48 protein-coding genes are annotated in these 46,068 nt (G+C 75.3%); 21 read left to right on the forward strand and 27 right to left on the reverse strand.

Going from position 1 to position 46,068, the window contains the following annotated elements:
- Positions 1 to 241: 241 nt before the first annotated feature.
- Entirely contained in the window at positions 242 to 1,711 is a 1,470-nt protein-coding gene (locus ACFVU9_RS07155) for an MFS transporter (protein WP_387590827.1), read from the reverse strand.
- 290 nt (positions 1,712 to 2,001) lie between these two features.
- On the opposite strand from ACFVU9_RS07155, the gene ACFVU9_RS07160 reads away from it, so the two are divergent.
- A complete protein-coding gene (locus tag ACFVU9_RS07160; protein ID WP_387590830.1) occupies positions 2,002 to 2,637 on the forward strand; it encodes a TetR/AcrR family transcriptional regulator in 636 nt (211 codons plus the stop codon).
- The gene (locus ACFVU9_RS07165; RefSeq protein WP_387590833.1) at positions 2,634 to 4,097 is read left to right on the forward strand and encodes a PE-PGRS family protein; all 1,464 of its coding nucleotides are present in this window, start codon (positions 2,634 to 2,636) and stop codon (positions 4,095 to 4,097) included. The genes ACFVU9_RS07160 and ACFVU9_RS07165 overlap by 4 nt, the downstream gene beginning before the upstream one ends.
- Positions 4,098 to 4,173: 76 nt before the next feature.
- Here the strand turns inward: ACFVU9_RS07165 and ACFVU9_RS07170 are convergent, their stop codons facing one another.
- Complete coding sequence (locus tag ACFVU9_RS07170; protein ID WP_387590836.1) at positions 4,174 to 5,073, reverse strand: alpha/beta fold hydrolase; 900 nt, start codon at positions 5,071 to 5,073, stop codon at positions 4,174 to 4,176.
- A gap of 119 nt (positions 5,074 to 5,192) precedes the next feature.
- Between ACFVU9_RS07170 and ACFVU9_RS07175 the strand changes: the two genes are divergently transcribed.
- A complete protein-coding gene (locus tag ACFVU9_RS07175) occupies positions 5,193 to 5,627 on the forward strand; it encodes a MarR family winged helix-turn-helix transcriptional regulator (protein WP_380505290.1) in 435 nt (144 codons plus the stop codon).
- A 115-nt stretch (positions 5,628 to 5,742) separates the two neighbouring features.
- On the opposite strand, the gene ACFVU9_RS07180 is transcribed toward ACFVU9_RS07175, so the two are convergent.
- Together ACFVU9_RS07180 and ACFVU9_RS07185 are read right to left on the reverse strand one after the other, a co-directional pair.
- On the reverse strand, positions 5,743 to 6,126 hold the full coding sequence (locus ACFVU9_RS07180) for a hypothetical protein (protein WP_387590839.1): 384 nt from the start codon (positions 6,124 to 6,126) through the stop codon (positions 5,743 to 5,745).
- Between the two features lie 166 nt (positions 6,127 to 6,292).
- Positions 6,293 to 7,219 (reverse strand): AEC family transporter, encoded by a 927-nt coding sequence (locus ACFVU9_RS07185; protein WP_380498633.1) that lies wholly within the window; start codon positions 7,217 to 7,219, stop codon positions 6,293 to 6,295.
- 287 nt (positions 7,220 to 7,506) lie between these two features.
- On the opposite strand from ACFVU9_RS07185, the gene ACFVU9_RS07190 reads away from it, so the two are divergent.
- Complete coding sequence (locus ACFVU9_RS07190; protein ID WP_380444931.1) at positions 7,507 to 7,959, forward strand: HD domain-containing protein; 453 nt, start codon at positions 7,507 to 7,509, stop codon at positions 7,957 to 7,959.
- A 221-nt stretch (positions 7,960 to 8,180) separates the two neighbouring features.
- Here the strand turns inward: ACFVU9_RS07190 and ACFVU9_RS07195 are convergent, their stop codons facing one another.
- Together ACFVU9_RS07195 and ACFVU9_RS07200 are read right to left on the reverse strand one after the other, a co-directional pair.
- Complete coding sequence (locus ACFVU9_RS07195) at positions 8,181 to 8,555, reverse strand: transglycosylase SLT domain-containing protein (protein WP_380491600.1); 375 nt, start codon at positions 8,553 to 8,555, stop codon at positions 8,181 to 8,183.
- A gap of 488 nt (positions 8,556 to 9,043) precedes the next feature.
- Entirely contained in the window at positions 9,044 to 10,624 is a 1,581-nt protein-coding gene (locus ACFVU9_RS07200; protein ID WP_387590844.1) for a carboxyl transferase domain-containing protein, read from the reverse strand.
- Positions 10,625 to 10,971: 347 nt separating this feature from the next.
- On the opposite strand from ACFVU9_RS07200, the gene ACFVU9_RS07205 reads away from it, so the two are divergent.
- Positions 10,972 to 11,364 carry a ribonuclease gene (locus ACFVU9_RS07205; RefSeq protein WP_387590847.1) on the forward strand — a complete coding sequence of 131 codons (393 nt, stop codon included), beginning with the start codon at positions 10,972 to 10,974 and terminating at the stop codon, positions 11,362 to 11,364.
- A 133-nt stretch (positions 11,365 to 11,497) separates the two neighbouring features.
- On the opposite strand, the gene ACFVU9_RS07210 is transcribed toward ACFVU9_RS07205, so the two are convergent.
- The gene (locus tag ACFVU9_RS07210) at positions 11,498 to 12,316 is read right to left on the reverse strand and encodes an MOSC domain-containing protein (protein WP_387590849.1); all 819 of its coding nucleotides are present in this window, start codon (positions 12,314 to 12,316) and stop codon (positions 11,498 to 11,500) included.
- 282 nt (positions 12,317 to 12,598) lie between these two features.
- On the opposite strand from ACFVU9_RS07210, the gene ACFVU9_RS07215 reads away from it, so the two are divergent.
- Positions 12,599 to 13,165 (forward strand): universal stress protein, encoded by a 567-nt coding sequence (locus ACFVU9_RS07215; protein WP_387590852.1) that lies wholly within the window; start codon positions 12,599 to 12,601, stop codon positions 13,163 to 13,165.
- 318 nt (positions 13,166 to 13,483) lie between these two features.
- On the opposite strand, the gene ACFVU9_RS07220 is transcribed toward ACFVU9_RS07215, so the two are convergent.
- The 3 genes from ACFVU9_RS07220 to ACFVU9_RS07230 form a co-directional block, all read right to left on the reverse strand.
- Positions 13,484 to 13,924: an SMI1/KNR4 family protein gene (locus ACFVU9_RS07220; protein WP_387590855.1), complete on the reverse strand. Its 441-nt coding sequence runs from the start codon at positions 13,922 to 13,924 to the stop codon at positions 13,484 to 13,486.
- Between the two features lie 21 nt (positions 13,925 to 13,945).
- The gene (locus ACFVU9_RS07225) at positions 13,946 to 14,665 is read right to left on the reverse strand and encodes an alpha/beta hydrolase (RefSeq protein WP_387590858.1); all 720 of its coding nucleotides are present in this window, start codon (positions 14,663 to 14,665) and stop codon (positions 13,946 to 13,948) included.
- Positions 14,666 to 14,887: 222 nt separating this feature from the next.
- Positions 14,888 to 15,700 carry an IclR family transcriptional regulator gene (locus ACFVU9_RS07230; protein WP_380445502.1) on the reverse strand — a complete coding sequence of 271 codons (813 nt, stop codon included), beginning with the start codon at positions 15,698 to 15,700 and terminating at the stop codon, positions 14,888 to 14,890.
- A gap of 274 nt (positions 15,701 to 15,974) precedes the next feature.
- Here ACFVU9_RS07230 and ACFVU9_RS07235 point away from each other — a divergent pair, with 274 nt between their 5' ends.
- Positions 15,975 to 16,577, forward strand: coding sequence for an extracellular solute-binding protein (locus ACFVU9_RS07235; protein WP_380445503.1), 603 nt, complete (start codon positions 15,975 to 15,977; stop codon positions 16,575 to 16,577).
- A 9-nt stretch (positions 16,578 to 16,586) separates the two neighbouring features.
- Here the strand turns inward: ACFVU9_RS07235 and ACFVU9_RS07240 are convergent, their stop codons facing one another.
- The 6 genes from ACFVU9_RS07240 to ACFVU9_RS07265 all read right to left on the reverse strand — a co-directional run bounded on the left by ACFVU9_RS07240 (position 16,587) and on the right by ACFVU9_RS07265 (position 21,312).
- Positions 16,587 to 16,916 carry a hypothetical protein gene (locus tag ACFVU9_RS07240; protein WP_380505243.1) on the reverse strand — a complete coding sequence of 110 codons (330 nt, stop codon included), beginning with the start codon at positions 16,914 to 16,916 and terminating at the stop codon, positions 16,587 to 16,589.
- An 86-nt stretch (positions 16,917 to 17,002) separates the two neighbouring features.
- Positions 17,003 to 17,755, reverse strand: a complete 753-nt coding sequence (locus ACFVU9_RS07245; protein ID WP_380445505.1) for a VOC family protein — start codon at positions 17,753 to 17,755, stop codon at positions 17,003 to 17,005.
- 84 nt (positions 17,756 to 17,839) lie between these two features.
- A complete protein-coding gene (locus ACFVU9_RS07250) occupies positions 17,840 to 18,478 on the reverse strand; it encodes an alpha-ketoglutarate-dependent dioxygenase AlkB (protein WP_380445506.1) in 639 nt (212 codons plus the stop codon).
- Between the two features lie 55 nt (positions 18,479 to 18,533).
- Positions 18,534 to 19,052, reverse strand: a complete 519-nt coding sequence (locus tag ACFVU9_RS07255) for a GerMN domain-containing protein (protein WP_380445507.1) — start codon at positions 19,050 to 19,052, stop codon at positions 18,534 to 18,536.
- Positions 19,049 to 20,635, reverse strand: a complete 1,587-nt coding sequence (locus ACFVU9_RS07260; protein ID WP_380505249.1) for a sensor histidine kinase — start codon at positions 20,633 to 20,635, stop codon at positions 19,049 to 19,051. Before ACFVU9_RS07260 ends, ACFVU9_RS07255 begins: the two co-directional genes overlap by 4 nt.
- Positions 20,632 to 21,312, reverse strand: a complete 681-nt coding sequence (locus ACFVU9_RS07265) for a response regulator (RefSeq protein WP_380491629.1) — start codon at positions 21,310 to 21,312, stop codon at positions 20,632 to 20,634. Before ACFVU9_RS07265 ends, ACFVU9_RS07260 begins: the two co-directional genes overlap by 4 nt.
- A 173-nt stretch (positions 21,313 to 21,485) precedes the next feature.
- On the opposite strand from ACFVU9_RS07265, the gene ACFVU9_RS07270 reads away from it, so the two are divergent.
- Complete coding sequence (locus ACFVU9_RS07270; RefSeq protein ID WP_387590866.1) at positions 21,486 to 22,355, forward strand: polysaccharide deacetylase family protein; 870 nt, start codon at positions 21,486 to 21,488, stop codon at positions 22,353 to 22,355.
- 23 nt (positions 22,356 to 22,378) lie between these two features.
- Here ACFVU9_RS07270 and ACFVU9_RS07275 read toward each other — a convergent pair whose 3' ends face one another.
- Positions 22,379 to 23,401 carry a hypothetical protein gene (locus ACFVU9_RS07275; protein WP_387590869.1) on the reverse strand — a complete coding sequence of 341 codons (1,023 nt, stop codon included), beginning with the start codon at positions 23,399 to 23,401 and terminating at the stop codon, positions 22,379 to 22,381.
- Positions 23,402 to 23,709: 308 nt separating this feature from the next.
- On the opposite strand from ACFVU9_RS07275, the gene ACFVU9_RS07280 reads away from it, so the two are divergent.
- Positions 23,710 to 24,120 (forward strand): VOC family protein, encoded by a 411-nt coding sequence (locus tag ACFVU9_RS07280; protein ID WP_380445512.1) that lies wholly within the window; start codon positions 23,710 to 23,712, stop codon positions 24,118 to 24,120.
- A gap of 81 nt (positions 24,121 to 24,201) precedes the next feature.
- The gene (locus ACFVU9_RS07285; protein ID WP_387590873.1) at positions 24,202 to 24,618 is read left to right on the forward strand and encodes a helix-turn-helix domain-containing protein; all 417 of its coding nucleotides are present in this window, start codon (positions 24,202 to 24,204) and stop codon (positions 24,616 to 24,618) included.
- Positions 24,619 to 24,634: 16 nt separating this feature from the next.
- Here ACFVU9_RS07285 and ACFVU9_RS07290 read toward each other — a convergent pair whose 3' ends face one another.
- Positions 24,635 to 25,135 (reverse strand): GNAT family N-acetyltransferase, encoded by a 501-nt coding sequence (locus tag ACFVU9_RS07290; protein ID WP_380491637.1) that lies wholly within the window; start codon positions 25,133 to 25,135, stop codon positions 24,635 to 24,637.
- Positions 25,132 to 26,649: a DUF6271 family protein gene (locus ACFVU9_RS07295; protein ID WP_387590876.1), complete on the reverse strand. Its 1,518-nt coding sequence runs from the start codon at positions 26,647 to 26,649 to the stop codon at positions 25,132 to 25,134. The genes ACFVU9_RS07290 and ACFVU9_RS07295 overlap by 4 nt, the downstream gene beginning before the upstream one ends.
- A 343-nt stretch (positions 26,650 to 26,992) precedes the next feature.
- Between ACFVU9_RS07295 and ACFVU9_RS07300 the strand changes: the two genes are divergently transcribed.
- The 7 genes from ACFVU9_RS07300 to ACFVU9_RS07330 all read left to right on the forward strand — a co-directional run bounded on the left by ACFVU9_RS07300 (position 26,993) and on the right by ACFVU9_RS07330 (position 33,292).
- Positions 26,993 to 28,186, forward strand: a complete 1,194-nt coding sequence (locus ACFVU9_RS07300) for a peptidoglycan-binding protein (RefSeq protein ID WP_387590879.1) — start codon at positions 26,993 to 26,995, stop codon at positions 28,184 to 28,186.
- Between the two features lie 254 nt (positions 28,187 to 28,440).
- Positions 28,441 to 28,947: a DUF2269 domain-containing protein gene (locus tag ACFVU9_RS07305; RefSeq protein ID WP_387590882.1), complete on the forward strand. Its 507-nt coding sequence runs from the start codon at positions 28,441 to 28,443 to the stop codon at positions 28,945 to 28,947.
- Between the two features lie 46 nt (positions 28,948 to 28,993).
- Positions 28,994 to 30,058: an MsnO8 family LLM class oxidoreductase gene (locus tag ACFVU9_RS07310; RefSeq protein ID WP_380445518.1), complete on the forward strand. Its 1,065-nt coding sequence runs from the start codon at positions 28,994 to 28,996 to the stop codon at positions 30,056 to 30,058.
- Positions 30,059 to 30,735: 677 nt separating this feature from the next.
- The gene (locus tag ACFVU9_RS07315) at positions 30,736 to 31,119 is read left to right on the forward strand and encodes a hypothetical protein (RefSeq protein ID WP_380445519.1); all 384 of its coding nucleotides are present in this window, start codon (positions 30,736 to 30,738) and stop codon (positions 31,117 to 31,119) included.
- Positions 31,116 to 32,351, forward strand: a complete 1,236-nt coding sequence (locus tag ACFVU9_RS07320) for a hypothetical protein (protein WP_387590885.1) — start codon at positions 31,116 to 31,118, stop codon at positions 32,349 to 32,351. Before ACFVU9_RS07315 ends, ACFVU9_RS07320 begins: the two co-directional genes overlap by 4 nt.
- 82 nt (positions 32,352 to 32,433) lie before the next feature.
- Positions 32,434 to 32,829 carry a roadblock/LC7 domain-containing protein gene (locus tag ACFVU9_RS07325; protein WP_380445521.1) on the forward strand — a complete coding sequence of 132 codons (396 nt, stop codon included), beginning with the start codon at positions 32,434 to 32,436 and terminating at the stop codon, positions 32,827 to 32,829.
- Between the two features lie 88 nt (positions 32,830 to 32,917).
- Positions 32,918 to 33,292, forward strand: coding sequence for a hypothetical protein (locus tag ACFVU9_RS07330; protein WP_380445522.1), 375 nt, complete (start codon positions 32,918 to 32,920; stop codon positions 33,290 to 33,292).
- Between the two features lie 61 nt (positions 33,293 to 33,353).
- On the opposite strand, the gene ACFVU9_RS07335 is transcribed toward ACFVU9_RS07330, so the two are convergent.
- The 6 genes from ACFVU9_RS07335 to ACFVU9_RS07360 all read right to left on the reverse strand — a co-directional run bounded on the left by ACFVU9_RS07335 (position 33,354) and on the right by ACFVU9_RS07360 (position 38,688).
- Positions 33,354 to 33,743 carry a DUF6188 family protein gene (locus tag ACFVU9_RS07335; RefSeq protein ID WP_380445523.1) on the reverse strand — a complete coding sequence of 130 codons (390 nt, stop codon included), beginning with the start codon at positions 33,741 to 33,743 and terminating at the stop codon, positions 33,354 to 33,356.
- A gap of 34 nt (positions 33,744 to 33,777) precedes the next feature.
- Positions 33,778 to 34,878, reverse strand: a complete 1,101-nt coding sequence (locus ACFVU9_RS07340) for an NUDIX domain-containing protein (protein WP_387590890.1) — start codon at positions 34,876 to 34,878, stop codon at positions 33,778 to 33,780.
- A 208-nt stretch (positions 34,879 to 35,086) separates the two neighbouring features.
- A complete protein-coding gene (locus ACFVU9_RS07345) occupies positions 35,087 to 35,968 on the reverse strand; it encodes an SGNH/GDSL hydrolase family protein (RefSeq protein ID WP_387590893.1) in 882 nt (293 codons plus the stop codon).
- Positions 35,946 to 37,169, reverse strand: coding sequence for a glycosyltransferase (locus tag ACFVU9_RS07350; protein WP_387590896.1), 1,224 nt, complete (start codon positions 37,167 to 37,169; stop codon positions 35,946 to 35,948). The genes ACFVU9_RS07345 and ACFVU9_RS07350 overlap by 23 nt, the downstream gene beginning before the upstream one ends.
- On the reverse strand, positions 37,166 to 38,398 hold the full coding sequence (locus tag ACFVU9_RS07355) for a glycosyltransferase family 4 protein (protein ID WP_380445527.1): 1,233 nt from the start codon (positions 38,396 to 38,398) through the stop codon (positions 37,166 to 37,168). Before ACFVU9_RS07355 ends, ACFVU9_RS07350 begins: the two co-directional genes overlap by 4 nt.
- A 104-nt stretch (positions 38,399 to 38,502) precedes the next feature.
- On the reverse strand, positions 38,503 to 38,688 hold the full coding sequence (locus ACFVU9_RS07360; protein WP_380445528.1) for a YegP family protein: 186 nt from the start codon (positions 38,686 to 38,688) through the stop codon (positions 38,503 to 38,505).
- A 156-nt stretch (positions 38,689 to 38,844) separates the two neighbouring features.
- On the opposite strand from ACFVU9_RS07360, the gene ACFVU9_RS07365 reads away from it, so the two are divergent.
- Both ACFVU9_RS07365 and ACFVU9_RS07370 read left to right on the forward strand, forming a co-directional pair.
- Positions 38,845 to 39,732 carry a polysaccharide lyase gene (locus tag ACFVU9_RS07365; protein ID WP_387590900.1) on the forward strand — a complete coding sequence of 296 codons (888 nt, stop codon included), beginning with the start codon at positions 38,845 to 38,847 and terminating at the stop codon, positions 39,730 to 39,732.
- A 209-nt stretch (positions 39,733 to 39,941) separates the two neighbouring features.
- A complete protein-coding gene (locus ACFVU9_RS07370) occupies positions 39,942 to 40,166 on the forward strand; it encodes a hypothetical protein (RefSeq protein ID WP_359959138.1) in 225 nt (74 codons plus the stop codon).
- Positions 40,167 to 40,215: 49 nt separating this feature from the next.
- Here ACFVU9_RS07370 and ACFVU9_RS07375 read toward each other — a convergent pair whose 3' ends face one another.
- Both ACFVU9_RS07375 and ACFVU9_RS07380 read right to left on the reverse strand, forming a co-directional pair.
- A complete protein-coding gene (locus ACFVU9_RS07375; protein ID WP_387590903.1) occupies positions 40,216 to 42,348 on the reverse strand; it encodes an MMPL family transporter in 2,133 nt (710 codons plus the stop codon).
- A 149-nt stretch (positions 42,349 to 42,497) separates the two neighbouring features.
- Entirely contained in the window at positions 42,498 to 43,442 is a 945-nt protein-coding gene (locus ACFVU9_RS07380; protein ID WP_380445531.1) for a deoxyribonuclease IV, read from the reverse strand.
- 249 nt (positions 43,443 to 43,691) lie between these two features.
- Between ACFVU9_RS07380 and ACFVU9_RS07385 the strand changes: the two genes are divergently transcribed.
- Together ACFVU9_RS07385 and ACFVU9_RS07390 are read left to right on the forward strand one after the other, a co-directional pair.
- Entirely contained in the window at positions 43,692 to 44,771 is a 1,080-nt protein-coding gene (locus ACFVU9_RS07385) for a nitrous oxide reductase family maturation protein NosD (RefSeq protein ID WP_380445532.1), read from the forward strand.
- Positions 44,772 to 44,801: 30 nt separating this feature from the next.
- Positions 44,802 to 45,908 (forward strand): methyltransferase, encoded by a 1,107-nt coding sequence (locus ACFVU9_RS07390; RefSeq protein WP_380445533.1) that lies wholly within the window; start codon positions 44,802 to 44,804, stop codon positions 45,906 to 45,908.
- Positions 45,909 to 46,068: the final 160 nt, after the last annotated feature.

Below are 46,068 nucleotides of genomic sequence, written 5' to 3' on the forward strand. Positions count from 1 at the left end.
GGCTCCAGCACAGCCCACTGGCCATCCGACAGATCCCCACGCCCCATCCGATGAGCCTGGCATCAAGTCCGATGACCTTCCAAAACAGACCCTAGGCGGGAGTCTCCCGGCTTCAGCCGGGAGAGAGCTTCAATGAACCGATCCACTGCAGCATGCATCGGTCGGTGTGCTGAACATTCCCCCGGCGCAGCCGGGTTGGGCCGCCGCAGCGCCCGGGCTGGTGCCGCGGCGGCCCGGGGAGTCACACGCCCGCCGCCTTCCGCCGCGGCGGCGCCGGGACGAACACGACCGCGATCAGCGCCGCCACGGCCAGCAGTACGGCGGTGACGACGAACGCCCGGTCGTAGCCCGCCGCGAGCGCTGCCGGAGCGGAGTCACCGGCCGCCGCGGCGTGCCGCGTCGCCGCGACGGCGAGGGTGGAGAGCACGGCGAGGCCGATGCTTCCGCCGCACTGGCGCCCGGCGTTCAGCAGCCCGCTGACCAGCCCGGCCTCGCGCGGGTCGACGCCGGACGTGCCCATCGCCGTGTTGGCCACCATGCAGATCCCGACGCCGGCGCCGGCGACCACGGACGGCCCGACGAACGCCGTCAGATAGCCGGACGAGACCCCGAGCCCGCTGAACCACAGCATCCCGAGCCCGGCCAGCGCCAGCCCGCCGGTGAGCGTCGCCCGCCCGCCGAAGCGGGCGCTCAGGCGGCCGGCCGTCATGCTGCCCGCCATCGTCCCGGCGCAGAACGGCAGGAAGGCGGCGCCCGCGGCGAGTGGCCCGTAGTGCAGCACGTTCTGCAGGTGCAGCGAGCAGAAGTAGAAGCCGACCAGCATCGCCGCGCCGACCAGGGTGACGATCAGGCTCGCGACCCACGCCGTCCGCACCCGCAGCACGCCGAGCCGCACGATTGGCGCGGACGCGAACCGGGCCTCCCAGCCGAGGAACGCGAGGCCGAGCAGCACGGCGGTCCCGAGGGTGGCGATGGTCCGGGGCGAGCCCAACGGGTGTCGGTCGGTCGACATCAGCCCGTACACGAGCACGCTCATCGCACCGGTGCCGAGGGCGGCGCCGACCACGTCGAGTCGTCCCGCGCGCGGCGGCCGGGCGGTGGCGACGGAGCGCGACGCGAGGGCGGCGGCCACCAGGACGAGCGGGGCGTTCACGAAGAACACCCAGCGCCAGTCGAGCAGATCGGTCAGCACGCCGCCGAGCAGCACGCCGAGCGCGCTGCCGCCCGCCGTCACCATCGACCAGACGCCGAGCGCCCGGGCCCGGGCGGCGCCCTCGGTGAAGGTGACCATGATCAGGGTCAGGCCGATCGGGGCGAGGACGGCGCTCGCGACGCCCTGTCCGGCACGCGCGGCGATCAACTGCGCGGGCGTCTGCGCGAAGCCGCCGAGTACGGACGCCACGCCGAACAGGACCAGTCCCGCGAGCAGCGCCCGGCGGTGCCCGGCCAGGTCGGCGACCCGGCCGCCGAGCAGGAGCAGCCCGCCGAACGCGAGCGCGTAGGCGTTGACCACCCACGGCAGCGCGCTGTCGGCGAAGCCGAGGGAGCCGCCCATGGCGGGCAGTGCGATGTTCACGATGCTGGCGTCGAGCGTGACCATCAGCTGGCACAGGCACGCGGTGGCGAGGACGAGGGACTTGCGCGGGCCGCCGGGCCCGGGCGGCGCGGCGGTGGTCGTGGTCAACGGTGTGGAGAGGACTGATTCGGGCACGGCGACCTCCGAATGCGAACGTTGTTCGCGTAAGGTAAGCCTTACTTGTGTGGGTCGGCAAGCGCGCAGGTGGGAAGCCCGGTCCGGCGTGGCAGGATGACGGGATGCCAGGACGGGAGAGGCCAGAGCGGGAAGTGCCTGAGCGGGCGACGCTTGAACGGAACATGCCCGAGCGGGGGAGGTCGGACCGGGAGGCGTCTGAGCGGAGGGCGTCACCGGACGGAGCACCGGCCGCCGAGCGAGGCCGGTACGGCCCACGGCGGCCCCGGCCGGGCCTCACCACCGCCGCCGTGGTCGCCGCCGGGCGCCGCGTGATCGAGCGGGACGGCATAGACGCCCTCACCATGCGCGCGGTCGCGGCCGAACTCGGCACCGCCGCCGCCTCGTTGTACCGGCACGTGGCCGACCGCGACACCTTGCTGCTCGCCGTACTGGAGGAGATCGCCGCCGGCCTCCCGGTGGACGTCCCCGGCGCGGAACCGGCCGCCCGCCTGCTCCGCCGCCTGCTCGGCGCGCACGACTACATGGCCGGCCACGCCTGGGTGCTGCACGTCCTCATCCGCGGTGAACTCGTCGCCGAGAACGCCCTGCCGTTCAACGACGCCTGCCTCGCCGACCTGCTGGCCGCCGGGCTCCCGCCGGCCCGCGCGGCCTCCGCGTTCCGCTCCTGCTGGCAGCTGGTGCTCGGCGAACTCCTCTCCGAACACCCCGTCAGCCCGCCCCGCCGGCCCAATCAGCGCGCCGCCGCCTTCGCCGCCGCGGATCCGCAGGCGCTCCCCGCCCTCACCCGCGTCCACGCCGAGGTCCCCGACCGGGGCCCGGGCACTCGCTGTGCCGACCTCCAGGCCGCCCTCACCGCCCTGATCACCGCCCTGATCACCGGCCTGATCACCGGCCTGACCGCGGACTCGAAGGGTGCCCGGTGACCCACGAGCCCCTCGCCCCCGACCTGCGCGACGCGTGGGCGCACGGCCTCGCCGCCAATCCGGCCCTGCCCGACGCCTTGTGGCCCGCCCTCCTCGGCGCGTATCCCGCCCTCCTGTGGAGCCCCCGCCCGCCCGTGGCCGTGGCGGCCGCGCTCGCCCACCCCGAGTGGAAGGTCCGGGCCCGCGCGGCCGAGTCCCAGCCGGGCATCACCGCCGACCGGTGGGTGCGGCTGATCCTGGACGAGCCGGATGCCCGGCGCCGCTGGACCCTCACCGTCATGGCGGCCGACCGGGCCGCCGAACTGCCCGTCGACGTACTGCGGCAGCTCGCGACCGACCCCTCCGCCCGGGTCCGCGCCGAGGCGGCCCGCCTTCCCGGGCTGCCCGTCGCGCTCGCCGTCCGGCTCGCCGGCGACGCGGACCCGGCCGTCCGCGCCGAGGCCTGCCCGGCGGCCTGGCCACACCTGGGCGAGGAGGCCCGGCACTCACTGCTCGCCGACCCGGCCGGCCGGGTCCGTGAGGTCGCACTGCTTCTGCACCACGCCGATCACCCGATGCCCCGCGACGTGCTCGCGCTCTTCGGGAGCCGCGACGTCGTACTCGCGACCTGCCGCCTCGAACCGGACCTGGCACGGGAGTCGGCCCGGACCTTTCCGGCCCGCGAGCGGGAGGCACTCGCCCGCAACCCGCACCTGCCCGCGGACGTCGTCGACCTGCTGGCCGAGGACGAGGACGAGGACGTGCGCTTCACGGTGTCCGTCCGGCCCGATCTGACCGAGGAGCGTCGCGCCGCCGTCCGCGTCGACCTTGAGGAGTACGAATACCATCATGCGCTCCCCTGGGTGCTGGCCCGGCAGGCCGACCCGGACGCGATGCGCGAACTGGCCGCCTCCACCCACCCCACGATCCGCCGTAGCGTCGCCCGCGCCCGCCGGCTCCCGCCCGACGTCGTGACCCGGCTCGCCGCGGACGAGGACCGCGTCATCCACCTCTTCCTCGCCGAGTCCTGCGACGACGCCCCCGCCGAACTCCTCCTGGACGTCTGGCGCTGGTGGACCGGCAGCCTCTCCCACCCCGACCGCCCCCACGGCCACCCGAACTTCCCCCGCACGGGCCTCCTGCGCTTCGCCGACGACCCCGACCCCCACATGCGCCGCCTGGCCCTCGACGACGAGGAATCGCCCCCCGCCCTCGTCGAGCGCTTCACCCGCGACCCGAGCCCCGAAGTCCGCCGCAGGGCGGCGACGGACCCGCGCCTGACGGAGGAAGCCGTCCGGCGCCTCCTGGACGACCCCGACGTGGACGTCCGCGCCGCCGTCGCAGCTCACCCCCGAGTCCCCGCCGAGCAGTTGGCGAGCTCGCTGCACGACCCGCGCACGGCCACGGCCGCCGCCCGCAATCCGAGCCTGCCCGCCGACGCGATGGCCGAGATGGTGGACCGGCTGACCCGCGCCGCCTGAGGCTCCCGGCGGCAGCCGGGGCCGGCGTCCGGCGTGGTCCACGAGTTCGTGCGCTACTCGCCCGCGTGATCGAGTATCAGCCCTTGGTCCGCGAAAGGAAGTCCGTCAGCCGCCGGTTGACTTGCTCCGCCCCGGCTGCCGGCAGGTTGTGGTGGGCCAGGCCCGGGAGGACGGTGACGGTGGCGTCGGGCAGGGCGCGGCGGGTGGCGTCCGCGACGCGGTGGGCGTCGTGGGCGCGGCTGCGTTCGGCGAACAGGGCGAGCGTCGGCGCGGTGAGCGTGCGCAGGCGGTCGGCGGTCGGGCGGGGGCCGGTGACGATGCGGGAGGCGGGGAAGTCGGCGTACCCGAGCGCGTACACCTCGCGGCAGTCGGCGTCGAGCCGGGGCGTGTCGCCGCTCTCCCAGGCGAGGTAGGAGCGGGCGCGGTCGGCGGTGCGGCGGGGGAGGAAGAGCGGCAGGGCGCGCAGCAGGTAGCCGGGGCGGAAGCCGGCGAAGACGTTGTTGGGGTCGAGCAGGGCGATGCGTCCGACCCGTCCCGGCGCGTGGAGCGCGTACTCGACGGCGGTCCAGGCGCCGTAGGAGTGGCCGCAGAGGTCGGCCTCCTGGACGCCGAGCCCGTCGAGGACGGCGTCCAGCCACGCCATGAGCCCGGGGACGCCGCCGAGCGCGGCGCCGTCGTGGACGCTGCGGCCCGGGTCGCCGATGAGGTCGACGGCGAGGACGCGGTGCCCGGCGGCGGCCAGGGCGGGGGCGATGGCGAACCACATGGCGGACGTGGCGCCGCCGCCGTGGAGCAGGACGAGGGGGTGGCCGTCGCGCGGGCCGCAGGCGTTGACCCGGGTGGTGCCGTGGGCGGTGCGGACGTCGACCGGCTCGACCGGGAGGGGCCAGTGGGCGAGGAGCGCGTCGTACGCGGCGAAGAACGGCGCCGTGCGCGCGGCCGACGCGGACGGTGAGGCAGGTGCGGTCGCAGACATGGCGGGCCTCCGCTGGGATGATGGAATCACTCGCTGCACAAGTATCTCGCTCAGCGAGAGAATACGGCACCTGGGGGTGCCGAGGAAGGAGGCCGGGGTTGTCCGATGTCGAGGAGCCGATGCGGCTGGTCCACCTGTTGCGCGGACTGACCGTCGAACTCGACCTGTTCGGGGCCGAGTTCGCGGCGCGCAGCGGGCTGCACCCGACCGATCTGCGGGCGCTGATCCACCTGCTGGACGCGGCCAGGGCCGGGGAGGTGGTCACCCCGGGCCGGCTCGGCGAGGCGCTGCGGCTCAACTCGGCGGGCACCACCGGGCTGGTGGACCGGCTGGAGCGGCTCGGCCTGATCCGGCGCGAACGGGACCCGGGGGACCGGCGCAAGGTGCGGCTGGTGGTCGAAGAGCGTGCGATGGAGCTCGGACAGGGCTTCTTCGGCGGGCTGATCGGCGACCTGGTGGGCGCCATGGGCCGGTTCGACGCGGCGGAGCTGGCGACGGCCCGGCGCTTCCTGCTGGCGATGACGGAGGTGGTGGCGGCGGCCCGCGGGGCGTGAGCCCGGAGCCGCCGGCGGGAGGGCCGGAACCCGGCCGGAACGGGGTGCCGGCCGGGTCGGCACCCGGCCGGAACCTGGTTCGGAACCAGAGCCGGCACCAGAGTCGGAGCCGGTTTCAGAACCAGGTGTCGCCGTAGTGCGGCCCCGGGTGGCCCTCGCGCAGCAGGCAGATGTCGGCCTCGCGCGGTGGTTCGGCGCCCTCGAAGGGCGCCTCCTCGGGGCAGCGGGCGGCGACCTCGACGGCGTACTCCGGCCAGGACGCCCAGTGCAGGTCGTAGCCGACGCCCTGGACGAGCGCGGAGTGGGAGCCGCCGTGGCCGGCGGTGAGTTCGCAGCGCAGTCGCGGCTCCATCACGAAGGCGGCGCGCGGGACGTGGTTGAAGTGGTCCACGTCGGACTGCGGGAGCGTGACGACGGCCGGGCAGTGGCGGTGTTCGACGAGGTCCGGGGGGCCGGCGAGGGCTGCGGGTCCGGCGGAGGTGGAGTCCGGTTGGCTCATGGCCGCCAGCATTCCACCGGCGGCCGGCGAGGGGCGGCGGAACCACCGTTCTGTACGCATCAGGCGGGCCAACTGTCGTGTCGTGTACGGGCAGTGGTCACTTGTGCGGGCCGGGTAGTGGAACGGGTGGGGCCAGTGGTGCCGAGGCGTCGCACGAGGCCAGGAGTCACGCGGACCCGAGCGACCAGCTGATCACCGACAGCGTCGCCATCGACACCAGCGTCGACCACAGCACCGCGTCCCGGGCGAGCGCCGTGCCCTGCCCGTACTCGCGGGCGTAGACGTAGACGTTCTGCGCGGTCGGCAGCGCGGAGAAGAGCACGACGGTCAGCAACTGGTGCGGCGGAAGGTGGAGCACGAAGGCGGCGACGGCGTACGCGGCCAGCGGCTGGACGAGCGTCTTGACCAGGACGGTCAGTCCGACCTCGGCGCGACGCGAACCGGCGTCCGCGGGCGGGCGGTTGTGCAGCGAGATGCCGAGGGCGACGAGGGCGGTCGGGACGCCGGCGCCGCCGAGGAGCTCGCAGGAGTGGTTCAGCTCGGCGGGCAGGTGCAGGCCGGTCGCGGAGGCGACGGCGCCGAGCGCGGTCGCCAGCAGGACGGGGTTGCGCAGCGGGAGGGTGAGCAGGGCGCGGAGCCCGGCGCCGCGGCCGTCGAGGACGGCGAGCACGGCGGGGGTGACGAACAGGATCTGGAACAGGACGACCGCCGCGACGAACGAGGCGTCGCCGAGGACCTGCATCGCCACGGGTATGCCGAGGTTGGCCGAGTTGACGTACCCGGCGGCCATGCCGCCGATCGCGAGCTCGCCGGGCTTGCGGTGGAACAGCAACCGTCCGGCGAGCAGTCCGAGGCCGGTCGCGAAGGCGGTGCCGGCGGCGAAGGCGAGCATCGAGGCGTTGGCGAACCGCTCCAGCGGGGTGCGGGCGATCATCAGGAACAGTGCGGCGGGCATCGCCACGTGGAAGACGAAGCGGCTGAGCACCGCCTCCGCCTGCGGGCCGAGCAGTCCGGACCGGCCGACGAGGTAGCCGACCCCGGTCAGGGCCCAGATGGGCGCGAATCCGGAGAGCAGGGGGTGCAGGGCGTGCATGGTTCCTCGGATCGCTCGTCGCCCGGGCCGACGGGGGTCGCCTGCTGCGGCGCGGGCTGCCTGGTTCGGCGTGGGTCGCCTGGTCCGGCGGGGGTCGCCCGCCCGGGGCAGTAAACCAGCCGCGTCAAGCGGCCGATCATGGACCCGGTCGTTCGCGGCCCGGCTCCGTGGAGGCGCGGCCCCGGCCCCGCGATGTCGCGGCCCGGCCACGGCGGTGTCACGGCCGGCCCCGTGGTGTCGCTGCCCCGGCCACCGTCGGTGTCGCGGGCGGGTCCTACGATGAGCCGATGGACTATCTGAGCCTGGCCGAGGTGGAGACGATCGCACGGCGCGCGCACGAGGGGCAGGTCGACAAGAACGGCCACCCCTACAGCGAGCACATCGCCGCGGTGGCGCGGGGGACGGCGGAGCGCGGCGGCAGCGAGGCGCAGATCGCGGCGGGCTGGCTGCACGACACCGTCGAGGACGACCGGCTGAGCCGCGAGTGGCTGGAGGGTGCCGCGCTGGCGGAGTCCACCAAGGCGATCGTGGACGCCCTGACCAAGCGGCCGGGCGAGCCGGTCGAGGAGTACACCGCCCGGATCCTGGCCACGCCGGGGGCGCTGCTGGTCAAGCGCGCCGACCTGGCCCACAACTCCGACCCGGCGCGGCTCGCGGTGCTGGACGCGGCGACGGCCGAGCGGCTGCGCGCGAAGTACGCGCGGATGCGCGAGCTGCTGGGGCTCACCGGCGAGCTCTGACGGCGGCGCCCGGAGGCCGGCGAGGGGGCGCCGGCCGGCGGGGGCGCGGAAGCCACGGAAGGGCGGACAGCACGGGCGGAAACCACGGAAGGGCCCGTGCCACGCGGATCGCGCGGGCACGGGCCCTTCCGGGTCACCCAGGTGGCCCCGGTCCGGCCCCCGGGGTGAGGGGGGAGTGGTGCAGGAGGCGGGTATGCGTCGGTGCTGCCGAGGGGGTCGGCTTAGTACCAGTGGTGACCCTGCCAGAAGGTCCAGGCGGCGTTCGGGCTGCCGTAGCGGGTGTTCATGTAGTCCAGCGCCCACTTGATCTGCGTGGCCGGGTTGGTCTTCCAGTCCGCGCCCGCCGAGGCCATCTTCGAGGCCGGCAGGGCCTGGCCCAGGCCGTAGGAGCCCGAGCTCGGGTTGGTCGCGGTCACGTTCCAGCCGGACTCGTGGGAGATGATCTGGCTGAACGAGGCCAGCTGGTTCGCCGGGACGATCTGGGCGGCGATGGCCTGCGGGGAGGCGGTCGCGGCGTTGGCGGCGGCGGGCATCACGCCGGCGGCCAGGGCGGTCAGACCGGCGGCACCGGCGAGAACGGCGGCAGAGGTACGCATACGGAGCTTGAAAGCGGGCATGAAGAACAAGACCTCAATCAGGTTGGGCCGGGTCGCGCCCCGCCCAGGACCACGGCCGGACAGGGGCCGACGGTTGCGGGGCGCGACTCGGCGGTAAGCCGTTCACCGGCGGGACAGGAGCCGGTGCGGCTGACGACGAGAGCCATTGTTGCCAGACCGGATCGGCCACCGCCAAGACCCCCTCGGTACGATCCGCGGTCGTACATCGGCCGACCGCCATCGATTCGCAGGAGTGATCGCCGGGGCCGTTCGGACGCGCTCTGACCTGGCCGGATGTCCGGCCGTGGGCGAATTGTCGGGAACGGTGAGTGCGCCCCGGCGGCACTACTACAGCCCGTCGTCGACTGGGATTCCCTGTGAGCGCAGTCACCGTTTAGAACCGGGGTGACGTGACCCGGCGGCCCGCGGCCGCCACTTTGCGTACAGACGATCTAGCCTCCGGTGAGACCGGGGCCACACGTTCTCGGTCACCGAGAGCGAGGATCGCCCAGCCGACGGTGCCGAGCGGCCCGCGCGGCGAACCGTTCCGCCTCCGGAACCACCGCGAGCGCGCCGAGGGCCGTTCCGACGGCAGCCCCGAGCCGCTCACAGAACGTGTCCGGCTCCTCGGCGGCGTCGGGCCGTTCCGGCACCACCTCGTCCACCAGGCCCACCCGCGCCAGGTCGGCCGCGCCGATGCCCTGCGCCCGGGCCAGCTCGGCCGCGTGCGCGCCGTCGCGGTGGACGATCGCGGAGGCGCCCTCGGGCGGCAGTGGTGCGAGCCAGGCGTGCTCGGCGGCGATCACGCGGTCCGCCGGGAGCAGGGCCAGCGCCCCGCCGCCCGAGCCCTGGCCGAGCAGGACTGCGAGGACGGGGGTGCGCAGCGCGAGCAGGGTGGTCAGGCAGTGCGCGATCTCGACGGCGACGCCGTCCAGTTCGGCCTGCGCGGACAGTTCGGCGCCGGCCGTGTCCACCACCGTGAGCAGCGGCAGGCGGAGTTGCTCGGCCAGGCGGGCGCTGCGGCGGACGGCCCGGAGGTCGGCCGCGGTGAAGGGGCGTTCGTGGTCGGGCGTCCCGCGCTCCTGGCCGACGACGAGCACGGGCTGCCCGCCGAGGATCGCGAGGGCGCGGACCAGCGCTCCGGACCGGCCTCCGGGGGCGTCCAGCAGGACGAGTTCCGCGGCGGTGCGGCGCAGCAGTTCGCGCGTGCCCGGGCGGTCGGGGCGGCGGGTGCGGCGGACGGAGTCCCAGGCGTCGGCGGGGGGCTTCGGTTCGGGGGCGTTCTCCCTATATACGCGCTCGCCCGGGTTCTCCCCTGTGTCGTCCCCTGGGTTCTCCCTATATAGGGGAGTGGTGGAAGCCGCGGGATCCGTGGAGAGAGGAGAGGGGCCGGCTGTCAGGACGGCGAGGGAGCGGCGCACCACCTCGCGCAGTTCCTCCGGCGGTACGACGGCGTCCACGAGCCCGCGCTCCGCCAGTGTCTCGGCGCGCTGGACGTCGGTCGGCAGCTCGACGCCGCGCAGCTCCTCGTACACGCGCGGGCCGAGGAAGCCGAGGCGGGCGCCGGGCTCGGCGAACACCAGCTGGCCGAGCGTGCCCCAGGAGGCGAAGACGCCGCCCATGGTCGGGTTCCGCAGGTAGGTGAGGTAGGGGAGGCCGGCGGCCCGGTGCGCCTGGACGGCGGCGGTGATGCGCAGCATGCAGAGGAAGGCGGCGGATCCCTCCTGCATGCGGGTGCCGCCGGAGACCGGGAGGGCGAGCAGTGGCAGCCGCTCGGCGGTGGCCCGCTCGACGGCCCGGGTGATCCGCTCGGCGGTGCCGACGCCGATCGAGCCGCCGAGGAAGCCGAATTCGGAGGCGACGAGCGCCACCGGCCGCCCGTCGATCAGGCCGGTGCCGGTGAGGACCGCCTCGTCCAGGCCGGTGCGCTCGCGGGCGCGGGCGAGCGAGGCGCGGTAGCCGGGGTCGGCGGGGTGGGGGTCGGCGGGCTCGTCCCAGCTGCGGAAGCTCCCGGGGTCGACGAGCAGCCCGATCAGCTGGTGCGCCGTCAGTGCTGTTCCCGTGCCCATGCCCGCCCCCACTGGTGATCGTCCTGCGCTCTGCGCACTCTATGCGGCCCGAGCGGGCCGGGGCGGAAGCGTCGCGAAGGTGTGAGCAAGTCGGGGATGCGCGCAGGGGGTGGACGTCGGAGACGCACGCCGGAGATGCACGCCGGGGCCCTGCCGGGAATGCATGGGGAACGCACGGTTCCGGTGGGGCGGGGGCGGTTCGTGAACGGTCTCTCGGAGGGTGCTCGGAGTGTTACCGAAACGGTCGGAGACTTCGTCAAGTCGCCTGCTGGGCAGGCAAGTTACCGGTGGGTAAAAAGTTGGCTCAGGCCTTCCGGATGGGCCGGTGGCTCGCCAGACTGTTTGTCATGACCCGCACTCTACGCGCGTGGAAGACCCGCGCTGCCGCCGTCACCGCCGTCGCCCTGATGACCCTCGCGCCCGTCGCCGTCGCCACCGAGGCGCACGCCGACGTGAGCGGCACGGTCTGCCTCTCCGCGCTGCCGCCGGAGGCCACCGACACCCTCAACCTGATCGCCACCGACGGTCCGTTCCCGTACTCCCAGGACGGCGTGGTGTTCCAGAACAGAGAGCAGGTGCTCCCGAGCCAGTCCTACGGCTACTACCACGAGTACACCGTCATCACGCCGGGCGCCCCGACCCGCGGCGCCCGCCGGATCATCACCGGCCAGGCGACCCAGGAGGACTACTACACGGGCGACCACTACGCCACGTTCTCGCTGATCGACCAGACCTGCTGAGACCGTTCAACTGAGACCGTTCTCCTGAGACCGTTCAACTGAGACCGGTCTCCGCGTGACCAAGGGCCCCGGCGGCTTGCCTGCCGCCGGGGCCACCGGCCTTGCCGGGCAACGGAGTTCGACGTCGGGCCGGTCAGCGCTCGGACGGTCCCCAGTCGGCCACCGCGAGCTCGTCGCCGACGCGCAGCGTGCCCGGGCGCAGCACGGCGAACTTGGCGCCGAACACGACCCCGCCGTCCGCGGCCCGCCGGTAGCGGGCCAGGGTGCGCAGCGGCTCCGGGCCGGCCTTGGCGCCGGTCGACTGGTCGACGAGCGTCACGGCGCACCGCACGGCGAGTTTGGCGTAGGCCAGTTCGGCCCCGCCGATCGTGAGCCGGCGGGCGAGGTCCTCGGTGTGAGGCTCGGTCCAGCCGGTCACGACGATGTTCGGACGGAACCGGTCCGCCGCGAGCGGGGGTTCGCCGGTGCGCGCGTTGTAGTCGTCCAGTGACTCGCGGGAGAGCAGGTGGACGGCGCAGCTGTCGGCGTACCCGGAGGTGCCGGGGACGAGCCCGTCGGTGACGCGGTCGTGCTCCGGCGGCACGCGCACCAGCCGGCCGTGTGCGCCGAGTACCTCGGACAGCCAGGCGGCCGCGGCGTCGCCCTGGTCGATGCCGCGGAACGGCGCGCCGAACAGCTCGACCGGGCGCCGCGGCCCTTCGGTGTCCACGGGCACGGTGAGCGCCTCGACTCCCGGCGCCTCCAGCGTCAGCCGGCCGCCGTCCGCGGAGACGGACGGGCGGACGGTGGCGAGGGCCCGGTCCCGCCGCTGGGAGCGGAACACCCCGTCCTCGTCCACGACCATGAACGCCCGGTCGTGCGTCAGCCCGGCGGTCGTCAGCTCGGCCTGCTCGACCGCGATCCCCGCGCACCCCTTGATCGGGTAGTACCTCAACTCCGCCACAGTGGCCATGACTTCCCCCGTCGTCCCGCTCGTTTCCGGCCAGCGTAGTTGATCATCAGTGGCCGTCCGGGGCCGTCCGGCGCAGGTTAGGGGTGGCCCCGGCGGCGGTCTTCCCAGGGGCGGCCCTGGCGGCGGCCCAGGCATCAGGGGCGCGTACGGAACGTCCGTCGGCGCGTCAGGGCTCCGTCAACGGGGATCCCTTCTGCTTCTCCGGCCGTTTTGCATGTGACGACACGGGCGGCGCGCGTACGAAGCGCACGGGCCACCCCCTGAGCGGAAGGCGGACGGGCCATGGCGGACAGCGGCAAACCCGGGGCGGCGGGCTTCGGCGACGGCGATCACTTCGGCGACCGCAGCGGCGACCGGATCGTCGTCGGCCTCAGCGGATCCCTCGGCAGCCTCGCCGCCCTCCACCACGCCGTCGCCGAAGCCCGCCGCACCGATGCCGAGGTCCTCGCCGTCCACTGCTGGACCCCGGCCGGCGGCGAGTCCGCCTACCGCCGCACCCCCTGCCCGCCCATGCTCACCGCCGGCCGCGACACCGCCGTCGCCCGTCTCCGCCAGGCCCTCGACGAGGCCTTCGGCGGTGGCTACGCCGGAGTGCGGCTGCGCTGCCTGGCCGTCCGCGGCGAAACCGGCCACACCCTGGTGCGCTGCGCCGACCGCCCTGGCGACCTCCTCGTCCTCGGCGCTGGCAGCCGCGGCCGGCTCGGCCGCCTGCTGCACCCGTCCGTCACCGCCTACTGCGTGCGGCACGCGACGTGTCCGGTGCTGGCCGTGCCCAAGCCGCCGCTCCAGCGGGAGCTGGAGGCGCTGGAGCGCAGCCACGCCGTGAGCCTCGCACCGGCCGGGCAATAGGCCGGCACCGGGTCAGGGCGCGGCGATCCGGGCGGCGGCGTCCGGCCAGTGCGGGAGCATCTCGCCGTCCCGCTCGTCCATCATCACGTGCTCCTCCCACCACGCGCGCCCGTCGAGCCAGTCGAGTAGGGCGTGTCTGGCAATTCCCGTCGTCCGCCCGGAGGGCGGGCGGGGCGGCGTTGGGGTGCGTGCATCGCAAGGCGGAGGAGGGAGTCCATGCGGTGGGGGCACCTCCCGGCCGCCAGGCTGGGGGACATCGGCGACCGACGACAACGTGGCGAGGCGCGTGCCCCGGCGTCGCCCCGCAGACGGGAATTGTCAGACACGCCCTATTAGCCACCGGGCGAGCGACGGGCAGTCCTCGAACCAGGTGTCCGCCGGGTCCTCGGGCCCGGCGTTCGGCTCGTGGAGGAGGACGGGGGCGCCGGGGCGCGGGCAGTCCACCACGGCCGACATCGCGCAGCCCCAGTCGAGCACCGACACGACGCCGACCGGCCGGCCCCCGGACGCGGTGCGGCGCGGGTTGGCGGCCACGATCCGGCGCAGCGGCCAGAGCAGGTGACCGTCCGGGCCGTATCCGCCGTCGCCCACCTCGCGGTAGAGCCGGACGAGCAGCGGCGGGAGGGCGAGGCCCAGGGCCGCCTCCACCGCCGCGACCGACTCGGCCGTGGCGGGCGCGGCCGGCGGGGTGCCGTCCGCGACCGCCCGTCGGCGAACGCGCGCGATCAACTCGTCCTCGTCGACCGGCATTCCGTCCATGGTGAGGATCGTGGCACGGCCCTACGACAGTCCAGCCGCCTCCGCGAGCACGGCGGCGACGCGGCGGCCAGCGTCCAGTGCGCTCCCCGCGGTGGCGGGCACGCAGCGCTGCGCCTCGGGGCTGTACTCCGTCATCACCGTGCCCGCGTGGTCGGTGGGGAGTTCGAGCAGCTCGGCGGAGGTGGCCACGCCGGCCAGCAGTCGGGTGTGCTCGGGCCCCAGCACGTCGTCCTCGGTGCCGTGCACCAGCCAGAGCGGGACGGGGGAGGGCGCCTCCGCCAGGAGCTCGACCGGCACGACGCCGTTCGTGACGGCCGGGCGGGCGTAGCTGGAGGAGATGCCCACCGCGGCGATCGGCCGTGGTCCGGCGGGAGTGCCGGGGCTGATCGCCACGGCGACGGCCTCCCGGCCGCCCAGCGACCAGCCGGCGAGGACGAGCCGGTCCGGGTCGCCGCCGAATTGCGCGGCGGTGTCACGGGCGTGCGCGAGGGAGGCGAGCAACTCGGCCCGGCCGCCGTCCTCCCGGTCCGAGCGCCAGTCGGGCACGAACACGAGCAGCCCGTGCCCGGCGGCCTCCCGCGCGAGCGGCCGCAGGACGTCCCGCTCGTCCGGCCCGCGGCCGTGCCACAGCAGGACGACGGGCACCGGCCCGGCCGTCCCGGCCGGCGGGCGGTGGACGTCCACCGGCCTCCCGTCGGCGTACTCGACGACGTCGAGGCGATCGAATTCCATGCTGGTCATGCGGTGTTCCCCTCCGGTTCGGGCCATGGCCGCCGACCTGGTACTGTACTTCTCGTCGCGAGGGAGATGATTCCTCGTCAGGCGTCAGTGGTGCTACCAGAGCACGTCCTACTTTCAGTAGGGAGAGTCCGTGCGATCCGGGCCTGGCGCTCTATTGTCGGACGAGGTCCGGTACCCATTCGGGTGCCGGGCCTTGTTCGCTTTTCCGGCGAATTCCCCCGGTCACGCCGGCTGGCGGTCGGAGCCCAGTTCGCGGGAGATCCGCAGGCCGGCCTGGGCGACCACCGGGCCGAGGGCGCGGACGCGGGCGGCGGTCATCCGGGACGTCAGGCCGGAGACGGACAGGGCGGCGGTGACCTCGCCGGTGTGGTCGAAGACGGGCGCGGCGACGCAGCGGACCTCGGGTTCGTTCTCGCGGTCGTCGATGGAGTAGCCGCGGGCCCGGATCCGGGCGAGGTCGGCGCGCAGCCGGGTCTCGTCGGAGATGGTCCAGGCGGTGACCGGGCGCAGGCCGGCGGCGACGACCTCGGTGACGGCCTCGTCGGGCAGCCAGGCGAGGATCGCCTTTCCGGTGGCGGTGCAGTACCCGGGGGCCCGGCTGCCGACGCGGGAGGCCATCCGCACGGTGGTCTCGTCCTCGACCTTGTCGAGGTAGACGATGCCCGGCGCCTGCCAGACGGTCAGGTGGACGGTCTCGCCGGCCTCGCGCTGGAGGCGGCGCAGGTGTTCGGCGGCGACGCTGCGCAGGTCGAGGGTGGAGAGGTAGGCCTGGCCGAGCCGCAGTGAGCCGTGGCCGAGGCGGAACCAACCGGTCTCGCGGTCGCGTTCCAGCAGGTGCTCGTCGAGCAGCGGGCCGGCCAGGCGCAGCACGGTGCTCTTGTTGAGGTCGAGCGCCTCGGCGAGCTGGGCGAGCGGGACGCCGCGCCCGTCGCCGTGGTCGCGGACGTGGCCGAGGACGGCGAGGGCGCGGCGCAGCGACGAGGACTGGTTGCGTTCGGGCGCGGGCTTCCTGGGCCCTGCTCCTGGGTCCGTCATGGCTCAGAACGTACCCGTTCGCGCGCGGATCGCCGCGTTCTCGACACAACGTTGTGCAGTGCAAAACTTCGTGAACCGCCTCTTGTTGGCCGCGAGCGGCCGCGCCTAACGTCCCTGCCATCGAGCAGGCGACGGCATCCCCCGCCCGTCGGAACCCGCCCTGCCGTACCCCCGCAACCCACCCACCACCGGCCCCGGTCAGGGCCCGTTTCGACGTGCCCGTCCCCAGCGGCGCACGTCCCGGCGGCAGCTGCCGGGAGGGGAGGTCTCCACCATGCGACTCATCGGACGGACGGCCGCGGCCGCCGTGCTCACGGCCGGGTGCCTGGCCGCGGCGGCCTGCGCGCCGGGCACTTCGGCGCCGGCCGGTGCCGGGGCCGACGACCGGACGGGCGCCTTGCGGGTCTGGTTGTTCAACGAGGCCGGCAACGCCGCGAAGGAGGCCGTGGTCGGCCGGGCCGTGGCCGAGTTCCAGGCCTCCCACCAGGGCGTCACCGTCGACGTCGGCTACATCGACACCGACGCCTCGGCCCGCGCCGCGAAGATGAAGGGCGCGTTCAACGACCCCGGCAGCGCCCCCGACCTGGTCGAGTTCGGCAACACCGACCTGCCGGGCTACGTCGCCGCGGGCGGTCTCGCCGACATCGGCGCCGACCTGGCCGGGTGGCAGAGCAAGGGCGACCTCGACCCGGTGATCGCGAAGACGGCCGTCGTGGACGGGAAGACGTACGGCGTGCCGTGGTGGGTCGCGGTGCGCTCGCTGTACTACCGCACCGACCTGTTCACCGAGGCCGGGCTCGCCCCGCCGACGTCCTACGCCGAACTCGTCGCCGCCACGCGGCTGGTGTCCGGCCTCGCGGGCGCGGTCAAGGACTGATCGTTCCGCTCACCGGTGGACGAACGCGTGGGCCTCGCGGGCGAGTCCGTCCCAGGTGAGGGCGGAGGCCGGGTCGAGCGCGAACCACTCGCGCATCGGACGGCCCTTGCCCGCGTCGAAGTGCTCGCCCTCCCCGGCGTCGACGAGCTCGTCCACGCGGGCGCGGGGGAGCTTGAGGACGAGGCGGCCGGCCGACAGCATCGCGAAGATGTGGCCGTCGGCCTTGAGCGCGTCGGAGCCGAAGCGGCGGCCGGTGCCGGGCGGCTCCACGCCGTCCAGGCGCGTCAACTCCTCTACCAGGGAGGCGAATCGCTCCTCGGGAGTCGTCTTCTTCGTCATGCAGGTCTCCTCGCCGTGCTGGTCTCCTCGTCGTGCCGGATTCCTCGTCGTGCCGGTTTCCTGGTCGCGCCGGCTTCCTCGTCGGGTCAGGCCGCCTCCGCGGACTCGTCGGGCGGGACGGCGACCAGGGTGAACACCGCGCCGCCGTCGTCCCGGACCAGCGACGAGCGGCCGAACGGCGTCGGCTCCGGGCCGGAGAGGACGGTCCCGCCGAGGGCGCGCACCCGGTCGGCGGCGCGGTCCGCGTCGTCGGTCGCGAACGAGGTCAGCCACGCGGCGCGGGCGTCGTCCGAGGGCGAGGGCCCGATCCCGCCGGCCGGGAGGCCCTGGGCGCGGAACACGGTGTAGCCGTCGCGGGGGTGGTCGTGGGTGAGGCCGAACACCTGCCGGTAGAAGGCGCGCGCGGCGTCCGGGTCGGGGGACAGGTGCTCGTTCCAGGTGAGCGTGCCCGGTTCGTTGACCAGCCCCGCGCCCGGGACCGGCCCGCCCTGCCAGAGCCCGAAGCGCGCGCCCTGCGGATCGGCGGCGAGCGCCGCCCGGCCCTGGTCGGGCACGTCGTACGGCTCGCGCAGGAGCCGCCCGCCGGCCGCGCGGACGGCGGCGGCGCTGCGGCGGACGTCGGGGGTGGCGAGGCAGGTGAGCCAGGCGGGCGGCTCGGACGGCGGCCCGACGGCCGCGACCTGGGCGCCGTGCAGCGTGGCGACGGCCTCGGCCGGGCCGGTCGGGACGAAGTCCCAGCCGAACAGCCCGCGGTAGAAGCGCCGCGCCCGCTCGACGTCGGGCACCGCGAGCGCCACCCAGCAGGGGACGCCCTCGCGGTACCTGCCCGCCTTCGGCATGCCGCCTCCTGCGCTCGGGCCCGCGTTCGGGGACCGTCCCCTCCGGCCAGCCTCCACGCCCGGTCCGCCGACGGCAACCGGGGTTCAGGCCACGCCGCGCGGCCGGAACTGGACGCTGATCCGCGGGCCCACCGGCCGCGCCGTCTTCGGGATCGCGTGCTCCCAGGTCCGCTGGCACGAGCCGCCCATCACGACAAGGTCCCCGTGCCCGACCGGGTGCCGCACGACGGCGCCCCCGCCGTACCGGGGCCGCAGGAGGAGGGCGCGCGGCTCGCCGACCGACAGGATCGCGACCATGGTGTCCTCGCGGTTCCCGCGCCCGATCCGGTCGCCGTGCCAGGCGACGCTGTCCCGCCCGTCGCGGTAGTAGCACAGGCCCAGGGTCCGGAAGGGCTCGCCGAGCTCCTCGGCGTAGTGCGCGCTCAGCGCCCCGCGCGCCTCGGCCAGCACCGGGTGCGGGGCCTCGGCGCCCTCGGGGAAGGACGCGAGCAGCCGCGGGACGTCCACCATGCGTTCGTACATCTCGCGGCGCTCCGCCCGCCAGGGCACCTCCGCCGCCAGCTGTTCGAACACCCGGTCGGCCCCGCGCAGCCACCCCGGCAGCACGTCGAGCCACGCCCCGTCCCCGAGCACCACCCGCCGCACGCCCCGCAGCGGCCCGAGGCGGACGTCGTCGCCGGGGTCGTCGAACAGCGAGGGCTGGAGGTGAACGGTGCCGGGCATGGCACCAGCGTACGCCCCCATTCGAACGCGTGCTCGAATATGAGGGCCAGTGGGGTCAGCCGTTGCGGTGGAGGTCGCACTGCTGCTGGATCGCGCTCGGGGCGTCGCTGCTCACGATGGAGACGTGGGGCGTCGGGCCGACGGCGGGGGCGTCCTCGGTGGTGCAGACGAGCTGCTGGATGGCGGTGGTGCTGAGCGAGGCGGTCGGCCAGGACAGGCGCAGCGTGACGGCGCCGGGGGTGGCGGTGGCCTGGACCTTGCCGGTGGCGGGCAGGTCGCTGTAGAGGCCGGTGCGCCGTTCGGCCTGGTCGGGGCCGGTGAGCAGGCTGTCGAGGGTCTGCTGGAGGTCCTCGCGCCGGCCGCCGGGGCGGATGGCGAGCCGGATGCCCTGCGGGCCGGGGAAGTAGAGCCGGGTGCCCGGTTCGATGCCGGTGGCGGGCAGGCCGCTGCGGACCGGACCGGTGCTCGGGATCGAGCAGCCGCACGCGAGCAGGAGCAGCGCGGCGGCGGCCAGGCGGTGGGCGGCCGGGTGGCGGCGGGCCTGGTGGGCAGCCTGCCGGCGGGCGGTCGTCACTGGTCCTCCGAAGGGGTGCCGAGGGGCAGGACGAGGGTGAACACCGCTCCGCCCGCGGGGGAGTTGGCGGCCTCGATGATGCCGCCGTGCAGGCGCGCGTTCTCCTGGGCGATGGCGAGGCCGAGCCCGCTGCCCTCGGAGCGGGCGCGGGACTTGTCGGCCTTGTAGAACCGGTCGAACAGGTGCGGGAGTTCGGCGGGCGGGATGCCCGGGCCGCGGTCGGTGACGGTGAGCACGAGCTCGCCGTCGGCCTCGCGCAGGCCGAGGCGCACCGGCGGGCGGCCGTGGCGCAGCGCGTTGCCGGCGAGGTTGGCGACGATGACGTCGAAGCGGCGCGGGTCGAGCCGCACCGGCAGGGCGGCGGGCAGGTCGGTCTCGATCCGCTCGGACCAGCCGCGCAGGTCGAGGGTCTCGCGCACGGCCGAGGCCGCGTCGACGTCCTCGGTGCGCAGCGGGGCGGCGCCGGCGTCGAGGCGGGAGATCTCGATGAGGTCGTTGACGAGGCGGGTGAGCCGCTGGGTCTCGTTGCTGATCATGCGCAGTGCGGTGCCGGTGTCGGGCGGGAGCTGTTCGGCGTCCTCGTCGAGGATGTCGGTGACGGCGAGCATGGCCGCGAGCGGGGTGCGCAGTTCGTGGGAGACGTCGGCGGCGAACCGGCGGCCCTGGCTCTCGATGGCGCGCAGTTCCTCGATGGTGCCCTGGAGGGTGCGGGCGGTGTGGTTGAACGTCTTGGAGAGCTGGGCGAGTTCGTCGTGGCCGGTGACGGTGAGCCGGGTGTCGAGCCGGCCCTGGGCGAGGGCGCGGGCGGCGTCGCCGAGGGCCCGGACCGGGCGCAGGACCTGCCGGGCGGCGAACAGGGCGAGTCCGGCGGCGAGGACGGCGGCGAAGACGCCGGCGCCGGCGGCACCGGCGAGGACCTCGTCGGCGGCGGCCTGTTCGCGGTCGAGGGGGAGGACCGCGTAGACGGTGAGGCCGGAGGGGGTGCCGGAGCCGGGCGGCGTCCTGGTGGGGACGCCGGTGGTCACGCCGGACGGGGCGTAGGTGACGGGCACCCCGGCGGCGAGCCACGGGTGGCCGTCGGCGGCGAAGCGCTGGAACGCGGCGCGGCCGGAGCCGACGGTGGCCTGCAGGCCGGGCGGGACGGCGACGGGCTGGGTCCACTCGGAGTGGATCGTCCCGTAGGAGGCCAGGACGCGCCAGTCGCGGAAGCCGTTGGTGCCGGACAACTGCCCTGCCAGGCGGTCGAGTTCGGCCTGGGTCGGCGGGAAGGGCAGGGCGGGGGAGAGGACGTCGATGCGCCGGCGCAGCTCGTCGAGGGTGGTGTCCTGGGTGAGGTCGAGGGTGGAGTTGGTCGCGGCCCGGTAGGTGAGGGCGGCGGTGGCGAGCGCACTGATGGCGGCGACGGCGAGGAACGCGGCGAGCATGCGCGGGCGCAGCCCGGCGACGGCGCGGCGCAGGCGCAGCAGCCGGTGCCGTCCGGGCCGGGACGGCCGTCCGGCGCCGGGGTGTTCGGCCTGGGGCGGCCCGGCGGCGGTTCTGCCGGAGGGGTCGTCGGCCGGCGGGTTCCGGCGGGCGCCGTTCACAGCGGTCCGAAGCGGTAGCCGAAACCGCGGACGGTCTGGACGTAGCGGGGCGCGGCCGGGCTGTCCTCGATCTTGGCGCGCAGCCGGTTCACCCCGGCGTCGACGAGCCGGATGTCGTCCTGGCGGCCGAGGCCCCACACCGACTCCAGGAGCTGCTCGCGGCTGAACACGCGGCCGGGCGCGGCGGCGAGCTCCAGCAGCAGGCGCAGGTCGCCGGCGGCGAGGAGCAGGGGGACGCCGTGCTTGGTGACGGTGAGCGCGGCGCGGTCCAGGACGAGGTCGCCGAGCGTCTCGCGGACGGGCTCGGGGCCGGGGCCGCCGGCGCGGCGCAGCACGGCGCGGATCCGGGCGTCCAGGACGCGGGACTGCGCGGGCTTGACCACGTAGTCGTCGGCGCCGGCCTCCAGGCCGAGGACGGTGTCGACGTCGTCCCCGAGGGCGGTCAGCATGATCACCGGGGTGGGGCCGTCGGCGCGCAGGCGGCGGCACACCTCAAGGCCGTCGATGCCCGGCAGCATCAGGTCGAGCACCACGATCTCGGGCGGCTCCCGGTGGGCCTCGGCCAGCCCCTCCTCGCCGGACGCGGCGGAGCGCACGGCGTGGCCCTGGCGGCGCAGGCCCAGCGCGAGCGCGTCGCGCACCGACGGGTCGTCCTCGATCAGCAGTACTCGTGGCATGTCTGCCAGTATCGGCGCTGGTCAGGCGTGCTCCGGACCACGGCGCGAGGCGGGCGGCCAGTTGTTGCGAAACCTGTCGCACGTTGTTGCGAAACGGTCATACGCGGCTCACAGGGCCCGCAAGCGCGCGGCCGAGGGTGGTGGTCGTCCACCCCCTGACGAGGAGCACCACCGTGAGCCACCACGACGAACCCCGGACCCCCGAGAGCACTCCGAACAGCTGGTACCCGCGCCTGGACCCGGCGGGCCGGCCACATGCCCGCCGCACCGCCGTCCTGCGCGCGGTGACGGCGGGGGCGGTCGTGGTGACGCTGCTGGGTGCCGCCGGGGTGCTGATGAAGGGGCCCGACCCGCTGTCCCGGCTCACCGGTTCCCCGGTCGCGCCGTCCTGGCCCGAGCCCTCCGCCACCGCGCCGGACGCCTCCCTGCCCGCGCCGACGGTGGACATGAGCATCTCGCGCGAGTCCGAGGACGGGGGGAGGACCGTCAACCTCACCATCGACGACGGGCCCGACCCGCAGTGGACCCCGCGCGTCCTCGACGTCCTCGCCCGCAACGGCGCCAAGGCCGTGTTCTGCATGCTCGGCCCGAGCGCCACCGCCCACCCGGAGCTCGCCCGGCAGGTCGTCGCGGCCGGCCACCGCCTCTGCGACCACAGCGTGAGCCACGACACCGCGATGGACCACAAGGACGTCGCCCACCAGGAGAAGGAGATCGTGGACGGCCTGCGGATGATCCAGGACGCCACCGGGGGCGCCCCCGTGCCGTACTACCGGGCGCCCGGCGGCGCGTTCACGCCCGAGAGCCGCCAGATCGCCGCCGCCCACGGCATGCGGCCGCTCGGCTGGAACGTCGACACCCGGGACTTCGAACGCCCCGGGGTCGAGCGGATCGTCGAGACGGCGAAGGAGCAGCTGAGGCGCGGCCCGACGGTCCTGCTGCACGACGGCGGCGGGAACCGGGCGCAGACGGTGGAGGCGCTGGAGCGGCTCCTGCCGTGGCTGCGGGCCAACGGGTACGCCTTCAGCTTCCCCAAGCGGTGAGCGGGAGGGGAACCGAACGGGGGTCAGGCCTTGGAACCGGGTACGGCGGCGTCGGGCGTCCGGCCGTCCTGCGCCTGCTGGGCGCGGGCGGCGAGGAGCCGGGCGAAGGCGGTGAGGGCGGGCGCGTCGGCCGCGGTCGCGTCCGCGCCGGAGTCGCCGACGTACAGGAGCGTCGTGCCGACCCGGACCAGGGCCTCCATGCCGTCCGCGCCGTGCGACCTGGCCGCGCTCTGGTCGCCGATCGACGGGAGCGGCACGGCCGCGGCCGCACCGGTGCCGCCCACCCGCTCCAGCATCGTGTCGAAGGCCCGGCCGGCCGTCGCGGCGGTCGCGAACGTGACCACGATGAACTTGGCGCTGTGCCGCGGACCGGCGCGGAACGTCACGGTGGCGTAGGCGAGTTGCTGGTCGCAGGCGTCCTGGACGAAGCACGGGACGCCGTCGCCCGCGCTCGTCCCGGACTGCGGCGCGGTCTCGATCCGCCAGCCGCCCGGCATCGCCGCGGGGTCGGGCAGGACGCCCTGTGCCCGGGCGGGGTCGCGCAGCGCCGTCGCGGCGTGGTCGAAGCCGTGGACGCCGGGCTGGAGGAGCGGCCGGTCGCCGAGGTTGATCCCGAGGGCGACCAGGGACGCGACCACCACGAGGGCGAGCGTCACCAGGATCCCGCCGGTGGCGCGCCGGCCGGACGCGGGCTTCAGCCGGAGCTGGACCGTCCCGCCGTCGCCGGGTCTCGCCTGGAGGTGGACGGTCGGCGGGTCCGCCGGTGCCGTCCGGAGCTGGACCGTCGAGGGGCTCGTGGGCGGGCCCAGCTCCGTCGAGAGCAGGTAGCGGGCGAACGCCGGGTCCTCGGCGAGCAGCCGGCCGACGGCGGCGGTGAGCGCGGCCCGCGCCCGCGGGTCCGCCGGATCCGCCCCGGCCGAGACCGCCGCCTCCTCGCCGCCGGGCACCGCCCGCAGCCGCGTGCGCACGAGCTCGGCCACCGCCGAGCCGGGCGCGCGGACCAGCGCGTCGACGGTCGCGGTCACCAGTTCCTGGCCGTTCCCCATGACAACTCCCCCCAGCGTAGGCGTCGTTGACACCACCATCCCGGAATCCGGGCGATTGCGGACCCCGGTCGACGAGAACGGGGACGGAACCGCGACGGGTTTCGGACGGGCCCGGGACGTGCCGACGACGTGCCTGCGAGGTGTCGGCGACGCGCCGGCGAGGTGTGCGGTACGCGTCCTGGCGGCGGAGGCCGGGAGGCGGCCGGAAACCGGCCCGGGATCCGGCCCGGGATCCGGCCCGGGATCCGGCCGGGATTCGGTCAGGAATCGAGAAGCGCGGTCCACCGGCCGCCCCTAGCATCGTCGGCATGGACCTCACCATTCACACCACCGTCCTCCCGCACGTCGACCCGGACGCGTCCGTGGCCTTCTACCGCGACGTCCTCGGCTTCGAGGTCCGCAGCGACGTCGGCCAGGGCACGATGCGCTGGATCACCGTGGGGCCGGCCGGCGGGTCCGGCACCTCCATCCTGCTCGCGCCCCCGGCCGCCGACCCCAACGTCACCGAGGACGAACGCCGCACCATCGACGAGATGATGGCCAAGGGCACGTACGGCTGGATCCTGCTGGCCACCCGCGACCTCGACGCCACCTTCGAGAAGGTGCAGGCCGGCGACACCGAGGTCGTGCAGGAGCCGACGCAGCAGCCGTACGGCGTCCGCGACTGCGCCTTCCGCGACCCGGCGGGCAACCTCGTCCGCATCCAGGAACTCCGCTGAGCCGTCCGCCCGGACGGCTCGTTCGCGGCCACTGACGAGAGCCGACGGACGCACGGACGCCGTCGGCGAAGGGGGTCTTCCATGTGCCACCCCGGATGGGCGCGCGCACGCATCGCGGCGCAGCGCCTGAGCGGCTTCGCACGGCTGCGCCGCGTGCGCGACCGGATCGACCGCGAGTACGCGCGCCCGCTGGACGTCGAGGCGCTCGCCCGCGCCGCCCGGATGCCCGCCGGGCAGCTCAGCCGCGAGTTCCGGCTCGCGTACGGGGCCTCGCCGTACGGGTACCTGACGGCGCGCCGCGTCGAGCGCGCGGTCGCCCTCCTGCTCGGCGGCGGCGACCCGGCCGGGGTGTGGTCCGCGGTCGGCTGCGCCACGCCGGGCGTCCTCCGAGACCGCTTCACCGGGCTCGTCGGTGCGGCGCCCGCGGAGTTCGCCGCCGGCTGCGCCCGTGCCGGCGCCCGCGTCGGCGTCGGCGTCGGCGCGACCGCGCCCGGGTGACCGGCCCGCCGGGCCGCTACCCGACGGGCATCGACATGTAGACGGCCCGCCTGCCGTACGAGGCCGGGACGGCGACCTCGCGGTGGGCGCGGTAGCCGAGCAGCCGCAGGATGATGTCGGTGCCGCGCACCGCGACCATGGAGATCCGCTCGAAGCCCTGCTCCCGCGCGCGGTCCTGGAAGTGGTGCATGAAACGCAGCGCGACGTCCCGTCCGCGCAGGTCCTCGGCGATGACGAGGTCGTGCACGTGCAGGTTGCGGGACCGGTGGGCGGTGCCCTCCGGGCGGGCGAGGTCCGGGCAGCGCAGCGGCGGGTAGGGCAGGCTCAGCAGGTAGCCGCGGACCTTCCCGCCGCTCTCCAGGACGAGGCAGGTGCCGGGCGAGCTGCGGCCCCGGGACTCCAGGGCCGCCCGGCCCTCGGAGAGGCCGTCGGCCGCGTAGGCGTCGTGCTCCAGGGCGACGACGGTGTCCCAGTCGTCCTCGGCGAGCGGGCGGATGCGCAGGTCGTCGTCGCTCATCCGGCCGCCCCGGCCGCCCCGGCCGCCGCGGCTGCCGCGGGTTCCGCGGTGGCTGCGGCCGGTTCGGCGTGCGCCGCGGCGACCAGCGCGCCCCACGCGTCGATGAGCAGCGCGAAGCGTTCGGCGTCGGCCCGCGCCTCGGCGAGGAGCCGCTCGCGCAGCGGCGCCAGGTGGTCGGCGAAGTCCGCGTACGTGCCGCCGAGCCGGCGGTAGGAGCGGTCGAGGACGTCCAGCCGGCGGACGTTCTCGGCGGGGTCCCAGTCGGCGCTGCGGCGCACGGAGTCGAGGACCGGCGCGGTGCGGACCTCGTACCGCTCGTCGAGCAGGTCCTCGCCGAGCGCCATCATCTCGCCGTAGACCGGGTGCAGGTACAGCATCGACAGCAGGAACTTGGCGAACCGCACCTGGTAGGCGGTGAAGCCGGGCCCGGTGCGGCGCTCGGGCGTGTAGTAGTTGACGATGTGCCGGTTGTGGACGACGCCCGGCAGGCCGGCGTCGAGGACCACGTGCAGGAGGAAGTAGTCGCTGCCGATGGTGTCGGTCGCGGGCGGCAGCGGCAGCCGCTCGTAGACGCGGTGGTCCAGGCCGAGGTTACACATGTCGACCCGCCGGATGTCGGGCGGGCCGAGGACCGTCTCGTCCGCGCGGAACGGCTCGGTGCCGCCGCCGGTGAACGACTCCTCGACCAGCTCGCGCTTCTCCTCGTCGGACCAGACCGGCGGTGCCCAGAGGCCGACCACGTCGTGGTAGACGGCGGGGTCGAGCTCCCGGATCCCGCCGACGTCGACGGACAGCTCGCCGATGAACGAGCCGCCGACCAGGACCACGGGACGGTCGCCGTGGGCCGGGTCCAGCTCGTTCCTGGTGACGGCGGTGGCGTCCGCCGCGACATCGCCCGCCCGCCGCCCGAGCGCGCGCAGCTCGTGGTCGATCGGGAACACCTTGCGCCCGTCCAGGAGTTGGTAGTCGCCGTCGGAGTCCCGGCGGTGGACGGACGTGCAGCCGAGCGCGGCGGCGACGAGGAAGACCCGGTTGGTGCAGGCGCCGTAGGAGACGGCGCCGGGGAGCATCAGGTCGAGCAGCAGCTCGGGACCGGGGGCGCCGGAACGCCGGATCACCCGCTCCAGGAAGGCGCGCTGCCACGCCTCGTCGAGGTGGTGCACGACCACGCGCGGGGCGGGGGCCAGGGTGGCGACGGCGGCCGCGTTCCGCGCGAACGGCGTGGCCCCGCTGCCCTCGGCGGCCTCCGGCGCCCCCGCGGCGTCGGAGGTGCCGGGGCAGACGGACGTGCCGGAGCGGTCGGAGCCGTCGAAGGTGCCGGGGCGGTCGAAGCCGCCGGAGCCGCCGGAGCCGCCGGAGCCGCCGGAGCCGCCGGAGCCGTCGGAGGTGTCGAGGATCAGCAGGTGCACCTCGACGTCGAAGTGCGCGGCGGCGTGGGCGGCTTCCTCGGCGAGCGCGGTGATGGTGCCGGCGCAGGCCCGGTTGGTGGGCAGGGCGAGGCAGACTCGTCTCATGCAGGTTCTCCGTCGGTCGAACTCGACTGGTTTCGAGGCCAGTTGACGTCTTCCTCCGGTCGGTCCGGCCTCGCGAACACCGTGGACTAGACCAATGTCGAAGTCAACGATTGACAGGACGGGCCGTGAGGGGGTGGGATTCGCCGCGCGCGCCGCAGGGGGCGCGCAATCCGTACGGGCCTGCGATTTCCCACCGAATATCCGAACGGGCAAGCGGTCCCCGGGGGTTCAGCGGAACTCCGCCCCGTGCCGGAGTCATCCGGAGGCATGGACCTGCCGATAACGGCAACGATGTCCGTGCCCCGTCACTCCGTACTCCCCCACTCCGTCCGGAGGACACGCCATGCCCGAGCTGTGGCTGCCCGGTGCCGAGGTCCACGACCTCGGCGATCACGCCCCCACCGACCAGCAGTACCCGCCGAAGGCCATCGCGCACATCACCTGGGACCGCGACGCCAGCGCCGCCGCCCCGCAGGACTGGTGCACGTTCGACGACCTGGTCACCTACTTCACCACCAGCGGCGCCGGCGACGCCCCGCACCTCGTCTGGGACCCGTTCAGCGGCCGGACGGCCCAGCTGTTCCCCGCCGACTCCCGCTCCAGGAGCCTGCTCAGCCCGCCCGGGATCCCGACCCGCACCAACCGCGCGGGGCGGGTCGTCATCCAGATCGAGGCGGTCTTCTTCCCCTACTGCCGCCACCGGGGCACGGTCTACCCGCGTCTCGTCGACACCCCGTGCGCCGGCTGGGGCCGCCTGCACGCCTGGATCGCCTCGTGGGGCGTGCCCGACGTCTGGCCGATGGGCCGGCCCACCGACTTCGCCGGCCGGCGCGACGAGCGGGTGTGGGAGACCCGCGGCGGCTGGTACGCCCACGCCCACGTCCCCGACAACGACCACACCGACCCGGGCTCCTGGCCGGACTTCACCGGCGGCCCGTCCCTCCCGCCCCCGCCGCCGGACGGGCCCACCCCGCCCGCCGAACCCGTCCCGGCGCGCTACCAGGTCGCCGTCAACGGCCTCCGGTACGGCTACGGCGCCCACGGCTACCAGGTCACCGCCGTCGGCCGGGCGCTCGTCGCCCAGGGCTTCGGCGGGCACTACCGGTCCGGCCCCGGCCCGGACTGGACGGACGCCGACACCCTCAACTACGCCGACTACCAGCGGAGTCTGGGCTACTCGGGCCCTGCGGCGGACGGCGTCCCCGGCCCGGCCTCGCTGCTGCGCCTGCTCGGCTACCTGCCCGGCCCGCGCACCGTCTCGCTCGCCCACGTCGTCGCGGCGGCCGGCACCGACCCGGGCGCCGAGCAGGGCCACCGGACGTACGGCGCCGAGGTCGCGATCGTCGAACAGGCGCTGGCGGACGAAGGGCTGCTCGAACAGCGGTGGGTCGACGGCTCGTTCGGCAGCCTGACGGTCACCGCCTACGCCGGCTGGCAGCGCCGCTGCGGGTACTCCGACCCGGACGCGGACGGCGTCCCCGGGGCCGACTCGCTCCAACGGCTCGGCGCGGCGCACGACTTCACCGTGACCGGGTGAGGCGGGCGGGCGCCCTCGTGTCGTCCGCCGTACTCGGCCGGGAGTAGTCGGAGTTACTCCCGCCGGCAGATGCCGGATGAGAGGAGGGCGGGGGAGGCTGAGCGCGTTCTGATGGGCCTCTATCGAAGGAGGTACGGATGCGCTCGCTCCCGGAGTCCTCGGCAGCGGCGGGGGTTTCGCCGTCGCCCCCGCGCTCGGCCGCTTCTCCGGCACCTCGGCGCCGCCGGCTTTCCCCGGCCGCGCGGAAGTGGCTGGTGGCCGTGCACCTGGTGGCGTCGGTGGGCTGGCTGGCGCTGATGCTCTGCCTGCTCACCCTCGCCGCGGCGGCGCTCGCGACGGACGACGCCGAGCGGGTGCGCGCGGCCTACCGGGCGATGGGACTGCTCGGGGACGTCCTGGTCCTGCCGCTGAGCCTGCTGACCTTCGCCAGTGGGGTGGCGCTCGGGCTGGGCACGACCTGGGGGCTGTTCCGCCACTACTGGGTGAGCACGAAGTTCTGGCTCACGCTCGCAGCCCTGGGCGCGTCGGCGTTCGCGCTCCCGGACCGCCTGCACGACGCGGTGCGGGCGGTGGACGCACATCCCGTCGGGCCGATCACCGCGGCGGAGCTCGGCTTCGTGCGGTACAACGTGGTGATCGTCCCGTCCGTGGCGCTGTCGCTCTACCTGTTCATGGTGGTGCTGTCCGTCCACAAGCCCTGGGGCCGAAGGGCGCCGCGAATACCTCGGCCGCCTCGGCTGCCTCGGTCGCGTCGGCGGTGAGCGGCCGGGGAAATACCCGGGTGGTGTGGCCGCGTTGTCCCCGGACGTGACCACTGCACAGCCCGCGCTCCGACTCTCCGTGCTGGACCGCTCCCGCACCAGGCGAGGGGAGGATCCCGCGCAGGCCTTGCGGAGCACGGTCGGGTTCGCCCGGCAGGCGGAGGCCTTCGGCTACCACCGGTTCTGGGTCTCGGAGCACCACGGCGTGCCGGGGGTGGCCGGTTCGGCGCCGACGGTGCTCGCCGCGGCGGTGGCGGCGGCCACCTCCCGGATCAGGGTCGGGACGGGCGGCGTGATGCTGCCCAACCACCAGCCGATGGTGGTGGCGGAGCAGTTCGGCGTGCTGGCCTCGCTCTTCCCCGGCCGGATCGACATGGGCCTCGGGCGGTCGGTGGGCTTCACCGACGGTGTCCGGCGGGCGCTGGGGCGGGAGAAGGACGCCGCCGACGACTTCGGCGCGCAGCTGGCCGAGCTGCTCGGCTGGTTCGACGGCACCCAGCGGGCGCACCGCGGCGTCCACGCCCGCCCGGCCGAGGGCCTGCGGGTGCCGCCGTTCGTCCTCGCCACCGGTGCGGGCGCCGATCTGGCGGCCGAGGCCGGGCTGCCGCTGGTGATCGCCGCCCCGCGCGGGGAGGAGCGGATGCTGGAGGCCATCGACCGCTACCGCACGCGCTTCCGCCCCTCCGCGCACGCCGCCGAGCCGTACGTGGTGGTCTCCGGCACCGTCGCGGTGGCCGACACGGTCGAGCGGGCGCACGAACTGCTCGTCCCCGAGGCCTGGTCGGGCGCGTACTCCCGGACGCACGGCGAGTTCCCGCCGCTCGCCCCGGCCGCCGAGGTCCTCACCCGGTCGATGACGGCGCGCGAGCGGGCCGCGTACGAGCAGTCGCTCACGGGCCACATCGCCGGCACCCCGGCGCAGGCCGCCGCCGAGGTGGCCGCGCTGGTGGCCCGCGCGGGCGCCGACGAGTTCCTGGTCACCACGAGCACCTTCGACCGGGCCGCGATGACGGAGTCCTACCGGCTGCTGGCGGAGGCGGCCGGGCTGTCCGCCCGGACCGGCCCCGCGGCCCCCGGCGCCCCTGACGTGATTTCTGAACAGGGGCGCTGACCTGCTACTGTTCTTCTCGTCGGGAGGAAATGACCTCCCGGACAGGCGTCAGCGGTGCTACCAGAGCACGTCCCACTTTCAGTGGGGAGAGTCCGTGCGACCCGGGCCTGGCGCTCCACCCGAAGGGGCTCGTTCCGTCCAGCGGAACGGGCCCCTTCGCCGTTCCCTGGCCGTTCCCGGCCTGCCTCTGGACCGTCCCCGGATCGTCCCCGGGTCGCCCTGAGCTACCCCCCTGAGCTACCCCCCGAGCCGTCCCTCGGCGCTGTCGCTCGCACCCGCTTTTGCGGCCGTTCCCGCTGCCGCCTCCCGGCGTCCACCGGCCGTTCCGCCCGTTCCGGCCGTCCGGCTCCTCTATCGCATTCGGCGGCCGAAACCCTCCGGCGTGGCCGACTATCGGCCAAGGTCCCGTTCCAGGTGGCCGGTGAGCGGCGGGCGGCCGCGGTACCACGGCCAGCGGGTTTCGATGGCGACGCAGAGTTGATGGTCCGTCACAGCATGGCCGGAACTCACTGCTACTGGTGTGAATATGCCATTGGAATGTTCGTCATACGGAATCCGGCAGTAGCCTTCCGTGTCGAACCCGCCACTCGTCGTGGCGGTCCGGCCGGTGCCGCGCTGCGCGCCCGGCCGCGCAGCATTCCCCCGTGCGATGGACGACCCCCCACGAAGGAGCCGGTGTGCCGGGTATCGACGACTGCCTCTCCGGAGCGATGGCGATCACCGGCGCCCGCTCCGCGAGCCTGGTCGACTGGAGCAGCGGGCTCGCGCTCGGCAGCCTGGGCGAGAGCCCGGCCGGCGAGCACGAGACCACGGCGGCCGAGGCAACCGACCTGGTACGGGCGGCCGTTGAGAGCCAGACCTTCACCGCGTCGGAGGACCGTCGGGCACCGCTGCAGGACATCATCGTCACTGCGGGCCGCAGTTACCACCTGATCTGCTTCATCGACACCGTCTTCGACAGCCGGCTCGTCCTGCACCTGTGGCTGGACCGCGAGGAGGGCAACCTCGCCGGTGCCCGCTACCGCCTCCAGGCGCTCGCCGAGGAGCTGGTGCTCGGGTGAGCGCGCACGCGGCCCCGACGGCCGTGCTGCCACCGACGGTTCCGCGGACGCCGGGCGAGGCGGTCGGCCTGCTCGTCGCCCGCGAGGCCACCGGCGCCCTGCGCGGCCCGCTCGGCAGTGTCTACCTCACCGACGGCCTGGTGACCCACGCCGAGTCCGACCGCGCCCCCGACCTGGGCGACCTCCTCACCGGCTGCGGCCGGCTCGCCCCGGGGGAGTGGCGCGAACTCGTCGAGGTGCACGGCCCGCAGGCCCGCGTCGCGGCAGCGCTGGTCGACCAGGGCCGGATCACCCGCGGGGAGCTCGAACTCGGCCACCTGGAAACCCTGTTCGACGCCGCCTTCTTCGTCCTCGCCGACACCGGCGGCGGCCTCTGGCGGTTCGAGACCGGTGCCCGGCACTGGCTCGGCCCGGTGGCGGCGGTCGACGCGGCACGGGTCTGCCGGGAGTCCGAGCGCCGCCGGCACCTGCTGGACGGCATCTGGCCCTGGGCGCAGCTCGACACCGCGCCGGTCCGCCCGGCCGAGGCCGCCCGCCGGCCGTCCCGCCGTCCGCCCGGCCGCCGCCGGCGGGAGCTGCTCGACCACGCGGACGGCCGAAGAACCCCGGCCGAACTGGCCCGGCTGCTCGGCCGGTCCGGGTTCGGCGTGACGGCGGACGTCCGTCGGCTGGCCGCTGCGGGGCTGCTCGACGCCGCTCCGGCGGTGGTGCCGGGGCCGGTCCCCGTACCCGGCCCGGCCGCCGCGCCCGGCCCGGCGCCGGTAGGCGTTCCCGTGTCGGTCCCCGGGCCCGGGCCCGTCGTCGCGGCCGTCCCCGCGCAGTCGCCACTCCCACCGCCACCGGCGGCACGACCGGCACCCGCACCCGAAGTCCCGCGCGCCGGCGGCCTGCACCGCCGGATCCCCGGCGCCACCCTCACCGGCGCCGGGGCGCCCGGAGCCGTCGTACCCGGAGCCGTCGTACCCGGAGTCGTCGCAGCCGGAGCCGCGACGAGCGTCCCGGCGGCCGGATCCACCGCACCCGGGCCCCGCCCGCTCGGCGTCCACGCGGCCGGCGCCCACGCACTCGGCGCCCACGCGGCCGGGGCTCCGGAGCGCGGAGCCCCGGCACCCGGCGCCGCCCCCCGTTCCGACCGCCCGCCGATCCCGGCGGCGGCCCATCCGCTGACCGTGCCCGACCCGGACATCGCGCTGCTGACCCGGGTCCTGACCCTCCTGGAGGCCCGACTTTGAGCCACTCTCCGCCCGCGACCCCGCCGTACCGGCCATGAGGCGGGCGCTCAAGCAGCGTGTCGGAAGGAGACAACTGATCGCCTTGGAGACCGAGCTGCTCGCCGAGCTCCGCGCCGTCAAACACCGCATCCCGCACCTCGCCGGCGGTCTGGTGGCCAGCGTGGACGGCCTGTTGGTCGCCCACGACACCCACGGGACCGAGCCGTCCGGCCTCGCCGCGATGACGGCGGCCTCCCTCTCCCTCGCCCAGCGGCTCGCCGACACGACGGGCCAGGGCGAGTTCCGGGAGTCCCTCGTGCGCGGCGAACACGGCTACGTCGCCACGTACGCGGCCGGCGGCAGCTGCGTGCTCACGCTGCTGGCGCACCCGGACGTCAACGTCGGCCGCCTGCACCTGGAGGCCCGCCGCTCGGCCCAGCGGATCGCCGGGCTGCTCACCGACGCCCTGGTGCCCAAGGACCCGCGCGAGGCCGGCTGACCGACCGTCCGCCGCCCTTGTCCCCGCCCCTGACCCCCCGCCCCTGTTCGACCACCCCATCACCGAACCACCGAAACGGAGTCACGAAATGACCGACGCAGCCGGCGCCCTCAAGCAGGCCATGACCTCCATCGAGGGCGCCATCGGCGCCGCGCTCGTCGACTACAACAGCGGCATGGCGCTCGCCACCCTCGACGGCCCCGGCGGGCTGGACCTCAACGTGGCCGCCGCCGGGAACACCGACGTGGTCCGCGCCAAGATGCGCACCATGGACATGCTGGGCCTGCAGGACGGCATCGAGGACATCCTGATCACCCTCAGCAGCCAGTACCACCTGATCCGCCCGCTCACCGGCCGCACCGGCAAGGGCCTGTTCCTCTACCTCGCGCTGGACAAGGGCCGCGCCAACCTGGCGATGGCCCGCCACCAGCTCGTCAAGATCGAGGCGGACATGGAGGTCTGACCCGGACGCGAGGGCCCCGGGCCCGGCGGACCACCGTCCGCCGGCCCGGCCCCGCCCCGGCTCACCCCGCCCAGCTGACCTCGCCGCCCGGCAGTGCCGCGCACAGCTCGCCCTCCGGCGTCACCACGCTCCACGGCGCCAGCACCGCGTGCGGCGGGACGGACAGCGCACCGCCGCCCGTGAAGTCCAGCTCCAGGCCGCCGGCCGGGGTGACCCGGGCCGAGCCGACGGTCCGGCCGACGAGCGCGAGCAGCGTCGCCGTCGGGCGGACGGTCAGGGCCGGGAAGAAGTGCTCCACCTCGGCGGGCGCGGCGAAGGACGGCGCCGCGAACCGGAACTCGTGCGCCACCCGGACGGTCACCGGGCCGTCCAGCGTGAGGTCCAGCCGGCCGCCACCGCTGACCGACGCCACCCGACGGCCGGCCAGCACCTCTCCGATCACGTTCTGCATGCCTCCCAGTGTGGATCACACCGCCGCCCGGCTGCTATCCCACCGGCCGCCCGTCGACCAGTTCGAGCGGGCCGCGGCCGCGTTCCCGGGCGGCCAGGGCGGCGGCCGTCCGGTCCCACGAGGGCGCGGACAGCAGGGCCCGGGCCTCGGCCGGTTCGCACAGGCGCCAGTCCACCAACTCGTCCTCGGCGAGGGCGATCGCGGCGAGCATCCGGTCCGTCGCCGTGCCGCCGTCGTAGACGTAGACGAGGACGGCGGTGTCCCGGTCGAGCGCCGGATCGGCGGCGGAGGACGGCAGCCAGTCCAGGACGAGCAGCCGCCCCGGCTCGACCTCCCACCCCAGCTCCTCGCGGACCTCCCGGCGGGCCGCCGCCCGGGGCAGCTCGCGGTCCGCCTCGATGCCGCCGCCCGGGAGCGTCCAGTACGGCACCCGTCCGCGCGGCCCGTCCCACGGCTTCAGCCGGACGAGCAGCACGCGCCCGGCGCCGTCGGTGAACACCGCGCGCGCCTTGGCCCGGATCCGGGGGCGGGAGGCGATGAAGGCGGCCCGGTCCAGCGGCGGTGCCGGGTCCGGTTCCCCGTGGCCCTGGAGCTCGGGGATCCCGGCGGGCCCGGTGTACTCGGGCGGCGGCGGCGCGGCCGGGAGGTGTTCGAGCGAGTGGCCGGCCGGCCAACTGTCCTCCAGTTCCAGCGGGCCGGCCGCGCGGGGTGCCCGCAGGCACGCCGTCACCCGGCGCGACAGCCTGGGCGGCAGCGCGTGCGCCGCCGCCTCCGGCGACAGCCAGACCCAGCCGCCGACCTCCGCCGCGTCCGCCCGGATCGCCGCCGCCTGCGCCGAGCCGATCGGCTCCGCCCAGTACAGGTGGGCGGCGATCGGCGGACGGTGGTCGTCGAGCGTCCAGTCGATGCAGGCCAGCGGCCCGAGCCGGGGCGTGAACCCGAGCTCTTCGGCGATCTCGCGCAGCGCGGTCCCACGCGGCGAGAGGTCCGTCGGCTCCCAGCCGCCGCCGGGGATCGCCACCGGGTGCTTGCGGTCGTACGGCAGCCGCACCACCAGCACCCGCCCCTGCTCGTCCGGGAACAGCACGCCCGCCGCCGCCAGCAGCTCCCGCCCGCTCGTCGGCGATGCCTCCACCCTCGATGACGCCTCCACTCGGCACTCCCTCCGGTCCGGCTCGGTGATCACGTCCCTCCGGACGACACCGCCGGATACCTGCCCGGTTCCACGCGCGCGCCACCGGTGATCACCCGTCAGTGGCCGCCCGATCCGAAGGACACGCCCGAGCGCCCCGGCCCGGGGAAGCGCCCTCAGCCCAGGGAGGCCAGGGCCCGGGGAAGCGCCCTCAGCCCAGGGAGGCCAGGGCCTGGGCCGCCGCCCGGGCCATCTGTTCGTCGTGCCGGCCGGTCGCGCCGCGCAGGCGGGCGAGGCCCTCGGTCGCCGCGAGGGCCAGGAGCCCCGGGAGGAGGTCGGTGCTGCGGGCGGCGACCCAGCGGGTACCCCGGGTGGCCATCCACCACACGTCGGCGGCCCGGCCGGGCGGGCGTTCGGCGGGTTCGCCGCCGGGCGCGGGGCCGAGGTCGCGGCCGTCGGCGGCCAGCAGTTCGTGGAAGCGGCGGGCGATCAGCCGGTGTCCGTCCGCGCTGGGGTGCAGACGGTCGACGCTGAGCAGCCGCCGCTCCTCGCACCAGGGCAGGTCGGCGATGTGCAGGTGCAGGGCGCGGTGGCGCGCGGTGAGGGCGTGCACGACGGTGTTGACCGCCCGCATCCGCCGGGCGAGCGGCCGGGCGAGCGGAGCCGGCAGGCGCAGCAGCGCGCCGGGGTCCGGCAGGCAGGCGGTGAGCAACCGGGCGCTGTGGCCGGACAGTTCGCCGAGGGTGGCGTCCAGCTCCAGGGCGGTGCGGCGGATGTCGAAGCCGGCCCGCAGGGTGTCGTTCCCGCCGACCACGACCGCCGCCAGCTCCGGCCTGCGCTCCAGCGCCGCCGGTAGCTGACTCGTCGTCAGATCGACGGTCAGGGCGCCGCTCCGGGCGAGGTTCGTGAACTCGACGGCCGTCCCCTCCGGTGCCAGCGACCCGGCCAGCACGGCGGCCCACCCGCGCCAGCCGTCCCCGACGGGATCGCCGACACCCTCGGTGAGCGAGTCGCCGAGCGCGACGAACCGCACCGGCCCGCCCGCGGGCCGCCGCCCGTCCGCCGTCCACTCACGCGTGTCGAGCACGCTCATCGCGGACCCCCTCCCCGGTGCCGGCATCCGGCCTCCCGGCGCCGGAGTGGGGCACCCCGTGCGCCGCCAGGAACGCGGCCACCGCCGCCGGCCACGCGTACCGCTCCGCCCGCGCCCGGGCGGCCGCGCGCCGGGCGTCCTCCGGCCGCGCCAGCAACCGCCCCACCGCGGCGGCGAATCCCTCGCCGGTGTCGGCGGCGGCCACGCCCGCGAGACCGACCAGCCCCGGCAGCGCCGAGGAGCGGCTGGCCACCACGGGTGTCCCGCACGCGAGCGCCTCCATGGCGGCCAGCCCGAAGGTCTCCACCGGACCGGGCGCGAGCACGGCGTCCGCGCAGCCCAGCAGCTGGGCCAGCGCCTCCCGGCGGCTCACGTGCCCGAGGAAGCGCACCGGGAGCCGCAGCCGGTCGGCCCGCGCCGCGAGCCGCTCCCGCAGCGGGCCGGTGCCCGCGACCACCAGCACCGCGGGCACCCGCCGGGCCCGCAGTTCGGCGAGCGCCTCGATCGCGCGCTCGGGCCGCTTCTCCTGCGAGAGCCGCGAGCACAGCACCAGCAGCGCCTGGTCCGGGTCGGCGTACCTGGCCCGCTCGTGCGCCCGCGCGGGGGCCGACAGGGGGCGCATGGTGTCCAGGTCCACGCCGAGCGGGGCGCGCGCGAGGTTGGGCACGCCGAGGCGCCGGAACTCGGCCGCCGCCCAGTCGGTCGTGCAGACGACGGTGTCGTACGCGCGCGCCGTCGCCGCGTTGAGCCGGTCGGCGGCCAGGGCGGCGAGCGGACCGGGCACGCCCCACGTGCCGAGCACCCCGGCGGCGCTCTCGTGGGACACCATCACCGAGCGGACCCCGTGCCGCCGGGCCCAGCCGCCGGTCCAGCGCAGGGTGGTGCGGTCGGAGACCTCCAGCCGGTCGGGGGAGAGCCTGGTGAGCTCGGCGGCCACCGCCCGGCGGTCGGTGAGCAGCCGGTAGCCGCCGCTGCCCGGCAGCACCGGCCCGGGCAGCGTGACGACGAGGCCCTGCTCGGTCTCCTCCTCGGAGCGCCGCTCGCCGGGCACGACGAGCACCGGCCGGTGCCCGGCCGCGCGGTACCCGGCGCCGAGGTGCCGCAGCGCCGTCCGCAGCCCGCCCGACACCGGGGTGACGAAGTTGGCGAGCCGCACGATCCGCAGCGACCCGTCCGTGGTCCCGTCCGTGCCCCCGTTCATGCCGGCAGTTCCTCGGTGACGGCGGCCGGCCCGGCCTGCGGCACGTCCACCACCGGCGGAGCGGCGGGCGACGGGACGGCGACCCCGCGGTGCTCCGCGAGCACCTCCGCGTAGTGCCGCAGCAGCAGGTCCCCGACCGCCTCCCAGGTGCGGGCGGTCACGTCGGCGCGCCCGGCCCGGCCGTACGCGGCCCGCAGTTCCGGGTCGGCGGCCAGCCCGGCCACCGCGCGGGCGACGGCCGCGCCGTCCCTGGGCGGCACGAGCAGGCCCGTCCGGTGGTGGCCGACGAGGTCCAGCGGCCCGCCGGCGGCCGGTCCGACCACCGGCACGCCGCTCGCCATCGCCTCCTGGATGGTCTGGCAGAAGGTCTCCAGCGGGCCGGTGTGGACGAACACGTCCAGCGTGGCGAAACATCGCGCGAGTTCCTCGCCGGTCCGCCGCCCGAGGAACACCGCGCCGGGCATCGAGGCCTTCAGGCCCGGGGCGGACGGCCCGTCCCCGATGACCACCACCCGTACCCCGGGCAGCGCCGAGGCGGCGGCCAGCAGGTCGACCCGCTTCTCGGGCGCCAGCCGGCCCACGTACCCGACCAGCACCTCCCCGCCCGGGGCCAGCGCCCGGTGCAGGGCCTCGTCGCGGTGCCGGGGGTGGAAGCGCACCGAGTCCACCCCGCGCGGCCACAGCTGCACCCGGGGCACCCCGTGCGCGGTGAGGTCCTGGACGGCGGGCGTCGACGGCGCCAGCGTCCGGGCGGCGGCCCGGTGGACGGTCCGGATCCGGTGCCAGGCGGCCGCCTCCCCGAGCCCGCGCCCCGCCCGGTAGGCGTGCGCGTACCCGGCGAGGTCGGTCTGGTAGACGGCGACGGCGGGCACCCCGAGCCGGGCCGCGACCTGCATCCCGCGCGCCCCGAGGACGAACGGGCTGGCCAGGTGCACGACGTCCGGCCGGTGCGCCGCGATCGCGGCGGTCAGCCGCCGGCTCGGCAGCGCCACCCGCACCTGCGGGTAGCCGGGCAGCGGCACGGACGGTATCCGCACGACGGGCAGCTGCGCCGCGTCCGTGCCGGCGCCGAACGTGTGCGGCGGGCACTCGGCGCCGCGCGCGGGAGCGGGAGTGATGACAAGGGGGTGGTGGCCCCGGCGGACCAGATGCTCGGCCGTCCGCAGCACGCTGTGGGCGACTCCGTTGACCTCGGGCGGAAACGACTCGGTGACGATGACGACGCGCATGTCAGTGTTGTGACCGGGCCCGGCATGTATTCGGCCAAAGGGATCTGTCGTACAAACGAACGCGGGTCGGCGATTTGCACCGCCGACCCGCACACGGGGGTCCGCTATCCGGCGGCCGCCTCCTTGAGCTCCGCGTACGGCGCGAGCTTGCGGATCGACTCGATGCTCCGGATGCAGTCGTCCCGGCTCTCCTGCGGGTCGCTCGTCACGACGATCGACCCGTTGCTCGCCTTGAGCCGGAACCGGTGCATCCCGGTCTCGTCGGTGTACAGCTCGAACTTGCCGGCCATGAAACCCACTCGCCTCTCGCTCGGTGACCCCCTCGCACCGCACCGTAGTCACAACCCCCACCCCCCGCCCGCCGACCGGACCCGTCCGAGTGGCGCCCGCCGCCGCGCCGTCCGGCATGATCGGGCGGTTGGCCGATCCCCGGACCGAGGAGTCCCGTGAAGCGCACCACCGCCGCAGTCGTTCTGAGCGCCCTTGTGCTGGCCGCCGTCTCCGGGTGCTCCGCCGCGCCGGCCCGTGCCCGGTCGAAGCCGGCCGCGCCGTCGAACGCCGTTGCCGCGGCGGGGTCCTGGAAGGGGGACTTCCGCGGGTACGGGACGGACCAGTGGCGGCGTGCGTGGGGTGTGGCCGACCAAGGGGCCTGGGGCGGCGCCGACTTGAGTGCCGTCGACGATCCGTCGGTGCCGGGCGGCGGCGGGTCGGCGCTCCAAGTCGCGTACGGGGCGGGCTCGTCCGCGAACCAGTGCGCCGACTGCCCGAATCCCGGGGGCGGGCAGTTCTACACCAGCCTCGACGCGCTCGGCCTGTCCGGCCTCGCCGACGGGACGACCCTCGACCTCCGGTACGCCGTCAAGTTCCCCGTCGGGCGCGACTGGGGCAGGGCCGGCAAGCTGCCCGGGCTCTACGGCGGCCGGATCGGCGCGGAGTCGGGCGGGAACCACGGTGACGGGTGGTCGACGCGGTACATGTGGCGCGGCGCCAAGGGCGTGCCGGACAACGGCGAGGTCTACCTCTACACGCCGGCCAATTCCGGCCCGACGGGTTACGGCGTCGACGAGGGCCTGGGCGACTGGCGCTTCCAGGCGGACGGCCGGTGGCACACCGTCGAGCAGCTGGTGGACCGCGGCACCGGTGACGTCACCGTGTGGTACGACGCCGAGCAGGTGTACGCGGCGCCGGGCGTGGCCAAGGGCATTGCCGGGATCCCGTTCTCCGGCGTGCTCTTCTCCACCTTCTACGGCGGCCACGACACCACGTGGGGCCCGGCGAGCGCGCAGCACGTCGAGTTCGCCGACTTCTCCCTCGCGCCCACCCGGCAGCACTGACGGCCGTTCGGGTGAGGCCCGGCGGTCCGCCTTCACCCGGGCGAGGGAGATCGGTCACCCGGTTGTCTCAGTGGGGTTGCGGCGTGGGCGGGTTCGTGCGGGTTCGTGTGCAAATCTGTGCTGGTGCCCGCGGGGCGGCCGGGTGTGCGTGTGGCCGGCCCCGGGCGCGCCTTCATGCCAGAGACCAGAGACCACCCAAAGGACATCTGATGTCGCTTCGTGGAAACATCCGCAAGTTCGCCGTGATCGCGGCCGTGACGGGTGCCGCCGCCTTCGCGGCGCCGGCGCCGGCGATGGCGCACTGGCACGCGTCGGACTCGTCGTCCGGCCAGAGCCTGGAGTCGGGTTCGGCCGGCGTCGGCCTCTTCGGCCCGCACGCCAACTGGCTCAACGTCCACGAGCACAGCGAGGACGCCTGCATCGGGGACTGCTGATCCAGCTGATCCGGCCGTGGGCCCGGGGAGTGTTCGGCGCTCCCCGGGCTCACGCGTGTCCGCTCGGCTCCATCTGCCGGACGTCGGCCGGCCGGGAGAGCGGGCTCGGCCACCAGATGTGCCGGCCGAGGTCGACGGTGAGCGCGGTGACCAGCACCGACCGCACCACCAGGGTGTCGATGAGCACGCCGAGCGCGACGGCGAAGCCGATCTCGGCCAGGCCCACGACGGGCAGGGTGCCGAGCACGGCGAAGGTGCTGGCGAGGATCAGCCCCGCCGAGGTGATGACGCCGCCGGTGGCGGCGAGGCCCGCGACCGCCCCCTGGCGGGTGCCGCGGTGGGCGGACTCCTCGCGGACGCGCGTCATCAGGAAGATGTTGTAGTCGATGCCCAGGGCGACCAGGAAGACGAAGACGAACAGCGGGAACGCGTTGTCCTCGCCCTGGAACCCGAAGACGTGCTCGAAGAAGAGCACGCTGATGCCCAGCGCCGCCGCGTACGAGAGCACGACGGTCGCGATCAGCACGAGCGGCGCGGTGACGGCCCGCAGCAGCAGCGCCAGGATCACCAGGACGACGCCGAGGACGAGCGGGATGATCGCCCGGTTGTCGTTGCCGGCGGCCCGCCCGGCGTCGAGGATCACCGCGGTGTTGCCGCCGACCTTGGCGTCGGCGCCCGGGACGGCGTGGACGGCGGTGCGGACCCGGTCCACGGTGTCCTTCGCCGCCTGGCTGTCCGGCGGGTCCGTGAGCGTGGCCTGGAAGAGGGCCTGCCCGGCGTGCGTCACGGGCACGGACGTCCCGGCGACGCCGGGCGTCGACTGCGCGGCGGCCCGTACGGCGCCGGCGTCCGCCGCCGTCGAGATGACGGTGAGGGGTGAGCCCGTGCCGCCCGGGAAGTGCTGCTCCAGCACCTGCTGGCCGACGACGGAGTCCGGTGTGCCGGTGAACGAGGCTGCCGTGCCGAGCCCGTTGGCGTTGAGGGACACCAGCCCCGCGCAGCAGGCCGCGAGGGCGAGCGCCGTCCCGACCCAGACCTTGCGCGGGCGGCGGGCGATCCACGCGCCGATGTGCGCCCAGCGGCCCGTCTTCGTCGGCTCGGCCGTGCCGTAGGCGGGCTTGACCGGCCAGAACACCCACCGCCCCATGATCACCAGCAGTGCGGGCAGCAGCGTGAGCATGGCCGTCAGCGCGACCAGCACCCCGATGGCGCACACCGGTCCGAGGCCGCGGGTGGAGTTCATCTCGGCGATCAGCAGGCACAGCATCGACGCGACGACCGTCGCCGAGGACGCCAGGATGGCGGGCCCGGCCCGGTGCAGGGCGAACGCCATCGCCTCGTGGCGGTCCTCGTGGCGGCGCAGCTCCTCGCGGTAGCGGGCGGTGAGCAGGAGGGCGTAGTCGGTGCCCGCGCCGAGGACGAGGACGACCAGGATGCCGGCGCTCTGCGCGTTGACGGTGAGTCCGGCGTGCTTGGCCAGCAGGTAGATGACGGCCTCGGAGACGACGAGCGCGCTGGCGGCGGAGATCAGCGGGAGGGTCCAGAGCACCGGGCTGCGGTAGGTGAGCAGCAGCAGGATGATCACGACGCTGACGGTGGCGGCGAGCAGGGAGCTGTCGATGCCGGCGAACGCCTTGGCCTGGTCGGCGCCGACCCCGGCCGGGCCGGTGACGTGGGTGGTCATGCCGTGGCTGTCGGCGGCGGCGGTGGCGCGCAGGCTGTCGACGGCGGGGCGCAGGTCGTTCCAGCCGTTGGTGCCGACGTCGATCGGGACGATCGTCTGCATGGCCTGTCCGTCGCCGGAGACCACCGGTCCGACGACCGGCCCGAGGACGTGCGGGGCGGTCGCGAACGTGACCGCGTCCCGCGCACCCTGGGCGCGGTCGGCGGGAGTGAGGCCGCCGGGGCGGTCGTAGACGACGACGGCCTGGGCGGTCTCGATCGGCTGGAAGGCGCGCTGCTCGTTCAGCACCTTCGTCGACTCGGCGTTGCCGGGCAGCCAGCTGGACGCCTGGTTGTCCTCGGCGCCCATGAGCTTCCCGGCCAGCGGGCCGGTGGCGACCAGCAGGATCAGCCAGACCGCCAGCACCACCCACTTGCCGCGGCGGCCGCACGGCAGCGCGGCGAGCCGGGTCGCGATCGTCGTCGCGGCGGTCCGCGCGGTCGGTCGGGACGCGGTCATGGCGGGACCCCCAGGGGCCGGTGGCGGTGATGTCGATCCAGCCTCGCACCGCCGGTACGGACCGGCAGCCCGAGCGGGGCCCCGCTACGGCACCCGGGTCGACCAGACCCGAGTCGGCCACGCCCGGACGGCGGCCACGTCCGGGCCGGCTACACGCGGACGGCGGCCCGCTCGCGCAGTTCCTTGAGGGCGGTGATGTCCATCGCGTGCCCGGTGCCGTCCCCGCCGTGCTTGCGGTCGGGCGTCTCGACGACCAGCGGCACGCCGGCCGTCGCCGGGTGCTCGAACAGCTCGCGGAACGGCTCCGCGCCGATCATCCCCGCACCGATGTTGGCGTGCCGGTCCTTGCGCGCGCCGACGACGTCCTCGGAGTCGTTGGCGTGGATCAGCCGCAGCCGGCCGGGACCGGCGGCCGCGACCAGCGCGTCCAGCGCCGCGGTGACGCCGCCCGGTGCGGCGAGGTCGTGCCCGGCCGCGAAGGCGTGGCAGGTGTCGAGGCAGACGCCGACCTTCGGGTGGCCCTCCAGCGCCTCGACGTACTCGGCGAGGTCCTCCATGCGGGAGCAGAGCGAGCTGCCCTGACCGGCCGTCGGCTCCAGGAGCAGCCAGGGCGCGTCGTCGCCGAGCGCGTCGAGCTCGTCCAGCAGCGGCCGGACGTCCGCCCGCACCTGGGCCATCGCCTCGGCCCGGCGGGATCCGCCGCCGGGCGCGGTGCCGACGGCGGAGCCGGTGTGCAGGACGACGCCGAGGGCGCCGATCGCGTGGCCGCGCAGCAGCGAGTGGCGCAGCGAGACGGCGGAGCGCTCCCTCGTCGCGGGGTTGTCCGAGCCGAAGTTGATCAGGTAGGGCGCGTGCACCCAGGCCGGGACGCCCTGCTCGGCACAGGCGGCGCGGAACTCCTCGTCCTGCGCGGGGTTGCCCGGGGGCGTGGCCCAGCCGCGCGGGTTGGCCACGAACACCTGGACCGTCTCGGCGCCGACCCGCCGCGCGTACGCGAGGCCGGTCCCGGCCAGCCCGCGGGCGGCGACCGGCACGTGGGCGCCGATCGGGTTGCGGGCGGTGGCGGCGGGCGGTACGAGAGCGGTGCTGTTCACGGCCCCGAGCATGCCACGCGGCCGGGCGTGTCCCGAAAACGGGCCCCGTCCACCCCGGGGGCGGCGTTCGCCCGCCCGGCCGACGCCCCGTCAGTCCCGCAGCCCAGCCCTGGTGGCGGGCCCACCCGGGCGCCCATAGCGTCGGTTCGGCCATCCCCACCGGCTGTCACGAGCCCCCCACACCGCGTGAGAACCGCCCCGCGCCCACGGCCCGGACCTTGCGCGGAGGAAGAAAACAGGTCACCACACATGCCCACGCGTCGGGTCCACCACCTCGCCGCGGCCACCGCCGCGGTCTGCTCCCTGACCACCGCCCTGACCACCGTCCTCGCCGTCACCCCCGCCCACGCGGACGGAGGCGCCCTGCTCCTCGTCCACCCGGGCGAATCGATCCAGCAGGCCGTCGACGCCGCCCGGCCCGGCGACACCGTGCAGGTCCTGCCCGGCACGTACCGCGGCAGCGTCCGGATCACCACCCCCGGCCTCACCCTGCGCGGCGCCGGCCCGGCCAGCGTGATCGCGCGCGGCGACGGCACCGAGAACGCGTGCGCCGCCGCCGGCCACGGCGTCTGCGTGGACGGCACCGAGGCGGCCCCGCTGTCCGACGTCACCATCGAGGCCCTCGCCGTCACCGGCTTCGCCAAGAACGGCATCGACGCCAGCGGCACCACGGGCCTGACCGTCCGCGCCACCTACGTCCACGACAACGGCCAGCAGGGCATCAGCCAGGAGATCTCCACCAGGGCCGTCATCCTCGGCAACCGCGCGACCGACAACGGCCAGTCCGGCGTCTTCCTCGCCAACTACGCCTACCGCGAGGGCGGCGCGCCCGACACCGGGGGCACCCGCGTCGAGGGCAACGAGCTCTCCGGCAACCGCGTCGGCGTCACCGTCCGCCGGCTGCGCGTGCTGACCGTCCAGGGCAACGAGATCACCGGCAACTGCAGCGGGGTCTTCGTGGTCGGCGACGAGGGCGTGCCCCGGGCCGGGGACCTCGACGTCAGGAAGAACCGGGTGGTCGCCAACAACAAGTTCTGCCCCGCCAATCCCCGCCTCGGCGCCATCCAGGGCGCCGGCATCGTGCTCACCGGCACCGAGGACACCCGGGTCACCGACAACGAGGTCCACGACAACGCCGGCCGCACGGACTTCTCCGGCGGCATCGTCCTGTTCAAGAGCGTCGTCGGCATCCCCAACACCCGTGCGACCGTCACCGGCAACACGCTGAGCGGCAACGGCCCCGCGGACCTCGCCGACCGCGACACCGGCACCGGCAACACCTTCGCCCGCAACACCTGCGCCGTCTCCGAGCCCTCCGGCCGCTGCTGACACCGCCGCACCCACCCGTAAGGACCGCCCATGACCACCGCACCCGCCCACACCAGCCCCCAGGCCGCGATGCGCCTGCGCGAGCTCGTCTTCGGCGCCGCCTGCGCCGCGGCCGTCCGGGCCGCCGCCCGGCTCGGCGTCGCCGACGCGCTCGGCGACACCCCGATGACCGTCACCGAGCTCGCCGCCGCGCTCGACACCGAACCCCGCCCGCTGCGCCGCCTGCTGCGCGCGCTCACCTGCTACGGCATCTTTGCCGAGACCACCGCGACGACCGCGACCGGCGCGACGACCGCGACCGGCGAGCCCGGCGCGACCACCGCGGCCACCGTGCCCGGCGAGGAGCGCTTCGAGCACACCGAGATGTCCCGCCTGCTGCGCGAGGACGCCCCCAACTCGCTGCGCTACATCTCCCTGTGGTGCACCGAGCCGTGGACCTGGGAGGCCTGGCCGAAGCTGGACGAGGCGGTGCGCTCGGGCCGCAACGTCTTCCCCGAGCTGTTCGGCAAGGAGTTCTTCGACTACCTGCACAGCGACGCGCACGACTCGGCGAAGGTCTTCGACAAGGCGATGACCACCTCCAGCCGGCAGTCCGCCCGGGACTTCGCCGAGTACCTGGACCTCACCGGCGTCGACTCGGTGGCGGACATCGGCGGCGGCCAGGGCCACGTGCTCGCCAGCCTGCTGGAGAAGCACCCGGCGCTGCACGGCACCCTGCTCGACCTGCCCAAGGTGGTGGCCGGGGCGGACGCGCGGCTCCAGGACGGCGGCGCGTTCTCCGCGCGGGCCCGCCTGGTGCCCGGGGACTGCCGCAAGGACATCCCCGTCCGCGCCGACCTCTACATCATCAAGAACATCCTGGAGTGGGACGACGAGAGCACCCGCCGCACCCTCGGCAACGTCGTGGCCGTGGCCCGGCCGGGCGCGCGCGTCGTGGTCGTCGAGAACCTCGTCGACGACAGCCCGTCGATGCGCTTCACCACCGCGATGGACCTGATGCTGCTGCTCAACGTCGGCGGCGCCAAGCACTCCAAGGACAGCCTCGTCCGGCTGATGGAGGAGGCCGGTCTGGCGGTGTCCGACGTCCGCTCGGTCAACCCCTACCTGCACGCCTTCGAGGCCACCGTCCGCGGCTGAGCCGCCCACCGCGCCGCCCACCGCGCGAAACGGCCGCTGCTCCCCGACTCGCCGGGGCGCCCCCGCCCGGAGGCCTTCCGGCCCCCGGCGCCGACTCCCGGGTGGGGAACACACCCACCATATGGAGGTGTGGCCCCCGCTACGAGGCGTAAACACCCCC

Source organism: Kitasatospora sp. NPDC057936, assembly GCF_042887525.1.
GTDB lineage: Bacteria > Actinomycetota > Actinomycetes > Streptomycetales > Streptomycetaceae > Kitasatospora.

Bases quoted from the DNA above. Each gene is read 5' to 3' on its own strand.
- ACFVU9_RS07230 (WP_380445502.1), bottom strand. From the start codon at position 15,700: ATGACGGACCCAGGAGCAGGGCCCAGGAAGCCCGCGCCCGAACGCAAC.
- ACFVU9_RS07280 (WP_380445512.1), top strand. From the start codon at position 23,710: ATGGACCTCACCATTCACACCACCGTCCTCCCGCACGTCGACCCGGAC.
- ACFVU9_RS07335 (WP_380445523.1), bottom strand. From the start codon at position 33,743: ATGCAGAACGTGATCGGAGAGGTGCTGGCCGGCCGTCGGGTGGCGTCG.
- ACFVU9_RS07175 (WP_380505290.1), top strand. From the start codon at position 5,193: ATGCGGCTGGTCCACCTGTTGCGCGGACTGACCGTCGAACTCGACCTG.
- ACFVU9_RS07185 (WP_380498633.1), bottom strand. From the start codon at position 7,219: ATGCACGCCCTGCACCCCCTGCTCTCCGGATTCGCGCCCATCTGGGCC.
- ACFVU9_RS07285 (WP_387590873.1), top strand. From the start codon at position 24,202: ATGTGCCACCCCGGATGGGCGCGCGCACGCATCGCGGCGCAGCGCCTG.
- ACFVU9_RS07265 (WP_380491629.1), bottom strand. From the start codon at position 21,312: ATGCCACGAGTACTGCTGATCGAGGACGACCCGTCGGTGCGCGACGCG.
- ACFVU9_RS07170 (WP_387590836.1), bottom strand. From the start codon at position 5,073: ATGTCTGCGACCGCACCTGCCTCACCGTCCGCGTCGGCCGCGCGCACG.
- ACFVU9_RS07360 (WP_380445528.1), bottom strand. From the start codon at position 38,688: ATGGCCGGCAAGTTCGAGCTGTACACCGACGAGACCGGGATGCACCGG.
- ACFVU9_RS07215 (WP_387590852.1), top strand. From the start codon at position 12,599: ATGGCGGACAGCGGCAAACCCGGGGCGGCGGGCTTCGGCGACGGCGAT.
- ACFVU9_RS07300 (WP_387590879.1), top strand. From the start codon at position 26,993: ATGCCCGAGCTGTGGCTGCCCGGTGCCGAGGTCCACGACCTCGGCGAT.
- ACFVU9_RS07295 (WP_387590876.1), bottom strand. From the start codon at position 26,649: ATGAGACGAGTCTGCCTCGCCCTGCCCACCAACCGGGCCTGCGCCGGC.
- ACFVU9_RS07385 (WP_380445532.1), top strand. From the start codon at position 43,692: ATGCCCACGCGTCGGGTCCACCACCTCGCCGCGGCCACCGCCGCGGTC.
- ACFVU9_RS07235 (WP_380445503.1), top strand. From the start codon at position 15,975: ATGCGACTCATCGGACGGACGGCCGCGGCCGCCGTGCTCACGGCCGGG.
- ACFVU9_RS07240 (WP_380505243.1), bottom strand. From the start codon at position 16,916: ATGACGAAGAAGACGACTCCCGAGGAGCGATTCGCCTCCCTGGTAGAG.
- ACFVU9_RS07375 (WP_387590903.1), bottom strand. From the start codon at position 42,348: ATGACCGCGTCCCGACCGACCGCGCGGACCGCCGCGACGACGATCGCG.
- ACFVU9_RS07350 (WP_387590896.1), bottom strand. From the start codon at position 37,169: ATGAACGGGGGCACGGACGGGACCACGGACGGGTCGCTGCGGATCGTG.
- ACFVU9_RS07330 (WP_380445522.1), top strand. From the start codon at position 32,918: ATGACCGACGCAGCCGGCGCCCTCAAGCAGGCCATGACCTCCATCGAG.
- ACFVU9_RS07225 (WP_387590858.1), bottom strand. From the start codon at position 14,665: ATGACCAGCATGGAATTCGATCGCCTCGACGTCGTCGAGTACGCCGAC.
- ACFVU9_RS07200 (WP_387590844.1), bottom strand. From the start codon at position 10,624: ATGGGCACGGGAACAGCACTGACGGCGCACCAGCTGATCGGGCTGCTC.
- ACFVU9_RS07195 (WP_380491600.1), bottom strand. From the start codon at position 8,555: ATGCGTACCTCTGCCGCCGTTCTCGCCGGTGCCGCCGGTCTGACCGCC.
- ACFVU9_RS07250 (WP_380445506.1), bottom strand. From the start codon at position 18,478: ATGCCCGGCACCGTTCACCTCCAGCCCTCGCTGTTCGACGACCCCGGC.
- ACFVU9_RS07345 (WP_387590893.1), bottom strand. From the start codon at position 35,968: ATGAGCGTGCTCGACACGCGTGAGTGGACGGCGGACGGGCGGCGGCCC.
- ACFVU9_RS07355 (WP_380445527.1), bottom strand. From the start codon at position 38,398: ATGCGCGTCGTCATCGTCACCGAGTCGTTTCCGCCCGAGGTCAACGGA.
- ACFVU9_RS07220 (WP_387590855.1), bottom strand. From the start codon at position 13,924: ATGGACGGAATGCCGGTCGACGAGGACGAGTTGATCGCGCGCGTTCGC.
- ACFVU9_RS07275 (WP_387590869.1), bottom strand. From the start codon at position 23,401: ATGGGGAACGGCCAGGAACTGGTGACCGCGACCGTCGACGCGCTGGTC.
- ACFVU9_RS07370 (WP_359959138.1), top strand. From the start codon at position 39,942: ATGTCGCTTCGTGGAAACATCCGCAAGTTCGCCGTGATCGCGGCCGTG.
- ACFVU9_RS07190 (WP_380444931.1), top strand. From the start codon at position 7,507: ATGGACTATCTGAGCCTGGCCGAGGTGGAGACGATCGCACGGCGCGCG.
- ACFVU9_RS07180 (WP_387590839.1), bottom strand. From the start codon at position 6,126: ATGAGCCAACCGGACTCCACCTCCGCCGGACCCGCAGCCCTCGCCGGC.
- ACFVU9_RS07290 (WP_380491637.1), bottom strand. From the start codon at position 25,135: ATGAGCGACGACGACCTGCGCATCCGCCCGCTCGCCGAGGACGACTGG.
- ACFVU9_RS07245 (WP_380445505.1), bottom strand. From the start codon at position 17,755: ATGCCGAAGGCGGGCAGGTACCGCGAGGGCGTCCCCTGCTGGGTGGCG.
- ACFVU9_RS07210 (WP_387590849.1), bottom strand. From the start codon at position 12,316: ATGGCCACTGTGGCGGAGTTGAGGTACTACCCGATCAAGGGGTGCGCG.
- ACFVU9_RS07205 (WP_387590847.1), top strand. From the start codon at position 10,972: ATGACCCGCACTCTACGCGCGTGGAAGACCCGCGCTGCCGCCGTCACC.
- ACFVU9_RS07390 (WP_380445533.1), top strand. From the start codon at position 44,802: ATGACCACCGCACCCGCCCACACCAGCCCCCAGGCCGCGATGCGCCTG.